We start from the raw sequence: 46,017 nt of genomic DNA, 5'->3' as shown, positions 1-46,017 counted from the left end.
GCACTGGCTTTTAACACGCTGTTGAGTTCTCAAGAAACGGACACCCACCGCGCCGAACCCCGCTCTCGCGGACCCCGGCTCCGGGGCAACCCTTCTAACTTACCTGGTCCGCTCCCGTTGTCAAGCCGATCGGTGAAGATCTTTTTGACGGTCGGAGGCTTCCCAGTCCCCTGCGGCGACGACACACCCCCAGGCAGTGAACCTGGCGACGATCGTTCCGTAGGAGATGCCCTGCGGGCCGGCCACCTCGCGGCGTCCTGCATCCCTCTTGGGCTTTTCACCATCCTACATCAGCCCGAGCGCCGCTCGATCCGATTTTTGGAGGTCCCGTCCCCCTGGGCCGGCCGCCTTCCGGCGTCCCGCATCCCAACCGGGCTCCCACCCCGGGACAACCCGGCCTGCGGCCGGAGATATTCCCTGGTGGTCACCCGAGACCGGCCGCCTTCCGGCGTCCCGCGTCTCTCGGGGCACGGGGAACATTATGGGTACCCGCGAGCACCGTCAAACCGGGGAGCGGGCGCTTCTCCTCCCCCTTGTCACCCGCGCACACCTTCGCCCTCCGTGACCTCGTATTTCACGCACTACGTGCGCCGGGTCACAGTGGGGTAGCGTGCGCGGACGGCCCGTCCCGCCGCGCAACGCGGCCGGAGGCGGGCAGCGGCTCCCGGCACGTCCAGTCCGCCGAGGTCAGGAGGATCACCTCGTGAATGTGCCCGTCGCCATCCGCTCTTCCGCGGAACGCCTCGTGGTCGCCGCGACGATGGGGCCGACCGTCCATGACGTGCACGCCTGGCGGTTCAGGGTCGTCCCGGGATCGATCGAGCTGCACGCCGACCCGGAGCGGTTCAGGTCGACGCACGACCCCGCGGGACGCGGCCTCCATCTCAGCAGCGGCGCCGCGCTCGTCAACCTGCGCCTCGCCGCGGCCCAGCTCGGGCACGCGGCCGTGGTGCGGCTCCTGCCCGACCCGGAGCGGCCCTACGTCCTCGCGACGGTGCGCTTGGCCGGACGGCACCGGGTGACCCGCGCAGAACGTCTCCTGTACGCGGCGACGTTGAAGTCTCTCCCGGGGCACCGTCCCGCATCGGGGTTCCGGCCGCCGGTCCCCCTCGTCAACGAGTTGGGCGAGGCGGCGCGGCTGGAGGGAGCGGGGCTCCGTCCGCTCCCCGATGTTCCGGAGGCGCGAAGCCGGCGCGCCGTCCTCACCACCCGCGGCGACTCGCCGCCCGCGTGGCTCCGCGCCGGCCAGGCGCTCCAGCGGCTGCTGCTGAGCGGCGCGGTCCGGTCCGTCTCCGTCTCGTTCGTGTACGCGGCCGTCGACACGGCCGGTGCCGAGGCCCAGGACGTGACGGAGCCCGGCGAGGTGCCCCAGGTACTGCTCGAACTCACGCAGAGCCCGGACGCCCGTCTAAACGAGCCGCCTGTACGTCGACAGGACGAAGGACAGCGAAGCGGTCAGCGGGTCCGGTAGCGGACGCAGCCGCTCGCGGAGCAGGTCCGCCGGGACGTGGTGCGCACTCGGCCCCATCCCTACCAGCGTGGTGACCTCGTCGTGCGTCAGCACGGCCTCGGTCTCGATCTCCCGGCGCGAGTCGAACTTGAAGTAGCCCGCGAGGGCCGCGTCCATCCGCTCGGTCTTGCGCTTGTCGATCGTGAGGAGCCCCAGCGGCTCCACCAGGGTGGCGAGGTGCCGCGGTGACGGGGTCACGGTGAACAGCAGCCCGTCGTCGCGCAGCACCCGGTGGAACTCGGCCGCGTTGCGCGGTGCGAAGACGTTGACCACGACGTCGGCCGCGCCGTCGCGTACCGGGAGGGGGCGCCACAGGTCGGCGACGACGGCGCCCGCGCGGGGGTGGGCTTTGGCGGCGCGCCTGGCCGCGTGCTTGGAGATGTCCAGTGCGAGCCCGACCGCGCCGGGCGCCCGGTCGAGGATGCGGCCCAGGTAGTACCCGGTGCCGGCGCCCGCGTCCAGGACGAGGGACGGAGCGGCGCGGGACACCGCCAGCGCCAGGCGGTCGGCGGGTTCGGCGAAATGACCCGCCTTCAGGAACCCGTCGCGCGCGCGGACCATCTCCGGGGTGTCGGCCGTGCCCGGACGGGCGTTCCCTGGAAGCAGGTTCGCGTACCCCTGGCGCGCGATGTCGAAGGCATGCCCGCCGGGGCACCCGAGTCCGCGGTCGGCCAGTTCGAGGCCGGCTCCGCACACGGGGCACACCAGGCAAGCGACGACATCGGCGAGCATCCGTCCATCATCGTCCATGCCGGCCCGGTACCGGGCCGCGCCGCCCCGTTCTTTGCCCGGTGCCGCGCTCAGGAGTCGGCGCGCCGCCGGACGTCCTCCATGTCGAGGCCGCGGACCTGCTCGATCACGTTCTCCAGCACCGGCTCGGGCACCGCGCCCGGCTCGGCGAACACGATGAGCCCGTCCCGGATCGCCATCAGCGTGGGAATGGACCGGATGCCGAACCGCTGCGAGAGCTCCACCTCGGCATCGGTGTCGACCTTCCCGAAGACGATGTCCTCGTGCTTGGCCGCCGACTTTTCGAACACCGGCGCGAAGCGCTTGCACGGACCGCACCACTCGGCCCAGAAGTCGACGAGCACGATGCCCTCGGCCTGGGCCACCTCGTCGAAGTTGTCAGCGGTGAGTGTGACGGTCGCCATGTCGGTTTCTCCTCAGTCGGGGTATCAGGTCGTAGAGCGGCACACAGCCTCGCAGTATTCCCCGCCCGGGAATCACAGAGCGGTAATTAGCGTTCTCCACTTAGGGAGATCGCACCGGAGAAGGGTCAGGATGGCTGCAACCCGTACCAAGGGCGACAGGGTCGACGTCCCCGACAAGGATCTCGTCGGGGCATACCTCGACCGGATCGGCCGTACCCCCCTGCTCGACGCGCAGGAGGAGGTCGATCTGGCCAAGGCGATCGAAGGGGGCCTGTACGCCGAGCAGCTCCTCGCGGAGGGAAGGACGCCCGCGGGCGCCACCGCCGAGGAGCTGGAGGAGCTGGCCGCGGCGGGGCTGCGCGCGAAGCAGCGCTTCGTCGAGGCCAACTTGCGGCTCGTGGTCTCGATCGCCCGGAAATACCCGACCGACTCGTTGCCCCTCATCGACCTCATTCAGGAGGGGAACCTGGGGCTGATGCGCGCGGTGGAGAAGTTCGACTACCGCCGGGGCTTCAAGTTCTCTACATATGCGACATGGTGGATCAGGCAGGCCATCGGCCGCGGGCTCAGCCACACCGCCCGCACCATCCGGCTGCCGGTCCACGTGGAGGAGGAACTCTCCCGGCTGCGGCGCGCGGAGCGCCAGCTGGGCCGTGAACTCGGCAGGGAGCCGACCCGCGAGGAGCTCGCCGGGACCATCGGCGCCGACGCCGACCATGTGGACGAGCTGCTGCGCTGGCGGCGCGACCCGGCGAGCCTGGACGCGACCGTCGACGACGCGGGCGAGACGCCGATGGGCGACCTCCTGGAGGACCCGGAGGCCGTCACGCCGGAGGCGGAGATCCTGGCGCTGGACGACATCGAGGGCCTCGCCCGGCTGCTCGACCGGCTGCCGGAGCGCGAGTCCGCGATCCTGCGCGCCCGGTTCGGGATGGACAGCGGCCAGCCGCTGTCCTACGCCCAGATCGGCGCCCGGTACGGCCTGAGCCACAACCGGGTGCGGCAGATCACCGACCGTTCGCTGCGGCGGCTGCGGCAGCTGGCGAACGAGACGGATCTGAGCGGCCGCATGACGCTGACCGGCCCGCCGGCGGGCCCCGGCGCCCCCGACGCCCGGCGCGAGCACGCGGCGGCCGGGAACCGGGCCGCCTGACGGCGCCCGGTGCCCCCGCCCCCGCGAACCGGGCGGCCCCGCGGAGGGGTCCGCCCGGTTCGCCGTTCCGGGCCGGGCGGGCGGTGCCATAGCCTTTCAGGGTGAGTACCTCCGCCGTCACCGGGGACCTCGACGCCTGGCGCGCGCTCCCCGCCCTCCAGCAGCCCGAATGGGACGATCCCGACGAGGTCCGCGCGGTCGCCGCCGAGCTCGCGGCGCAGCCGCCGCTCGTCTTCGCCGGCGAGTGCGACCAGCTGAAGGCGCAGCTCGCGGACGTCGCGCGCGGTGAGGCGTTCGTCCTGCAGGGCGGCGACTGCGCCGAGACGTTCGAGGGGTCGAACGCCGACGCGGTCAAGAACAAGCTGAAGACGCTGCTGCAGATGGCGGTCGTGCTCACCTACGCGGCCAGCGTGCCGGTGGTGAAGGTCGGCAGGATGGCGGGCCAGTTCGCCAAGCCCCGCTCCAAGCCCGTGGAGGTGCGCGGCGGCGTGGAGCTGCCCGCCTACCGGGGCGACGCCGTCAACGGGTTCGCGTTCGACGCCGCGTCCCGCCGCAACGACCCGCGGCGGCTGCTGAAGGCCTACCACTGCTCGGCGGTGACGCTGAACCTGTGCCGGGCGTTCACCAAGGGCGGCTACGCCGACCTGCGCCAGGTGCACGCCTGGAACCGCGACTTCGTCCAGCAGAGCCCGGCGGGCCGCCGCTACGAGCAGCTCGCGGGCGAGATCGACCGAGCGCTGACCTTCATGAACGCGTGCGGGGCGAATCCGACCGAGTTCCACGAGGTCGAGCTCTACTCGAGCCACGAGGCGCTGCTGCTGGAGTACGAGCGGGCGCTGACCCGCATCGACCACCTCAGCGGGCTGCCCTACGACGTCTCCGCGCACTTCCTGTGGATCGGGGAGCGCACCCGGCAGCTGGACGGCGCCCACGTCGAGTTCCTGCGGCACATCCGCAACCCGATCGGGGTGAAGCTCGGCCCGACGACGTCCGCGGACGACGCGCTGGCGCTGATCGACCGGCTGAACCCCGACGCGGAGCCCGGCCGGCTCACCTTCATCACCCGGATGGGCGCCGGCCGGATCCGCGACGTGCTGCCGCCGCTGATCGAGAAGGTGCGGCAGAGCGGCGCGCCGGTCGCGTGGATCTGCGACCCGATGCACGGCAACACCTTCGAGGCGCCCAGCGGGCACAAGACCCGGCGGCTGGACGACGTGCTGGACGAGGTCGCGGGCTTCTTCGAGGTGCACCGGGCGCTCGGCACCCACCCGGGCGGCATCCACATCGAGTTCACCGGCGACGACGTCACCGAATGCGTCGGGGGCGGCCACGGTCTCGCCGAGGCCGACCTGCACCAGCGGTACGAGACGGCGTGCGACCCGCGGCTCAACCGGGGCCAGTCGCTCGACCTGGCGTTCATGGTGGCCGAGCTGTACCGCAAGTCGGTCTAGCGGCCCCCGGGCCCGTCCGTCCGGGCGGGCCCTTCCGGGGCGAGCCGGTGCGCGCGCTCCCACGACAGGGCGCCCGCCGCGGCACGTTCCAGGGCGGAGATCCGGCTCAGATGTCGACCTCGGCCCACACGACCTTGCCGCCGGTCACCGGGTCGGCGCCCCAGGAGTTCGCGAAGCGGTCGACGATGAACAGGCCGCGGTGCGACTCGTCCAGCGGGCCGGGGACGGTCAGCCGGGGCAGCTGGGCGGCGCGGTCGCGGACCTCGACGCGGACGCGGCCGCTGCCGCGCAGCAGCCGCAGCTCCAGGGCCGTCCCCGCGTGCCGGACGGCGTTGGCGACGAGTTCGGCCACGATCGCGGTGACGAGCTCCTCGCGGTCCATCAGCGCCCAGGTGCGCATGGTGCGGGCCGCGAGGCGCCGCGCGTACTCCACCGCCTCGGTCTGCGGCGCCGCGCGCAGTGTGGTCTCGGTCATCGGGTCGGTCACTCCGCCCGCTCGCCGTTCTTCATCGCGCTCACTCACCGCTCATCGGCCGCCGCCTCCTCCGCCGCGTCCTCGATGAGGAACCGGTCGAGCCCCGTGGTGCGCAGGACGTTCTCGACGCGGCCGTAGGCGCCCGTGACGGTCAGCTTCGCGTTCTGGGCGCGCGCGTGCTTGTACGCCCGGACGAGGACGTTCAGCCCGGAGGAGTCGCAGAAGTCCACCGCCGCGAGGTCGACGACCACCGCCCGCTCGCCCGCGTCCACGAGCTCGGTCAGCCGAGTGCGCAGCTCTTCGGAGGAGTGCAGGTCGATGGAGCCGCGCGCGGCGATCGTCGCGCGGCCGTCCTGTCGTGTCGTGTGCAAGGCAAGCCCCACGCCACCCCACCTTACCGATTGTTGGTCTCCATCATGACGCCCGTAGAACGATGAGGGCAATGTCGTCATTCGACGGCTCCGGGCCGAAATCGCGCACCGCGCGCTGGATGCGGGCGGCGACGGCGCCCGCGCTGAGCCCGGTGCAGTCGGCCAGCAGCCGTTCGAGGCCGTCGCCGTCGCCGAGCAGCCGGTTGCCGGAACGGCGTTCGGTGACGCCGTCGGTCACGCAGAGCAGGACCTCGCCCCGGCGCAGGTCGACGGTGTCGGTGTGGAAGTCGACACCGTCGAAGACGCCGAGCAGCGCCTGCGCCGTGGCCGCCTCGCGCACCTCGCCGTCCGTGCCGAGGACGAGCGGGAGCGGGTGGCCCGCGCTCGTCAGCCGGATCCGCACGCCGTCGGGGCGGCGGGTCGCGATCTCGCCGTGCAGCAGGGTGAGCAGCCGGCCCCGCTCGCCCTCGCCGAGGATGAGCCGGTTGAGCCGGGACAGCACGGCGGGGACGGACATGTTCTCGGCGGCGAGGATGCGCAGCGCGTGCCGGGCGAGGCCGGTGACGGCGGCCGCCTCGGGGCCGGTGCCGCACACGTCGCCGATCGCGAACCGCCAGCGGGACGCCGACGCGGGCCCGCCGGGCCCGGGACCGCTCTCGAACACGTCGTAGAAGTCGCCGCCGACCTCGCTGCCCTCCCCCGCCGGCTCGTACACGACGGCGACCTCCAGGCCCGGGATCTCGGGGATGCCGGGCGGCAGCAGGCTGCGCTGCAGCGCGCTGCTCATGGCGGTCTGCGCGGAGAACAGCCGCGCGTTGTCGACCGCGAGGGCGGCGCGGCGGCTGAGCTCCTCGGCCAGCTCGATCGCGCTGCGCGGGAACCGGTCGCCGGACGGGCGGCCGATGACGATGGTGCCGATGCGCCGCCCCCGGGCGATCAGCGGGAACGCGTAGACCTGGTCGGCGGCGGTGTCGCCGACGGCCGCCCGGACCTCCTCCGGGGCCGTGGCGAGGCCGTTCCAGGGGCCGGGGCCGTCCATCGGCGGTGCGGCGCCCGCGTGCTCCAGCAGCTCGCGGAGCCCGTCGGCGCGGTCCTCGTCGGCGTGCCACACGTAGGCGAGCCGGTCGGGCTCGCCCTCGGCGACGGTGTAGACGGCGCACCAGGTCGCCAGGCGGGGGACGACGAGCTGGGCGACCAGGGCCATCGTGCGCTCCTGGTCGAGGGTGCCCGCCAGCAGGTCGCTGGCCTCGGCGACGAAGCTGAGCCAGCCCCGCCAGGACCGTTCCAACTCCCCCACCCTGGCCTTCTCCAGGGAGAGCGACATCTCGTCCGCGAGCCGGCCGAGGCGGACGCCGTCCGCCTCGTCGAAGCGGCCCGGGGCGGACGAGACGGCCACCACGACGCCCGTGAGGCGCCCCTGGGACTCCAGCGGCGCGGCGGCCACGGAGCGGGCCCGCAGGGCCATGGCGGTCGGGTCGGTCTCGGCCGCGACCCACGGGGAGCCGGCGCGGGCGGCGGGGCCGAGCCCGGCCACCGACAGCTCGCCGAGCGGCAGCTCCGCGGCGGTGCCGGCGGACGAGCCCATGATCATGCGGCCGTCGCGCTCGGTGAGCAGGACGGCGGCGCCCTCGGCGCCGAGGATCTCTCGGGCGGTGGCGACGCCGTCCTCCATGGCCTCCACGGCGGCCGGGGAGCGCAGGAGGCGGTCGCCGGCCACGGGCATGTCGGCGGCGGCGTCGCCGAGGCCGGTCTCGCGGCCCTGCGCGCCCGGGGTCTCGCGGGCGGGCTCGCGGTCGCGCCGGCCGCGCTCGCGGTGCTTCGGGCCCCGGGCGGCCGGGCCGGCGGGGGTCTCGGCGGGGGCGGCGCCGGCGTCCTCGGCCCCGGCCGGGGCGGACGCCGCGCCGGGCCGGGCCAGCCGGAACCAGACGCCCTTGGTGCGGTGGTCGTAGGAGACGCCCCAGGAGGCGGCGAGCCGGGCGATCGACGGCAGCCCGCGGCCGCTGGAGGCGGTCACGCCGGGCATCTCGATACCGCGGGTGGGGTGCCGGTCGCGGACCTCGATCTTGATGTCGCCGTCCTCCAGCCGGCAGGTGACCTCGAAGGACGTCCCGGCATAGGCGACCGCGTTGGTGGCGAGCTCGCTGGTCGCCAGCACCGCGTCGTCGGCGGCCTCGTCCATGCCCCAGTCGGCCAGCACCTTCCGGACGAAGCGGCGCGCGTCCGCCACCGCCGCCGCGGCGGACGGGAAGATGGCCGACGCCGTCTGCCGATCCAAACGTCATCCCTTGCTCGAAGCGTCTCTGCCCCCGTCCGACCATCGTGGCAGACGGGTCGGCCGCGCGGCCACGAGAGCCGGGGGTGGGGGCTTCCGTGACGCGTCCGGCCTCGACGAACGCTACCTCCCGGCCACGACACGACAGACCGTAACACGAAGACTACGAGCGCGGACGCACGGCCATCGGCGTCCGATCACGGCTGGCCCGCGAACGGGTCCGGGCGCCGCGCGGGGACGTAGAGTACAGATGCGGCCGGAAGAGTGGGCCTGGGAGGCCGGCCGGGGGCCCGGTGGATGGGGGCCTTCGTCCGGGATTTCACTGACGTGTCCGGATTTTCGACGATCGCGGGCCAGGAGGATGAAGACAATGCCGCGTACCGCGTCACGTGCCCGCCCCGGCGGGTACCGCGACACGACCCCGCGCTACAGCGACGCCGACCTCGAGCCGCTGCTGAAGGCGCTGGTCGCCGTGCGGGACGGCAGGGCGAGGTCCGAGCTCGACGTGCCGGGCGAGGGCGCCGTGGCCGAGGCCGCGGCGATCCTGGAGGAGATCCGGCAGAACGAGCAGGAGCTGGCGTCGGGGCTGAGCCGCGTCCGCCGGGAGATCGGCCGGGAGGGCAAGCTGAGCGGGCGGCTGGCCGCGGGCGGCCTGCGCGGCTCGTGGGCGGCCTCGGTGGAGGACGCCAACGCGATCATCGACAAGCTCACCGACCTCGCGACCGGGATGAGCCGGGTGGTGGAGGCGGTCGCGGCCGGTGACCTGAGCCAGCGGGTCGAGCTGCGGGTGCGCGGCCGGCCCATGCGCGGCGAGCTGCTGCGCATGGCCAAGTCGGCCAACGGCATGGTGGAGCTGCTCGACCAGTTCACCTGGGAGGTCACCCAGTTCGCCCGCGAGGTCGGCACCGAGGGCCGCCTCGGCGGGCAGGCCCCGGCGCGCGGCATGACGGGCCGCTGGCGGGACGTGACGGCGTCGGTGAACGTGATGGCGGCGCGGCTCACCTCGCAGGTCCGCGACATCGCGGAGGTCACCACGGCGGTGGTGAAGGGCGACCTGACCCGCAAGGTCACGGTGGAGGCCAGCGGTGAGCTGCAGGAGCTGAAGCTCACCGTGAACACGATGGTCGACCAGCTGTCGGCGTTCGCCGACGAGGTGACGCGCGTCGCCCGCGAGGTCGGCACCGAGGGCCAGCTCGGCGGGCAGGCGAACGTGCGCGGCGTGAGCGGCGTCTGGAAGGACCTGACCGACAACGTCAACGCGATGGCGAACAACCTGACCAACCAGGTCCGCAACATCGCGCAGGTCACCACCGCCGTCGCGGACGGCGACCTCGGCAAGAAGATCACGGTCGACGCGCAGGGCGAGATCCTGCAGCTCAAGAACACGCTGAACACGATGGTCGACACGCTGTCGGCGTTCGCGGACGAGGTCACCCGCGTCGCCCGCGAGGTCGGCACCGAGGGCCGCCTCGGCGGCCAGGCGCGGGTCCCGGGCGTGAGCGGCGTCTGGAAGGACCTGACCAACAACGTCAACGGCATGGCGTCCAACCTGACCTACCAGGTCCGCAACATCGCGCAGGTCACCACCGCCGTCGCCGAGGGCGACCTCGGCAAGAAGATCACGGTCGACGCGCAGGGCGAGATCCTGGAGCTGAAGGACACCGTGAACGGGATGGTCGACACCCTGTCGGCGTTCGCCTCCGAGGTGACCCGCGTGGCCCGCGAGGTCGGCACCGAGGGCCGCCTCGGCGGCCAGGCGATCGTGCCCGGCGCCGGCGGCGTCTGGAAGGACCTGACCGACAACGTCAACGCGATGGCGAACAACCTGACCAACCAGGTGCGCGGGATCGCGCAGGTGACGACCGCGGTGGCGCAGGGCGACCTGACCCGCAAGATCGATGTGACCGCGCAGGGCGAGATCCTGCAGCTCAAGGACACCCTGAACACGATGGTCGACACGCTGTCGTCGTTCGCGTCCGAGGTCAGCCGCGTGGCCCGCGAGGTCGGCACCGAGGGCCGCCTCGGCGGCCAGGCGATCGTGCCCGGCGCCGGCGGCATGTGGAAGGACCTGACCGACAACGTCAACGGCATGGCGTCCAACCTGACCTACCAGGTCCGCAACATCGCGCAGGTCGCGACGGCCGTCGCGCACGGCGACCTGACCCGGCGCATCGACGTCAACGCGCAGGGCGAGATCCTGGAGCTGAAGACGACGCTGAACACGATGGTCGACACGCTGTCGTCGTTCGCGTCCGAGGTGACCCGCGTCGCCCGCGAGGTCGGCAGCGAGGGCCGGCTCGGCGGGCAGGCCGAGGTCGAGGGCGTGTCCGGCACCTGGAAGCGGCTGACCGAGAGCGTCAACGAGCTGGCCGGGAACCTCACCACGCAGGTGCGGGCGATCGGCGAGGTCGCGAGCGCGGTCGCCACCGGCGACCTCACCCGGACGATCACCGTGGAGGCGCGCGGCGAGGTCGCCGAGCTGTCCGACAACGTCAACCTGATGGTCGCGACGCTGCGCGAGACGACCCGCGCCAACGAGGAGCAGGACTGGCTCAAGACCAACCTGGCGCGGATCGGCGGGCTCATGCAGGGCCACCGGGACCTGCTCCAGGTCGCCGAGCTGATCATGCGGGAGCTGACCCCGACGGCGAGCGCCCAGTACGGCGCGTTCTATCTGGCCGAGGCCGCCGGCGAGGAGGTCGAGCTGGTCCTGATCGCCGGGTACGGGACGCGCCGGGGCCGCGACGGCGCGGTGCGGTTCGCGCTCGGCGAGGGCCTGGTCGGGCAGGCGGCGCAGGAGCGCCGGCCGCTGCTGATCGCGGACGCGCCCGCCGACTACGTCAAGATCGGGTCGGGGCTGGGCGAGGCGTCCCCGGTCAACATCATCGTGCTGCCGATCGTGTTCGAGGACGAGGTGCTCGGCGCGATCGAGCTGGCCTCCTTCGGCCGGTTCACCGACGTCCACCTGGCGTTCTTCAGCCAGCTGATCGAGACGATCGGGGTGACGCTGAACGCGATCCGCGCCAACGCGCGGACCGAGGCGCTGCTCGGCGAGTCGCAGCGGCTCGCGCAGGAGCTCCAGGAGCGCTCGGACGAGCTGCAGCGCCAGCAGGGCGAGCTGCGGCACTCCAACACCGAACTGGAGGAGAAGGCGGCGCTGCTGGCCCAGCAGAACCGCGCGATCGAGATCCAGAACTTCCAGATCGAGCAGGCCCGGCGGACGCTGGAGGAGCGCGCCGAGCAGCTGGCGATCTCCTCGCGGTACAAGTCGGAGTTCCTGGCGAACATGTCGCACGAGCTGCGCACTCCGCTGAACAGCCTGCTCGTGCTGGCCAAGCTGCTGTCGGAGAACCAGGACGGCAACCTCACCGACAAGCAGGTGGAGTTCGCCCGGACGATCCACGAGTCCGGCACCGACCTGCTGGAGCTGATCAACGACATCCTGGACCTGGCGAAGGTCGAGGCGGGGAAGATGGAGGCGCACCCGCAGCGGCTCGCGGTGTCCTCGCTGGTGGACTACGTGGACGCGACGTTCCGGCCGCTGTCGGTCGACAAGGGCCTGCAGTTCGGCGTGGAGGTCGCGCCGGACGTCCCGACCACGCTGAACACCGACGAGCAGCGGCTGCAGCAGGTGCTGCGGAACCTGCTGTCCAACGCGGTGAAGTTCACCGCGGAGGGCGAGGTCCGGCTGCTGATCGAGCGGGCCGGCGACATCGACTTCACGCTGCCGGCGCTGTGGAACACCCCGGACGTGATCGCCTTCCGGGTGATCGACACCGGGATCGGGGTCAGCGCCGACAAGCTGCAGGAGATCTTCGAGCCGTTCCAGCAGGCCGACGGGACCACGAGCCGCCGCTACGGCGGCACCGGGCTCGGCCTGTCGATCAGCCGGAACATCGCGCGGCTGCTCGGCGGGGAGATCCACGCGGAGAGCCAGCCGGGCCGCGGCAGCGTGTTCACCCTGTACCTGCCCGCCCAGTACAGCGAGCGCGAGGACCGGCGCCGTCCCGAGCCCTCGGCCGAGGCGGCCGGCGGCGGCCCGGGGCGGGAGGCCGACTTCGGTGCGGGCGCCGAGCAGGGCAACGGCGCCGTGGTGCGCCCGCTGCCCGCCGGCGCGGCCGAGACCGGCCCGCCGGCCGAGCAGAGGCCCCCGGCCACCGAGCCCGAGCCCGCGCTGAACGGCATGGTGGAGGAGCCCCCCACGGACTTCCTCGACACCGTCCTGTCGGGCCGCAAGGTGCTGATCGTCGACGACGACGTCCGGAACGTGTTCGCGCTCACCAGCGTGCTGGAGGGCTACGGGATGGAGGTCCTGTACGCCGAGGACGGGCAGGCCGGGATCGACCTGCTGCACCGCAACCCGGACGTGGCCGTCGTGCTGATGGACGTCATGATGCCGGGCCTGGACGGGTACGCGACCACGGCCGCGATCAGGGAGATGCCGCAGTTCGCCGACTTGCCGATCATCGTCATCACGGCCAAGGTGATGAAGGGCGACCGGGAGAAGAGCCTCGCCTCGGGCGCGTCGGACTACGTGCCGAAGCCCGTGGACGTGGACCATCTCCTCGACGTCATGAGGAACTGGCTGCAACCCTCCATCGTCCGCTGAGGAGAGGGGAGACCCGGGCAGTAGGGTCGCCTCGTGGGCCCGTCGCGGCCCGCGGGGGCGGGGAGCGAATTCGGAGAGGCGCGCGTGGACGACAAGGCGAAGATCCTGCTCGTGGACGACCGCGAGGAGAACCTGATCGCGCTGGAGGCCATCCTCAGCTCGCTCGACCAGGACCTGGTCCGGGCCCGGTCCGGTGAGGACGCGCTGAAGGCGCTGCTGACCGACGAGTACGCCGTCATCCTGCTGGACGTCGTCATGCCGGGCATGGACGGCTTCGAGACGGCCCGCGACATCAAGCGCCGCAAGAAGACCCGCGACCTGCCGATCATCTTCCTCACGGCCGTGAACAGCGACCCCGACTACGCGTTCCGCGGGTACGCGGCGGGCGCGGTCGACTTCATCTCCAAGCCGTTCGACCCGTGGGTGCTGCGCGCCAAGGTGTCGGTGTTCGTGGAGCTGCACACCAAGAACAAGCAGCTCCGCGACCAGACGGCGCTGCTGCGCGAACAGGCCGCGCTGCTCCGCGAGCAGCAGAACCTGCTGAGCGAGCGCTCGGGCGCGGGCTCGCCGGTCCCGGCCCTCGACCGGCTGGCGGCGGTGGAGGAGCAGGCGGAGGTCGTCGGCAAGCACCTGCCGGCGGCGCGCCGCGACGAGTACGACGAGCTGGCCCGTCGCCTGGCCGAGCTGCGCTCGGCCCTGGACGGCGCGGAGCCTCCGGCGTCCTGACCGGCGCGGCCGCGTGCCCGGCCCGGCGGGCCGGGCACCGTCGCGTCACGCGGACCCGTGTCACGCGGACCCGTGTCACGCGGGCCCGTGTCGGGCGGGGCCCTGTCAGGCGGAGGCTTCGAGGCGGGCCCGGGCGGCGGCGATGCGGGCGAGGGTGCGGTCGCGGCCGAGGATCTCCAGGGACTCGAACAGGGGGAGGCCCACGGTGCGGCCGGTGACGGCGACGCGGACGGGCGCCTGCGTCTTGCCGAGCTTGAGGCCGTGCTCGGCGCCGACGCGCTCCAGGCGGTCCTTCAGCTCGGCGGCGTTCCAGGGGGCGTCCCGGTAGGCGGCCTCGGCGGCCGCGAGGATGTCGGCGGCGGGCTCCTTCATCGCCTTCTTCCAGGACTGCTCGTCGGTCGGCGGCTCGTCCAGGAACGCGAAGTCGATCATCTGGACGATCTCCGAGAGCACCGCGATCCTGGTCTGGGCGAGCGGCGCGAGCTCGGCGAACACGGCGACGTCCACGTCGAAGGGGGCCCGCTCCAGGAAGGGCAGGCACTCGGCGATGAACTTCTCGACGGGCAGCGCGCGGATGTACTCGCCGTTGAACGAGCGGAGCTTCTTCTCGTCGAAGAACGCGGGCGAGGTGTTGACGTCCTCGATGCGGAACTCGTCGACGATCACGTCCCAGGGGACGATCTCGCGGTCGCCGGAGGGGGCCCAGCCGAGCAGCATCAGGTAGTTGCGCATGGCCTCGGCGAGGTAGCCCTCGGCGCGGTAGTCCTCCAGCGCGACCTTGTCGCGGCGCTTGGACAGCTTCTGCCGCTTCTCGTTGACGATGACGGGGACGTGCGCCCAGACGGGCGGCTCGACGCCGAGCGCCTCCCACAGCAGCTGCTGCTTGGGCGCGTTGGACAGGTGCTCCTCGCCGCGGACGACGTGGGTGATGCCCTGGCTCATGTCGTCGACCGCGTTGGCGAGCAGGAACGTGACCGACCCGTCGGCGCGGGCGATGACGAAGTCCTCCAGGACGGCGTTCTCGAAGACGGGCTTGCCGCGCAGCAGGTCGACGACGGTGGTCTGCCCCTCGTCGGGGGTGCGGAAGCGGAGGGCGCGTCCGGGGCCGGGCTCCAGGCCGCGGGTGCGGCAGAAGCCGTCGTAGCCCTTGTGCTGGTCGCCGGTGCGGGCGACGATCGCCTCCCGGCTGCAGTCGCAGTAGTAGGCGCGCCCCGCGTCCTTCAGCGTCTGGACGGCCTCGGCGTGCTTGTCGGCGTTGGCGGACTGGAAATAGGGGCCCTCGTACTGCTCGCCGTCCATCCCGAGCCAGGCGAGGGCGCGGATGATGCCCTCGGTCCATTCGGGGCTGTTGCGGGAGGCGTCGGTGTCCTCGATGCGCAGTACGAGCGTCCCGCCGGACTGGGCGGCCATCACCCAGTTGAACAGCGCCGATCGGGCGCCGCCGACATGGAACATGCCGGTCGGGGACGGGGCGAAGCGTACGCGGATCGAAGAGGTCGAAGACATGCCTCAAGGGTAGAGCGCACGGGCCCCCGCTCGCGCCGGGACCCGCGCGCCGCCGCGCATTCGGCGCTCCGGTTCAGGGCCTCCAGCGCGGGTCGCGGCCGGCGAGGCCGAGGAGCCGGTCGAGCAGGGGGGCGTCCTCCGCGACCGGCACCTCCGGCCCGAACGCGCCGTACTGGCGGCTGACGTCGGCCATCGCGACCGTCTGCTCCCAGGCCGCCTGGACCGTCTCCGGCGCGAACTCGGGCTCGCTCCCGGTGGCGACCGCGAGGTCCCAGCCGTGCAGGACGCTCTCGACGAACACGATGCCGCCGATGAAGCCGGCGGGCATGCCCTTCGCGCCGCCGGTGAGGCTGGTTTCGCCCTCCCAGGCCGCGGGGTCCTGCCACGCCTCGGCGGTCTTGCGGGACTGCTCTTCGAACAGTTCGGCCCAGCCTGACTCCGAGGTGAAGTCGTGGTCCTCCCCAGGGCCGGTGGGCGGCGCCTTGCGGGCGGCCGACTCACCCCGCCCGCTCCAGAGAATCAGGTGGTTCACCAGGGCCCGGACGTCCCATTCGGGGCATGGGGTGGGGGCGTCCAGCTCCGCCTCCGGTATCCGCAGGACGATCCGCGCCGCGACCTCGGCGGCGGGGAGCATCTGGCTCCGTATGTCCATGGCCTTCTCTTCGCTCATCAGTTCGAACATGTGTCCACGGTAGGGCGGGGACGCGGCCCGGGTCTTGAAGAAACGCGACACCGGTAGCCTGGATCCCGATGGACCGATCCCTACCCGGCGGGACGCGCGGCATCCTGCGCCCCCGGACGGGCCTGGAGCGCTTCGACGTGGAGCGGATCGCGCCCTGCCCCGCGCTCGCCCCGTTCGTGGCGAACTTCTGGGTGCTCCGGTGGGACCTGCGAGGACGGCCACCGCACCGGCAGCAGGTGCTCACGCGCCCGTCCGTGCACGTCACGTTCACCAGTTACCTGACTTCGGGGGCGACGCGCGCGCGGATCGCGGGCGTGGTCCGCGACGAGTTCGTGGAGGAGATCCACGGTGAGGGCCGCGTGGTCGGGGCCGCGTTCCGGCCCGGCGGTTTCCGGCCGTTCATGGACGCGCCCGCCGCCACGCTGACCGGCCGCTTCGCGGGGGTGGACGAGGTGTTCGGCGCGGCGGGGCTCGCACTCGCCCGGGAGGTCTTCGCTGCGGCGAGCGCCGAGGAGGGCGTCGCTCTGCTGGAGGGGTTCCTCGCCGATACGGCCCCCGAGCCCGACCCGTCGGCCGAGCGGGCCGCGGCGGTGGTGGCGCGGATCGCGGAGCGCCCCGGCCTCGTCCGGGTGGACGAGCTGGCCGCCGAGGAGGGGCTCAGCGTGCGGGGGCTGCAGCGCCTGTTCCACGAGTACGTGGGCATCAACCCGAAATGGGTGATCCGGCGGTTCCGGATGCAGGAGGCCGCCGAGCGCGCCGCGTCGGGCGCGGCGATCGATTGGGCGGCGCTGGCGGTGGAACTGGGCTACGCCGACCAGGCGCACTTCACCCGCGACTTCACCGCGGCGGTCGGGACGCCGCCCGCGCGGTACGCCCGCGAGGCGGGCCCTGGCAGTATCGGGGCATGACCGTCCCGCAGCCCTCCCCCGGCGACCGCGATCCCCTCGACGACCTGGACGCCTTCGGGGCGCTGGCGGCCCGAAGGCTCGACTCGTTCGCGCACACGACCGTCCCGGACGCGCCCGGCCTGCGCCGCGCCGGGGTGGTGCTGTGCGCGGTCGAGCACGGCGGCGTCCCGGCGGTGATCCTGATCAAGCGCGCCTACCGGGGCCGCAACGCGGGCCAGTGGGGGCTCCCGGGCGGGCGGCTGGAGGACGGCGAGACCGCCGAGGAGGCGGCGCTGCGCGAACTGCACGAGGAGATCGGCCTGGCCGCGGGGCCCGCGGACGTCCTCGGCCGGCTCGACGACTTCCCCGCCAGCTCCGGCTTCGCGATCACGCCGGTCGTGGTGGCGCTGCGGGATCCGGGGCCGCTCGCGCCGAACCCGGACGAGGTCCACTCCGTCCACTACGCGAGCCTGCGGAGGCTGGCCGACGACGACACCCCGCACTGGCTCCCGCAGCCGGACGGCGGGAGCCTCCTGCAGATGCGGCTCGGCCCGAGGTGGCGCGTGCACGCCCCGACCGGCGCGATGCTGTGGCAGTTCCGGGAGGTCGTGCTGCTCGGCAGGCCGGCCAGGGTCGCCGGTTTCGCCCAGCCTGACTGGACGCGCAGCTGACCCGGCCGGCCCGCCCCTCCCGGCCACGGCTCAGAAGGTGCCGCCGTCCACGACGATCCGCTGCCCGGTGACGTAGGACGCGCCGTCCGAGACCAGGAACCGCACGACGTCGGCGACCTCTTCGGGCGAGCACACGTGCCCGTACGGGGACACGGCGTCCTGCTGCCGGATGTCCTCCACGCCCGCGGTGGCGCGCACGAGCCGGCGCCCCATGTCGGTGTCGACCAGGCCGGGCGCGACCACGTTGACGTGCATGCCGTGGCCGCGCTCCTCCTTGGCGAGGACCTGCGCGAGCGCCTCCATCGCGGCCTTGCCCATCGCGTAGGGGCCGCCGAACGCCGGCATGAAGTCGGTGACAACGCTGGAGACGAACACGATGTCGCCGCGCTCGGCCCGGCGCAGCAGCGGCAGCAGCGCCTGGCTGACGTGGTGCGGGCCGAACGCGTGCACGCGCAGGACCCGCTCCAGCTCGGCCGGGTCGGTGTCGGCGACGCTGTTGCCGCGGCTGGCGATCCCGGCGCTGTGCACGAGGATGTCGAGGGAGCCGAACTCCTCCTCGACCCGCGCGGCGAGCCCGCGGCACTCGTCCACGCTGTCGACCGAGGCGCGGAACGCGCGGCCCCGCGCCCCGGCGGCCTCGATGTCGGCGACGGTCTTGCGGGCCGCCTCCTCGTCCCGCCGGTAGGCGATGCCCACCCGCGCCCCGTCGGCGGCCAGGGCGAGCGCGATCGCCCTGCCGATCCCGCGGCTGCCTCCGGTGACCAGGGCGGTACGGCCGGCGAGTGGACTCATGGGGGCACTCCTTCGTCAGGGGTCGCTTACCAGGGTCCATCCTGCACGTCCGCGGGGTTCGGGCGTAAGCGGCCTCCCGGTGAGCGGCCTCCGGCTTGTGCGGCCCGGCGTGATCTTCAGGTCGCCGGGACGGCCTCGATCACGTGGTACGCGGAGGGAGGCAGCGGCCCGGTGAACGAGACGCCGCTGAACCCGGCCGCGTCCAGCAGGTCGCGGAACTCGGCCTCGGAGCGCTCGCGCCCGCCGGTGCAGACGAGCATGTTGAGGTCGTTGCGGACGATGCCGGCCGTCTCCGGGGTGACCGTCTCCGGCATCACCTGCTCCAGGATGACGACGCGCGCGCCGGGCTCCATCGCCGCGCGGACGTTCCGCAGGATGGCGGTCGCCTTGTCGTCGCTCCAGTCGTGCAGGACGCTCTTGAGGACGTAGGCGTCCGCGCCCCCGGGCACGGACTCGAAGAAGTCGCCCGGCACGATCTCGGCGCGGCCGGCGACGTCCGCCAGCGTGCCCGGCGCGGCGTCGAGCCCGGCGGGCAGGTCGACCAGCATGCCGCGCACGCCGGGGTTCGCCCGCAGGATCGCGGCGAGCAGTGTGCCGTCGCCGCCGCCGAGGTCCGCGACCGTCCCGTAGCGGGAGAAGTCGTGGGCCCCGATGATCCCGGGCGCGACCGCGCGGGTGTGCTCGGCCATCGCCGCGTTGAACGTCGCCGACAGCTCCGGGTCGGACGCGAAGTGCTCGAACGAGGCGTGCCCGGTCACCCGCTTCCAGGCGTACTCCCCCGTGCGCAGCGTCCCGGTCATGTCGCCCCACGTCCGCCACACCTCGGGGCCGCAGAACAGCCTGACCAGCGCGCGGACCGAGTCGGGCGCGTCCGCGCGGAGGCGCTGCCCCTCGGCGGTCAGCGCGAACAGGTCCCGCTCCTTCTGCTCGACGGCGCCCAGGGTGGCGAGGCCGCGCAGCAGGCGGAGCAGGGACGGCGCGTGGGTGCCGGTCGCCTCGGCCAGCTCCCCGCTCGACTTCGGGCCGCCGGCCATCGCGTCGGCCAGCCCTATCTCGGCGGCCGTGTGCACGATCTGCGCCGGCATGTAGCCGAAGGCCAGGTCCAGTAGTGGTGATCTCGACATCGTCGGCTCCTTTTCCGTTCGTCCGAGGACGCTACGGACCGCCGCCGCATGCCGTCTTGGACGAATGGAACCTCCCGGGCCGGGCCGGGGCCGCGCGCGGGCCGGTCAGCGGGTGAGGGCGCGGAGCCAGGTCTCGGCGGCGTCGAGGTGGTCGTCGGTGAGGCCGGTGAGCGGGTCGATCTCCACGAGGAGGTGCTCGGCGACGCCCGGTTCACCGGCGATGCACGCGGTCGCGTCCGGCTCGTCCTCGAACCACACGAAGGGGCGGCCCTCCGCCCACGCGGCCACGTGCCGGGCCTTCCACGCGCCGAGCGAGCGGCCCTCCGCCCTGCCGGGGTAGGCCGGGATCGGTACGTACGGCAGTTCCGGCAGCCCGACCCTCGGCGCGATCCAGCCGTTGGCGTGGTCGCACCAGTAGCTCGCCCAGGCCAGTTCGGCGCCGACCGACTCGGCGAGGCGGAGCAGCGCGGGGCCGTGCGCCGGGTTGAGCCATAGATGGAACGTCTGGCCGTTCGGCGAGGCCCGGTGCCGTCTGAACCCGCGATGGGGCCTCTTGAACGGATTGAGCACCCCGTCGACGTCCAGCAGCAGCACCGGCGACCCCATACACCGGACGGTACGTCATCGCGGGCGTCCGGCAGAAGGTCATTTCGCGCACCGTGTTCCGGCGCGCGCTCTGCGGGCATCCTGCGGGCATGTGCCGACTGTTCGGGATGACCACGGGCGGGCCGCGCGTCCACGCCACGTTCTGGCTGCTGGACGCGCCCGAGAGCCTGGAGTTCCAGTCCCGCCGCATGCCGGACGGGACGGGGCTCGGCTGGTTCTCGCTCGGCGAGGAGCCCGTCCGCGACCGCGCGCCGATCGCGGCGTTCCAGGACGCCGACTTCAACTCCGAGGCCCGCAACATCGTGTCGCACACGTTCATATCGCACGTCCGCTATGCCTCGACGGGGGCTCCGGACGTCCACAACTCGCACCCGTTCGTCATGGACGACCGGCTGTTCGCCCACAACGGCGTGGTGCGCGGCCTGGACGACCTCGGCTCGTGGCTCACCGACGTGGACTGCCCGCAGATCCAGGGCCAGACCGACTCGGAGCTGGTCTTCGCCTACATCACCGCCGAGATCCGGCGGCACGGCGACACCACCGCGGGGCTGGTCGCGGCCGTGCGCCGCATCGCCGCCGAACTTCCCCTGTTCGCGCTGAACATCCTGCTCGCCGAGTCGCGTCGGATGTGGGCGCTGCGGTACCCGGACACCCACGAGCTGTGGGTGCTCAGGCCCACGCTGGACAGTCCGGGCCCCGCACGGCGCCTGGGCTCGGGCCACGAGCCCGGCCAGGTGACGGTGGCGGCGCACCGGGTGGGGTGCCCGGGGATGGTCCTCGCCAGCGAGCCGATGGACGACGACCCCGACTGGCGGCTCCTCGAACCCGGCGAACTGCTCATGCAGGACGGCCTGCACTCGTCCTCGGAGTTCCCGTTCGACGCGCCCGCGCACCAGCTGACGCCCGCGGACCTGTCGCCGGCGGAATCCACCTCCCAGGCCTGATCGACCTCGCCGGTCCGATCGACCCCGCGGCTCTGATCGACTCCGCAGGTCTGATCGACTCCGCAGGTCTGATCAACTCCGCGCGCCGGGACGTAGGGTGGACGGCCGAAACCCCTTGAGGAGCCCGGATGACGCACGAACTCACGCTGATGGCCGTCCACGCCCACCCGGACGACGAGGTCCTCGGAACCGGCGGCCTGCTGGCCCGCAGCGCCGCCGAGGGGATCCGGACGGTTTTGGTCACCTGCACCAACGGCGAGCAGGGCGACGACTCCGGCGGCGTGAAGCCCGGCGAGCCCGGCCACGACGCCGAGGAGGTCGCGCGGCGCCGCCTCGGCGAGCTCCGCGAGTCGGCCGCGCTGCTCGGCATCGGCCACGTGGAGCTGCTCGGCTACCGCGACTCCGGCATGGACGGCTGGGCGGCCAACGACGACCCGCGCGCGTTCGCGAACGTCCCGCTCGACGAGTCCGCGGGGAGGCTGGCCGAGCTGATGGAGCGGTACCGGCCGCAGGTGGTCGTCACCTACGACGAGAACGGCGGCTACGGGCACCCCGACCACATCCAGGCGCACCGCGTCGCGCTGGCCGCCGCGGAGCGGACCGGGATCCCCGACAAGCTGTACTACACCGCCATCCCCCGCTCGGGCATCGAGCAGATGACCGACGCCGTCAAGGCGGCCGGCGTCGAGATCGACTTCGACCCGCCGGACGACTTCGGCACCCCCGACGAGCTGATCACCGGCGTGGTCGACGTCTCCGCGCACGTGGACGCCAAGCGCAAGGCGCTGGAGGCGCACGCCAGCCAGGGCGAGAACATCTTCCTGCTGCGGATGCCGGAGGAGATGCAGCGCGCGGCGTTCTCGTTCGAGGCGTTCGTCCGGCACTTCTGCCGCGTCGACGCCCCGGACCGGGAGGAGGACCTGTTCGCCGGCCTCAGGTAGCCCGCGCCCGGTAGTGGTCGAGGACGTCCTGCCTCAGCAGGTACCCGAACCCCGCCCGCTCCAGGCGCAGCGCCAGCGCCGCCTCACCGGTGCCGAGGGCCGCGGCGGTGGCGCTCAGCCGCCAGTCGTGCTCGGCGAGCCTGCGCAGCAGGTATCCGCGCCGGACCTGCGTCTCCGACAGCCGGAACGACTTCAGGTAGGCGATCCGGCCGTCCTCGCCGGTGATCGTCTCGCCGATGTGGTTCTCGCCGCGCAGCGCGAACGAGGGCAGGAACCGCGCCAGCTCGAACCCGTGCAGGCGCTGGACGACCTGGCGGGTTCCGGCCTCGTCGAACAGGCGCCCGGCCATCACCGCGTCGTGGAACGACGCCCACTCGTCCCGCTGGAGCTCGGCGGCGGCCCGCAGGTCCGCCAGGGACCGGATCGCGGTGTCGTCGATGCGGGCGGTCAGGTCGCCGGGCGGCGCGCCCAGCAGCCCGTAGGTGTAGATCAGCTCGCCGAAGAGGTCCTCGACGAGCGTCGGGTGCAGCGCCCGGTAGTCGTCGGGGTGCGGGACCGCGAACGCGCTCGCCAGCGAGTCGGCGACGTAGACCATGACGCCGCACTGCCCCGGATGGATCTCGAAGATCCGCAGCGCGTCCTCCAGCCCCCGCACCCGGGCGCCGGTGTAGGCCTCCTCGCAGCGGGGCGACAGGCCCCGGCGGACGGCCCGGCGCGCCCACTCGTCCCAGGCGATCTCCGGGCCGCCGAAGTGCAGCGCGAGGTAGCCCTCGACGGCCAGGTGCAGGGGCAGGAAGCGGAGCCGGTCCTTGCTCGCCTTGCGCGCCATGCGCCGCACGATCCGCACCGGGATGCGCGGCGGCGCCTCGCCGGCGTCGCGCTCCAGCAGCCGCGTCCCGTACGAGGCGCCGGGAGCCCGGCCGCCGTCGTCCCACGACGCCACGAAGGCGTGCGGGACGAACGACACGTAGTCGGCGTCGCCGACGTCCACGACCGACACCGGCTCGGCGTACACCTTGCGGTGCAGCCGCAGGTTGGGGACGGGCTCGTCGCGGATCAGCGGGACGAGCCGCACCGAGCCCCACACCTGCGCGGGGCCCGTCTCCAGGCCGCCCAGTTCGAACGTCATGCCCGCACTCCCAGGAACCGGGCGACGCGGTCGTCGAGGTGGGCCAGCAGCTTGGCGAGCCCGACCCGCCCCTCGGCGAACCGCGCCAGCTCCACCAGCGTGGCGAGGTTCCCGGCGTCGCGGATGCCCGCCGTCGGGACGCCCGGGGCCAGCCGCCGCACCTCGAAGCCCTCCGCGTCGTACACCGGGTTGAGGTGCACGATCAGCATCCGGTGGCCGGGCGCCAGCCGGTGGCCCGGGTCGAGCCTGGTCCGCCAGATCCGCAGCACGTCGGCGGCGAGGCCGGGCGGCGCGTTGTCCCAGCCGTCGGAGACGATCAGGAGACGCTCGGGGGCGGTGTCGAGCGCGTCGATGATCCGCAGGCCGAGCGGCGTCGGGCCGGACGGGTAGAGCAGCAGCTCGTCGGCGCGGCCCGACGTCCACAGCGGCGTGTAGTCCTTCGCCAGCGCCTCCAGCAGGTAGTGCACCGCGAGCGCGACCGCGAGCGGGCGGCGGCGCTTCTCCCCCGATCCGAGGGAGGAGTAGCTGTCGTCCAGGACGGCGGTGACCCGGCCCCACGACCCGCGGGCCGCGCCGGCGAGCCGCCCGGCCGCGGTGCGCAGCGCCTGGGACAGCTCGGCGCGCCGCGCGGCCCGCTCGTCCAGCGGCAGCGACAGCACGTACGTCGCGAGCCGCGTCAGCGGCATCTCAGAGAGGTCCGCCGGGACGCCGGCGCCCTGCGCGCGCAGCCGCTCCAGCCGCGTCATCCGCGGCTCGATCCGCTCCAGGAACACCTCGCGCGGGATCCCGTGCTTGGCCGCGAAGCCCTCCGCGACCGTGTACGGCAGCTCGTAGATCGCGGCCTGCTCGTAGTGCGCCCGGCGCCACTGCTCGAAGATCGGCGTCTCGAACGCCTTGACCGCCCGCGGCGCGAACAGGAAGCAGTGCTGCTCCCGGTCGAAGCGCAGGTGCGCGTGCCGCGCCACGTCCTTCACCGCGCCCCGGTACTTGACGAGGTCGAACGCGGGGTCGCGGCGCCCGGCCATCCAGTCGCGGATGATCGCGCGCGTCCGCCGGTTGTTCACCCCGAGCCGCCGCAGCTCCCGGAAGAGCCGGTACACGCGCTGCCGCGGCATCCGCTCCAGCCGCCGCGCGATCAGCCGCCCCTCCCGCCTGCGCCGCTCGACCGGGACGTCCCCGGCCCGCACCAGCAGGTTCCGGATGATGATCGCCGCGTTGTGGTCGTTGACGTCCAGCGCGAGCGCGGCCGCGTACACCTCGCGGTAGTTCTCCAGCATGTACTCGTGCAGGAAGCCGAGGCTGAGCCGCTGCTCTCCCCCGCCGGCGTGGAACTCCCGCTGCCCGGTCGAGGTGATCGCCGCGTTGACGAACATCAGCACGTCCTCGCACGCGACGAGGTCCGCGAACGTCTCGCTCATCGTTTCCCAGGCTCGCTCGGGGGGAGGGAGGCGCCGGCCGGGGAAGGGAAGCGCGAGCTGCGAATCATCACTGTAAAGGTGGGTTCCGGAAGTCGCACCGAAGTCCCGCGGCCGGCCCCCGAACCGTAACACCGCCCCCCGCCCCCGAGCCTCCGAATAACCCGCCGCGGGCCGCAGAGGCCGGCGTTCGGGTCGGGGGCGGGGCGCCCGGGTCAGGGGCGGTAGGTGCCGAAGTACCAGGTGTTGCCGTCGGGGTCGCGGGCCGCGTAGTCGCGGGAGCCGTAGTCCTGGTCGGTGAGGGGGCTGATGATCTCGGCGCCGGCGGCCTTCGCGCGGTCGTGGTGGGCGTCGGGGTCGTCGACGGCGACGTAGACCGACGCCGGCGACTTCGCGGCGGAGCCGAACATCACCAGGCCGGTGTCGAAGCGCATCTCGGCGTGGACGATCTTGCCGGTGCCGTCCCTGTGCGCGGCGACCTCGGTGAAGCCGAACGCCTTCTCCAGCCACGCCATCGTCCGCGCCGGGTCGGCGGACCTGATCAGCGGGTAGAAGGTCCGGCGGATCTCGCTCGTCATGTCGTCCTCCCTGGGTGTGGCATGCCCAGTGTGCGGGGCGCGGATCCGCCCCGTCTTGGACGGATGTCACCTCATCCGCGGGCGGCGTCGCGCTCGGCGGCGAGGCGGCGGGTCTCGGGCGAGACGGGGGCGCCGAGGATCGCCGCGACGACGTCGATCAGGTAGCTGGTGAACAGCCGGTCGTCGGTGCGGGGGCCGGAGCGGGCGCGGCGGGCCAGCTCGATCGAGGCGTACAGGATGGCGGTGAAGCGGCGGTGCAGGCGGGCCGCGTCCTCTTCCAGGAGGGGTTCGACGAGGTTCCGCCACCGGCACAGGCTGTCGCGGGGGTCGTCCAGGACGGCCACGGGGACGAGCGGGTCCGGCCGGTTCACCACGTCCGCCCAGATCTGCAGGTAGGCCCGGCCGGACGGGTCGGCCAGGCGGGCCGCGAGCGGGCGGACGAGGGCGGCGGCGAGGGGCCGGACGCCCCGCTCGCCGTCCTCGTAGGCGTCGAGCAGGGCGTGCCGGCGGGCCTCCACGTCGGGGGCGTGCCGGGCGAAGATCGCGCTGAGGATGCCCGCGCGGTCCCCGAAGTGGTACTGGACGGCCGTGGCGTTGCGGGCGCCGGCCTCCTGGAGGATCTCCCGGAGGCTGACGGCGTCGACGCCGCGCGCGGCGTAGAGGGCCTCGGCGGCGTCCAGCAGCCGCTCGCGCGTGTCACTCATCGGCGATCGCGAGCTCCAGGGCCTCGGCGAAGCGCTCGCGGGCGGCCTCCCGGCGCGTCGGGAGGTGCCCGGAGGGCCAGAGGCCCTCGACCGGCTCGACGTCGCGCAGCAGCTGCCGGGCCAGGGTGATCTTGTGGACCTCGGTGGGGCCGTCGGCGATGCCGAGCGCCTCGGCGGCCAGCAGCATGCCCGCGAACGGCATCTCGTTGGAGACGCCGAGGGCGCCGTGCAGGTGCATCGCGCGCTGGACGACGTCGTGGTAGACCTTCGGCATCGCGGCCTTGACGGCGGCGATGTCCTTGCGGACCCTCCGGTAGTCCCCGTGCTTGTCGATCAGCCACGCGGTGCGCAGGACGAGCAGCCGGAACTGCTCGATCTCGATCCAGCTGTCGGCGATCTTCTCGCGGGTCATCTGCATCTTGGCCAGGGCGCCGAACCGGGTCTGCCGGGAGACGGCGCGCTCCAGCATCATGTCGAAGGCCTTGCGGACCTGCGCGATCGTCCGCATCGCGTGGTGGATGCGGCCGCCGCCCAGGCGGGTCTGCGCGATGGCGAACGCGCCGCCCTCCTCGCCGAGCAGGTTCTCGGCGGGGACGCGGACGTCCTCGTAGCGCAGGTAGCCGTGCGAGCCCTCGCGCTCGCCGCCGACGCCGACGTTGCGGACGGTGGTCAGCCCCGGCGCGTCGGCGGGCACGATGAACATCGACATGCCCTCGTAGGCCGACACGTCGGGGTTGGTCACCGCCATCACGATCAGGAAGGTGGCGTGGCGGGCGTTGGAGGAGAACCACTTCTCGCCGTTGATGACCCAGCCGTCCCCGCCCCGGACGGCGCGCGTCGTGAACAGCGTGGGGTCGGCTCCCCCGTGCGGCTCGGTCATCGAGTAGGACGAGGAGATGTCGCCGTCCAGCAGGGGCCGCAGGTAGCGCTCCTTCTGCCCGGGGGTGCCGAAGTGGGCGATGATCTCGGCGTTGCCGGAGTCGGGCGCCTGGCAGCCGAACACCGACGGCGCCCACCGGGAGCGGCCGAGGATCTCGTTCAGCAGGGCCAGCTTGACCTGGCCGTAGCCCTGCCCGCCGAGCTCGGGGCCGAGGTGGCAGGCCCACAGCCCCTTGTCGCGGACCTGGTCCTGCAGGGGGCGGACGAGCCGCTTGTAGCGGGGGTCGGTCTTGTCGTAGGGGTCGCCGAGCACGAGGTCGAGCGGCTCGACCTCGTCCCGGACGAAGGCGTCCGCCCAGTCGAGGAGTTCCTGGTAGTCGGGGTCGGTCTCGAAGTCCCATGCCATGGCGAGCCTCCTGCGTCGTTTCCCCGATAATCGGCCTACCTCAGTAAGTAATGCAAGTGCATGACTGTTACCCTCCGGATGACCTTGCGCCGGAAAGGGACCCGCCGTGCAGCCTGAGAAGATCGACCGCGCCCTCGTGGACTTCGCCGTCCTGGACGGGTGGATGGACGACCGGGGCCTGCCGGGCGGCCCGTTCGAGGACGTCGCGCCGCTGGCCGGCGGCACCCAGAACACGCTGATCCGGTTCCGCCGGGGCGGCCGCGACTACGTCCTCCGGCGGGGGCCGGCGCACCTGCGGGCCAGGACGAACGACGTCCTGCGCCGCGAGGCGCGCGTGCTCGGCGCCCTGGACGGCACCGACGTCCCGGCGCCGCGCCTCATCGCCGCCTGCCCCGACGAGTCGGTCATGGGCGGCGCGGTCTTCTACCTGATGACGCCGGTCGAGGGCTTCAACGCCTCGGTCACGCTCCCGCCCCTGCACGCGGGCGACGCGTCCGTCCGCCGCGAGATGGGGCTGAACGCGGCGCGCGCGCTGTCGGCACTGGGCGCGGTCGACCATGAGGCCGTCGGGCTGGGCGACTTCGGCAAGCCCGAGGGGTTCCTGGAGCGGCAGGTGGGCCGCTGGATGTCCGAACTCGACTCCTACAGCGCGCTCGACGGCTATCCCGGCCCCGACATACCCGGCCTGGACGACGTGGCCCGCTGGCTGGAGGAGCGCCGTCCGCCGCTGTGGCGGCCGGGCATCCTGCACGGTGACTACCACCTCGCCAACCTGATGTACTCCTTCGACGGCCCGGAGGTCGCCGCGATCGTCGACTGGGAGATGTGCACCATCGGCGACCCGCTGCTCGACCTCGGCTGGCTGCTGGCCACCTGGCCGGACCGCGACGACCAGAGCGCCGCGCTGGCCGGGCCGCTCGGCGAGGCGGGCGGGCTGCCGGACGCCGGCGACCTCGTCGCCACCTACGCCGAGCGCGCGGACGCCGTCGCCGGGCGCGACCTGTCGTCCATCACCTGGTACGCGGTGCTCGCCTGCTTCAAGCTCGGGATCGTCCTGGAGGGCACGCACGCCCGCGCGTTCGCGGGCAAGGCGCCCAAGGAGACGGGCGACCTGCTGCACTCGATCACCCTCGGCCTGTTCCGCCGCGCGCAGAACTTCATCGGCGCATGATCGGGATCCGGAGCGGAGGGCCCGCGGACGCCCCGCTGATGCTCGCGATGCTGGACGCCGCCGTCGCGTGGCTCGCGGCCAACGGCCGGACGGGCCAGTGGGGCACCGAGCCGTGGTCGGGCGACCCGCGGAAGGTGGAGCGGATCGAGGGCATCGCCCGCGACGAGGAGATCTGGGTCGCGACCGTGGACGGCCGCCCGGCGGGGGCCATGGCCGTCGCGCCCCATCCGACGCCCTACATCGAGCCGGCCGGCGAACCGGAGCTGTACATCACGCTGCTGGTGACCGACCGGGCGTTCGCCGGGCAGGGGGTGGGCACCGCGCTCATCGCGAAGGCGAAGGACGAGGCGCGCGCCAAGGGCGTCTCCCTGCTGCGCGTCGACTGCTATGGCGGCGACGACGGGCGGCTCGTCGAGTACTACCGCCGCAACGGGTTCGAGCCCGTCGCGGAGTTCACCGTCGGCGACTGGCCCGGACGCCTGCTGGCGCAGCGGGTGGAGCCCCGGGAAGGTTGAAATTCCGGGCGGCGGGACGCAGCCTGGGAAGGGACCGGTGCGAACGGGGCAGTCGGTGACGCCCTTACGCCGCACGGACGGCGACCGAGCCGCTCGCCCCGTTCCGCCGGTCGAGACGTCCCCTCGGCCGAGACGTCCCGCCGGGCCCCGGGAGCCTGAGGTCGGTTTTCCGCCAGCGTCCGGCCCCGGCCGGCGGGCAGGCTCGTCGCATGGCAAGGAGATTCCGCTTCGGCGTCGTGGGCGAGTCGATCAGGTCGGGCACCGGACTGATCGAGACCGCGCGGCGCGCCGAAGCCCTCGGATACGACGTGCTGACGCTGCGGGACCATTTCGTCGCCGAGCCGTTCGGCGACCAGCTCGCCCCGATGGTGGCGCTGGCATCCGCCGCGTCCGCCACGTCGACGCTGCGGCTGGGCACGATGGTCCTCGCCAACGACTACCGGCATCCGGTGATGCTCGCCAAGGAGGCCGCCACCCTCGACCACCTGTCGGGCGGGCGATTCGAGCCGGGCGTCGGCGCGGGCTGGCTCCGCGACGAGTACGCGGCCGCGGGGATGCCCTTCGACCCGGCGGGGAAGCGGGTCGGGCGGCTCGAGGAGTCGCTGCGGATCCTGCGGAGCCTCCTCGGCGGCGAGAAGACCTCCTTCGCCGGGGAGCACTACCGCGTCGACGGGCTGACCGTCTTCCCGCGCCCGGAGCGGCGGCCCCCGCTCGTCGTCGGCGCGGGCGGCGCCCGCATGCTGGGGATCGCCGGACGGCTCGCCGACACGGTCGGCATCCTCCCCCGCGCCCTTCCCGAGGGGGCGATCTCCGACGAGCTCACCGAGCGGCTGCCGGACACCATCGCCCGCAAGGCCGACCTGGTCCGGGAGGCCGCCGGCGGCCGCGACGTCGAGCTGAGCATGATGGTGAGCCCCGTGTTCGGGGACGACCCGCGCCGCACCGCCGCCCGCGTCGCGGTGACGCGCGGCTGGGGGGCGTCGTCGGCCGGGCTCGTGCTGGAGATGCCGTCGCAGTTCGTCGGGCCGGCCGAGCACATCGCCGAGCAGATGCTCGCCCGCCGCGACCGCTACGGCTTCACCTACTACCAGGTCCCGGACTCGGCCATGGAGGCGTTCGCGCCCGTCGTCGCCCTCCTGGCCGGCCGGCCGGGCCCCGAGAGCTGAAAACGGGGATTCCCCGGTGATCTCTCGATACCGGGGAATCCCCGTCTTCCATGCACCGGCAGCCCTGTGCCGGGGTCTATGCGCGGCCGGGCGAAAGGACGTGAGCGGGCTCACTGCCCGGCCGCGGGCTTTTACCTTTTGTGAGCCGCTTCACGCCTTACCGCGCGGGCGGTCTCATCGCCTCCGGGTCAGGAGCCGAAAGGCTTCGGGGCACCCTTCTTCCCGGCGCCGTGGCCCCAGGAGAGCACTTCCCACTTGACGTTCTTCAGGTGGCCTTCGCCCGTGCCGGCGTTGTACTTGCTCTTCGGCTTCCCGCCGTCCAGCAGGTAGCGGAAGGTGTAGGTGTCGAGGTCGAGCATGACACCCCGGTGCGAGGGCTTGCCCGGCCCGCGGTCGCCGACGAAGCCGGTGACGCTGCGGCCCTTGTAGGTCACCTTGACCTTGGTGTGCATGGGCCAGCTCGGGCTGGCGAACAGGCCCTTCTGCATCGGCTTGCCGCCCGCCGGGGCGCCGGTGTCGCCGTTGACGCCCGACCCGTCGTCCCAGAAGTAGGACGCGGTGGTCTTGCCGCTGAGCAGCGCCTTCGGGCCGGTCTTCTCGCGCTTGGCGTCCGGCTTGGCCGGCTTCTCGGCGGCCTTCGAACCGGCCTCGGAGCCGGTCTCGACCTTGGCCTTCTTGCCGGCGTCGAGGGTCTTCTCAGGGGAGGTCTTGTGCTCCTGCGAGGCCACGGCCTGCTGCGACAGGAACTGCTTCTCCGGAGCGGAGTCATCACTGGCCGCTGCGACACCGGCCACCAGCATGCCCGCGAGGGCGGTGCCGGTCACACCGGTCAGGACGACGTTGATCGCTCGCTGCTGCATGGATTTCCTTCGTTCGGGGAACAGGGCTGCCGCTCCGCGCCGGGGACGCTCCGCCGGAACGGCGTGCGCCCGTCTCCGGGCAGGGGGAAGCGGCTCCGAGACTCGGGACTCGGGAGGCACCGCCGCGGTGAAGGACCCGCTTGGAACGATCCACGGGCATGGTGGACCGCGCCCGCGCTCAGATCCGCACGACCGTTCTCGGGCATGCGTGGACACGGGCTGGATTAAGCGGAGGGAACGCCGGGCCGGGGGCTCATGGGCACATCCCGGATACGCGCGGCCGGTGCATGGGACGACCGCGGTTCGGCGCGAGGGTTCCCGCCTGGCGGGCGGGAGGCGACGGCTATGCGATTGGCCAGGTCAAGGGTTCTTGGGCCTGACCTGCGGTTGACTATATACGGCAATACCGTACTTTCGCCAAACCGCCGTTTTCTTTACCTTTGCCCAGGTAGATCATTTAACCGGGAAGTGGACCGGAGCCCCTTGGCCAGCGGGCTTGCGGGCCGTACGCCCGGCAAAAAAGATCTTCATGGTCCCGGATCGCGGCCGGCGTCAGCGCGCCGTCCCGCCCCCGAGACCGGGCAGAGCCGGGGTGGATGCTCCAGCGGAGTGCCACAGCATCACCACGACACCCTAAAGAACACACCCACCGCAACGGGCATTCCAACCATCCCCCCAGCGAAGGTAAAGCCTGGGCGAGGTGGCGCGGAGGGCCTGCGAGACGGGGCTCCCCGCACATGGCGAACGCCGCGGGCGGGCCCGCGGCGTCTGGAAGAGCGGCCGATGGGACGCCCGCCGGCGGGCGGCCGGATCAGTGCGTCGGGTAGACCGTCGGCACGAGCGGCGTGGGCCCGGTGCCGCCGGCGAAGAACGGAGCGCTCGGCTGCGGCGGGACGAACGGCCCGTCCGTGTAAGCGGGCTCCGGGTAGGCCGGTTCCGGGTAGCCGGGGCCGGAGTACGCGGGGTCCGGGTAGGCGCCGCCCGGATAGGGAGCGCCCTGGTGGGCGGACTCGCCGTAGGGGTCGGCCGGCGCCACGATGGGGCCCTGCGCCGCGGGGACGGCCTGGGCCGGGGGCGGCGGCACGGTGCCGTCGGCCCGGCGCGGCTCGGGCCCGGGGAGGCCCGGCTGCCCCGCACGCCGCTCGGCCAGCAGGGCCATGAGCGCGTGGGCGGTCTCGGCGTCCATCCGCAGCAGGACGCTCGGCATCCCGGACTGGTCGACGAACGGGGAGACCGAGGGGGCGGCCGGCAGCTGCGGAAGCGCGGCCCGCATCTCCTCGCGGAGATCCTGGGCCAGCCGCAGCGCCTGTCGGTCACTGTCGCTCAAGTGTGCGTTCATCGCGATCTCCGGGGAGTTCACGTGCGGGGGTCCGGGATCATCCTGCTAGGGATGGCGTGCAGGTGCAAGGGCTGATGCACGTGCATTTCAAGAAATATCCCCCCGTAACCCCCATCCGTGTCGATCGTTCCAGCGTCACTCCGTCCCTCACCCGCCGGGCGTCCAGAACGGCTTGACCAGCACGGATCTGCGCGGCCGGCCCCGGTTCCGGACCAGGTGGGCGCGGACCGCCTGTACGGTGCGTGCCTCCCCGGCCACGTAGGCGATTCCCGGCTCGGCCGGCCGCCGGAGACCCGCACGGGGCCGTGTGCGGGCGGCCTCGGGATCCCGGCATCCTGGACGGATGACGGAGACACTGAGCACCCGTGCGCTGAACCGGGCGACGCTGGCCCGGCAGATGCTGCTCGCCCGGGAGGCGGTCCCGGTCACCGAGGCGGTGGCACGGCTGGGCGGCTTGCAGGCACAGGAGCCCAAGCCGCCGTTCCTGGCGCTGTGGTCGCGGCTGGACGGTTTCCAGGCGTCCGATGTCCATACGGCCTTGCAGGACCGTGCACTCGTCCGGGCCACGATGATGCGGGCCACCCTGCACCTGGTCACAGGCGCCGACTACACGGCCTTCCGCCCGCCCCTGCAGCCGATGCTGGACGGTGCCCTGCGCGTCCTGGGCGAACGCGCCAAGGGCCTGGATCTGGACGAGGTCGTGCCCGCCGCGGGCGCGCTCCTCGCGGACGGCCCCCGGACCTTCAACGAGATCCGCGCGCTGCTCCAGGAGCAGTTCCCGGACGTCAACGACCGGGCCCTCGGCTATGCGGTCCGGTTGTGCTTGCCGCTGGTGATGGTCCCCACACAGGACAGGTGGGGCTTCCCGCGTACGGCGCAGTTCACGCTCGCCAGTGGCTGGCTGGGGTCCGCACCGTCCGCGGAGACCGCGCTCGACGAGTTGATGCTCCGGTACCTGGCGGCGTATGGGCCGGCCTCCGCCGCCGACGCCCAGACATGGTCCGGCCTCGCGTCCGCCGGTGCGGCTCTGGAGCGCCTACGGCCCGACCTCCGTGTCTTCACCGACGACAAGGGCCGGGAGTTGTTCGACCTGCCGGACGCGCCGCGTCCCGGCGAGGACGCCCCGGCACCGGCGCGCTTCCTGCCCGAGTTCGACAGCCTGGTCCTCGCGCACGCGGACCGCAGGCGGGTCATCTCCGACGCCGACCGGCCGATGCTCACCACCAAGAACCTGCGCGTCCGCGCCGTCTTCCTCTGGGACGGCTTCGCTCGCGGCATCTGGGACACCGAGTACAAGCGCAAGGTCGCCACCCTGACGATGCGGCCCTTCGAGCGGCTTCCGCAGAAGGCCGTCAAGGCGCTGACCACCGAAGGGCAGGCGCTCCTACGTTTCCTGGAGCCCGACGCCAAGGAGACCGTCGTCACAATTGAGGAGGCGTAGGCGAGAGCCTGGGGGCGGGCGGTGGGCGGTGGGCGGCGCTCAGGCGATCGTGCGGCCCAATCCCTCCCAGTAGGGCGCGCGGAGGTCCTTCTTGAGGATCTTGCCGCTGGGGTTGCGCGGCAGTTCGTCCACGAAGTCGACCGAGCGCGGGCGCTTGAAGCCCGCGAGCCGCTCGCGCGCGTAGGAGAGCACCTCGTCCTCCGTCGGCTCGGCGCCCGGCGCGAGCACGACGACGGCCTTGACGGTCTCGCCCCAGCGCTCGTCCGGGACGCCGATGACCGCGACGTCCGCGATGGCGGGATGCGCGGCGAGGACCTCCTCGACCTCGATCGGGTACACGTTCTCCGCACCGGTGACGATCATGTCCTTGATCCGGTCGGTGAGGAACAGGTACCCCTCGGCGTCGACGTACCCGGCGTCGCCGGTGCGCAGCCAGCCGTCCCCGGCCAGCAGCCGGGCGGTGTCCTCCGGGCGGTTCCAGTACCCGGGGGTGTTCTGCGGCGAGCGCGTCAGCACCTCGCCGACCTCGCCGGGCGGGCGCTCGGCGTCCCCGCCCGGCTCGACGATCTTCACCTCGACCCAGTCGTAGGGCCGCCCGGCCGACCGCATCAGGTGCGCGCGCGGCCCCTCGGGGTCGTGGTCCTCGGGTTCGAGCTGGACGATCGCGCCGGTCGTCTCCGTCATGCCGTAGAGCTGGAACAGCGGCGCCTTGAAGGTGTCGAGGGCGCGGCGCAGCACCTCCGAGGTGATCGGGGATGCGCCGTAGGTGATCGCGCGCAGCGCCGAGTAGTCGCGGTCCGCCGCGCCCGGCACCTGGCACATGAACTGCAGGACGGCCGGGACGATGAACGCGTTCGTGATCCGCTCCCGCTCGAAGGTGTCGACCAGGGCGGCCGGGTCGATGTCGCGGACGAGCACCTGCCGGCAGCCCGCGTACAGCCCGGCCAGCGCCCAGCCCGTGCCGCCGATGTGGAACAGCGGCATCGGGACGAGGCTCGCCGACGAGGCGTCCAGCCCCCAGCGGCGGGCCATCCGCTCCCCCACCTCGAAGTTGGTGTTGCTGAGCTGGACGCCCTTCGGGACCCCGGTCGTGCCGGAGGTGTAGAGCTGCACGACGATGTCGTCCGGCTCACCCGTGTAGCCGGGGTCGTCGGCCGGATGCCCGGCCAGCCAGCGCTCGTACTCCTCGCCGGTGCGGACCGCGCCGCCGGGCAGCCGCTCCGCGAGGCCGGCGAACTCGGCGTCCAGCACGGTCACCGGCGCGCCCGCGTCCTCGACGATCGCCGCGATCTCCGCGGGGGTCAGCCGCCAGTTGACCGGGACGGTCACGGCGCCGATCTTCGCCGCGCCGAACAGCAGGTCGAAGAACTCGGGCGCGTTCTTGCCGACGTAGGCGACGCGCGCGCCGGGGCCGAGCCCCGCCGCCCGCAGGGCCTGCGCGACCCGGCTGGAGCGTTCGTCGAGCTCGGCGTAGGTCACGGTGCGCCCGTCCCCGGTGACGGCGGGCGCCGTCCCCCGGTCGCGCGCGTGGTCTCGGACGATGGACACGACCCGGTACTCCACCCCGGCCCCTTCCGAATCCCATTCGGTCACGTGCCGCCGACCCTACCGATCCGCGGACTCCCGGGGAACCACTGGTCCACGACGGCGTGCGGGCATGACACTATGAGCGCGGACAACTCCGAATGGTGACCAATCCGATACCTGAACTGATTGAAAGATCCATCAATGGGGCGCAAGCTGTCCCAGACGTCTGGAATGCCCCGCCCGTTCCTTCGAAGCGACCGCCGACAGGACACGATCAATGTTCGAGATCTGGGAGACCAGCGAGCCGGCCCGGCTCATCAGCGACGCGGGGAGCCTGAAGGTGGCGCTGGAGAAGGTCGACACGATGTGCCGCCTGCGGCATGACCAGGCCGTGGCGCACGTCGGCGAGGCCGGCCGGGGTTACCACTTCGAGATCAGGGACCACGAGGGCAAGGCCCTCGCGCGGCTCAGCTACGTCCCCGACACCTCCCGCGCGTACCAGAGCGTCGTGGTGGAGGAGATGCGCGGCGACGAGCACGCGGGCCCGTAGCCGTCCTCTGAAGCGACCCGGCCCCGGCCCTCGCGGCCGGGGCCGTCGCATGCCGCCACCGGTCCGGCCGACTCCGGTCTCCGCCGAAACCCGCGAAACGTCGCGGTGGCGGCCGATCGGGTCCGGACCGGATGGCAGGATGCTGGGTGCCCGTGCAAGCAGACCGTGGGAGTGGCGGTGTGGAAGTCGTGGCGGCGGCGCGGTCCCGGATCGCCGGAGTCGCCCTCGGATCCTCTTTCGGACCCGGATCCCGGCGCGGAGCCGGCGGCCGGAGCGGCCGGCCCCCTGGTGTCGGAGGCCGTCGCCGCGCTGGCGCGGGATGACGGCGCGGCGTTCCGCGACCTCGTCGACGAGCTGGAGTACGGGTCCGGCACACCGCGCTGGGCGCTCGCGGCCGACCGGTACCTGGCCGACCGGCTGCGGCGGGGCGTCACGACGGCCTGGAGCCGGGGCTGGCAGCCGGCCGACGTGGTCCGGTTCGCCTCCCGCCGGCGCACCGCCCGGCACGCCGCGCTCGCCGCGGACGCGATCGCCGGCGAGATGCGCGCCTACGCCGCCACGACCGTGGACGCCCTCTGGCACGAGCAGCTCGCCTCCCTCGACGCCACCGTGTGGTGGACGGACGACGACTCCCATCCGGCCGAGTGGTGCGACCGCGAGGGCGTGGAGCACGCCGACTACATCGCGACGGCGATCGAGCTCGTCCACATCCTGGAGACGCTGCCGAAGCTCCCGCCGCTCGCCCCGCCGCCCGGTTCGGGCTCCTCCGGGGCGGGCGAGCCCGCGTCGGAGCCGATGCGGGAGGTGGATCAGCGGGTACTCGGCAAGGTTCGCGCGCTCCTCGCCAAGGCGGAGTCGACCGAGTTCCCGGAAGAGGCCGAGGCGCTCAGCGCGCGCGCCCAGGAACTCATCGCACGGCACAGCATCGACCATGTGCTGCTGGCCGCGGAGACGGGCGACACGCGAGGGCCCGCCGGGCGGCGCGTCGCGGTGGACAACCCCTACGAAGCACCGAAGGCCGTCCTGCTGACGGTGGTCGCCGACGCCAACCGCTGCCGCGCGGTCTGGCATCGGGAGCTGGGGTTCTCCACGGTCCTCGGCTTCCCGGCCGATCTGGCCGCGGTGGAGATGCTGTTCACGTCGCTGCTCGTCCAGGCGACGTCCGCCATGGTGCACGCGGGCCCGCGGCGCGACGCGCGGGGACGCTCACGGACGCGGTCGTTCCGGCACGCCTTCCTCAACGCGTACGCGTCCCGGATCGGGGAGCGGCTCCGCGAGGCCGCGGGAGAGGCCGCGGACCGGGCCACCGCCGACGCCGGCGGGAAGGATCTTCTTCCCGTGCTGGCGGCGCGCGACCGGGCCGTCGAGCGGGCCGTCGACGAGATGTTCCCGAACCTCGCCCAGGGGCGGGCGGGGTCCGTCTCCAACTATGAGGGCTGGGTGGCCGGGCGCGCCGCCGCGGACCTCGCCAGCCTGAACGGGCGCTCCGAGGTCACCGGGGCGTTCCGCCGTCCTTAGCGCACGGGGTCCCCCCGGGGGGCGAGGGGGACGTCCGTCCATGTGCTCGTTCCTTCTCGGCCTTGATGTGGTCGTACGTGGTCTCGGGAGCGGGTCAGCCCTTCTTGCGCCGGGTGTTGCCGCCGCGCCCGCGCAGCGGCACTCCCGCCTCCTTCAGGACGTTGTAGATGAACCCGTACGACCGGCCGGTCTCGGCCGCCAGGTCGCGGATGCTCTCACCGGCCGCGTAGCGCGGAGCGAGCTCGGCGGCCAGCTGCGTGCGTTCGGCACCGGTGACGCGGGTGCCCCTCGACAGTGTTCGAGCCACGGGGACCTCCTGTTTCCAAGGCTGGGCTGCGGGGCCCGTCCCCGCAGCTCACAGCAGTGTTGATCTCCCCAACGTACACATTCCCCCTGATTACGCCGTCGATGCCGCGCGAATCACCGCGAATTCGGCCGAAGCTGGTCTTATCCGTGGTGAACGGCGTGTCGGATCTAGACAGACGGGTCCGGAACCGCTGGCGTCCGCCCGTTCCGAACGATCACCGCCCGCACCGGCACCCGGACCGGAACCCGCCCCAGCGCCGGCACGGCCGGTTCCGGGACCGGCGGGAGCGCCGCCGCCCCGGCCGCCGAGGGGGCCGCCGCGGGGGCCGGGGAGACGGCCGGGGACGCAGGCTCGGAGACGGCCTGGGAGGCGGCCTCGCGGAGCGACAGGTCCGCGCGGCGCAGCGGATGCCGCGGCGGCGCGAACGGGAACAGCGACTCCTCGGCGAGCCCGTCGACCACCAGCAGCTCGCCCGGTTCGAGGAGCCGCCAGCCGGGATCGTCGTCCATCGGCTCGCTGGCGAGGACGACGGCCGGCACGGCGCCGGGGCCCGCGGGCTCGCCGGCGCCGCCCCGCTCCGGTGAGAGCACCCACAGCTCGTTGCTCTCCGGGTAGCGCAGCGCCCACAGGCGGCCGGACTCGGCGACGAGGAGGTTGAGCGCGAACACGGGCAGCTCCGCGCCGATGCGGCGCACCGCCTCGACGATCCCGGCCGTGGTGTCGCCGCGGCGCCGGATCTCGGCCGTCAGGTAGGCGAACACCAGCTCCGAGTCGGTCTCCCCGGCGACGTGGGCGTGCTCGACCTCGGTGAGCCACGTCCGGAGGACGTCCAGCCCCTTCACCACGCCGTTGTGGGCGAACAGCCGGTCGTTCATCACGAAGGGGTGGCAGTTGCGCACGGTCAGGCCGCCCACGGACGCGTCCCGCACGTGCGAGACGAAGGTGTGGGACGGGACGTTGCGGGCGTGCAGGTCGAAGTCGGCGTTCTCGAAGGCGGCCAGGGGCGCGCGGTCGCGGACGGGCTCGCCGCCGAGCGAGAACCAGCCGAGGCCCGCGCCGTGCTGCATGCGGTGGCTCTGCGCGCGCAGGCTCCGCGGCGCGTCCAGCAGCCAGTGCGCCGCCCGGACGCGGGGGCCTCCCGTGCTCATCCCGAAAAGCCGGCACATGTCGTCACCTCTTAATGATCTTTACTGCGGGTGACGAGGATTTTACCGAACGTCGCGGCCGACCGTCCGGTGAATCGCCGGTGTCCCGGGCGGGCAAGGCCGGACGTCCGGCAGCGGGAAGACACGGCCGCGGCCGCACGGTTCACTGCCGGTCAGCGGTTCACCGCCGACCGACGGACCGACGCGACTGGAGGAAGCCATGCCGGAGGACGCCACCACCGAGTTCTGGAAGAACCTGAAGCCGATCCAGAACTCCCAGAAGCCGGACGCCCTGCCCGAGGTGTACCTGCCGAAGGTCGCCACCGACGACGACCGCTACTACGTGCCGTTCACCGAGACCGTCGGCTCGCGCCCGCTCTGGATCAACGTCAAGGACAACTCCTGGGCGGACATCCTGCGCGCCACCAGCGCCGGCCTGGTGAACCGGCACTACCACCCGCACGAGGTGTTCGCCTACACCATCTCCGGCAAGTGGGGTTACCTCGAACGCCCGTGGACGGCGACGGCGGGCGACTTCATCTACGAGGCGCCGGGCGAGGGCCACACGCTCGTCGCCTACGAGAGCGGCGAACCCATGAAGACGATGTTCATCGTGAAGGGCCCGCTCATCTGGCTCGACGAGAACGGTGACACGGAAGGGTACTTCGACGTCCACGACTACATCGCGATGTGCCGCGAGCACTACGACAAGGTCGGCCTGGGCTCGGACTACGTCGACTCCCTCTTCCGCTGACGGACGCTGGCTAGACTCGACCTCCCACCTGCGAGGGAGGTCGAGATGGCCGCTTCGGTGCTGGAGTCGCGCGTATCGACCGAGGACGTCCCGCCGGGCGACCGGGTCTCCTACTGGGAGCGGTACAACGCGCGCGCCCTGGTCGGGCTCACCTGCACGTCCTACGCCGAGGGCGGCCTGCTCGCCCGGCAGGCGAACCTGCGCGTGGGGGCGCTGCGCCTGGCCGACATCCGGGGCAACGCGCATGTCATCGAGCGGACGCCCGGCATCTGCCGCGACTTCCCCAAGGACTCGGTGTTCGCGAGCCTCGTGCTCAAGGGCGAGGCCGTCTTCTTCCACTCGGGCGGGTGCCTGACGGTCCGCGCGGGAGACATCGTCCTGTACGACACGGCCCGTCCGTACCTGTTCGGCTTCTCCGCCCCGATGCGGAAGCTCCTCCTGGACGTCCCGCGCGAGGTGTTCGCAGAGCGGTTTCAGGCGCCGGTCCTGCCCGCTCCCATAGCCCTCAGCGCGGCACGTCCCTCCCCCGCCTCCCGCACGCTGCGGTCACTTCTGCTTGAGCTGACGACGGGCGAGGGGCCCGACCATGCCGACGACCTGGCCCTCGAACTGCTCGGCCTGCTCGCCGCAGAACAGGCCGGTGACCGCCCCGCGTCCCCCACGCGCCTGCTCCACCTCCTCGTGGCCAAGGACTACATCGACCGGCATCTGCACGATCCCGGTCTGAGCCCCCAGCGCGTCGCGTCCGCTCTGGGCATCTCCGCCCGCCACCTCAGCCGCGTCTTCGAACCGGAGGGCCTCACTCCGGCCCGCTACGTCTTGGACCGGCGGCTGGCGAAGGCCAAGGCGGACCTGGCCGACCCGGCGTCGGCCGCGGCGACCGTCGCGGAGATCGCGCACCGCCACGGTTTCGCCAGCCAGGCCCACTTCACCCGGGTCTTCCGCGAGCGCTTCGGCTCCACGCCCGGTGCGATCCGGCCCCGCTGACCGGGTTATCCCCAGAACCGGATTCTGCTGCCTTCTTCGGGGCCGGTCGCGCAGGCTGGCGACGTCCCCTTCCGGAAGGAGCGGCCCGATGGCCACGATCACGTTCCCGGTCCCCGCCACCACGACCTCGCGGTTCGCCGTCGCGGCCGGCGGCGTCCCGCACGACCTCCCGGCCCTTCTCCGCGACGCCGCGTCCGGCCCCTTCCACGCCCACATCACCGGCCGGCTCGGCTCCCCGCAGTTGCGGCTCACCCGGGAGGACTCCGCCGCCCTCCGCTGGGACCCGGGCGAGATCCGCGCGGCCGCCCCGCGGGACCGGGCGTCCGCACGGGCCTTCAACGACGCCTCGGAGTTCGCCGTCATCACCGCCTTCACACCGATCACCGACCAGCCCCGCGGCGCCCAGGTCGCCCGAGCAGCCGCGTACGCCCTCGCGGAGGCGCTCGGCGGCGTCCCCGCCGACCTCGTCACCGGCCACGTCCTGGCCCCGCCCGCCACCGAACGGACGCGCTTCGTCCTCGCCGACCGCTGGCTGGGCGACGTCCTGCCGCCGTTCCGCGCCAACGGCCGCTGCACGGCCGCCGACCCGGACCTCGACCCCGAGGGCGTCAACGGGTGCGCCTGCGTCCGCCTGCGCACCCGCGGCCTCCGCCGCTTCGGCCTGCCCGAGCTCCAGATCGGCGACGTCGCCTGCCCGCACGACCTGGCGGCCCTGAACGTCCTGCGCGCCGCGGCGCGCCGCCTCCTGACCGGCCACTGGTCCTGGCTCGCGACCGGCCCGGCCGGACGCAGCCGCACGATCCCCGCAGCGCTCGACCTCACCCGGCGCGACTTCAACGACTTCTGGGGAACCGCCCGCCGCGTCCCGCTCACCCCGCCGGACCCGTTCCAGATCACCCTCACCCCGCTGACCTCGCGCCTCCTCACCGTCACCCCGCCCGACGACTTCGACGGCACGATCAACGACTGGCTCTGGGGCGGCACCCTCCCCCTGGGCATGTACGACATCCTCGAATCCCCCGCCGACCGTTCACAGGCCGCCTAACGCCACCGGGCGGCATCGGCACGGCCGGAGCGGGCGGTGTGGTCGAGGCGCCGGGGGCCGAGGTGCGGAGAGCGAGGGGTCAGTCGAGTAGTCCTGCCTGGTGGGCGAGGATGGCGGCCTGGACGCGGTTCGCGAGGGAGAGTTTGGTCAGGATCCGGCTGACGTGGGTCTTGGCGGTCGCCTCGCTCATGTGCAGGCTGGAGGCGATGTCGGTGTTGGACAGGCCGTTGCCCAGCGCTGTGAGCACTTCGCGTTCCTTGGTGGTCAGGACTTTCAGGCGGTGCTCGGCCTCGGTTCGTACCGTTGCCGTCTTGCCGAAGTGCTGGAGCAGGCGCCGGGTCACCTTGGGCGAGAGCATCGCCTCGCCGCGTGCCGCGCTGCGGACCGCGGTGATCATGTCCGCGGCCGTCGCGTCCTTGAGCAGGAAGCCGGCCGCGCCGTGCGCCAGGGCCGTTCGCACGTACTCGTCGAGGTCGAAGGTGGTCAGGATGACGACGCTCGGCGGGCGGGGCGAGCGCGCCAGTCGTTCGGTGGCCGTCAGCCCGTCGGCGCGGGGCATCCGGATGTCCATGAGCACGACGTCGGGGTAGAGGGCCTGGGCCATGGTCACCGCTTCGGCGCCGTCGCCGGCCTCGCCGACCACGGTGATGTCCGGCGCCGACTCCATGATGGTGCGCAGCATGGAGCGCACCATCCACTCGTCGTCGGCGATCAGCACCCGGATCGGTTCGCTCATGGGGTGTGCTGCCTCGTCAGGGGGATCTCGGCGGTGATGTCGAACCCGCCCTCGTCCGTCGGGCGGGTCGTCAGCTCGCCGCCGACCAGCCGGACCCGCTCGGCGATTCCGAGCAGGCCGTGCCCTCCGGCGGGCAGCTCGGTGCGGCCGCCCTGCGGAGCCGGGCCGTTGGTCACGCGCAGGTGCAGGGAACCGCGGGTGTGGTGGACGAGGACGTGCGTCCGCGCGGTGGCTGCGTGTTTGTGCACGTTGGTCAGGGCCTCCTGGACGACACGGTAGACGGTGTGCTCGACGAGCGCGGGAAGCGCGGTGTCGCAGTCGTCGACGAACTCCGAGGTGACCGGCATGCCGAGGCGGCGGGACGCCTCGACCAGGTCGCCGAGATCGGCCAGGGTGGGTTGCGGCGCGAGCGGCACGGCGGTGTCCCCGTCGGCGCGCAGGACCTCCACCAGTGAGCGCAGTTCGCCCAGCGTCTCGCGCCCGATGACGCCGATCTGCTTGCCGATGGCGGTGGCGTCCTGGTCCCGCGCCACCTCCAGCGCGGTGGCGTGCAGGACCATCAGCGACACCCGGTGCGCGACCACGTCGTGCATGTCCCGGGCGATCTGGGCCGTTCGGCGCTGCGCGCCCGCAGGACGCGCTGGTGCTGCTCGCGTTCGGCGCGGTCCGCCCGTTCGCGCATCCTGGCGATCAGCTCGCTCTGCGCGCCGGCATAGAGCCCCAGCAGGGCCGGGACCCCGCAGATCACGGCGGTGACCGCCAGCGCCGCGTCGCCGCCGCCCGTCCGCCAGACCGGGACGCCGACCGCCACCGCGGATCCCGCCAGCATGCCGATCCGCACCGCTTGCTGTGATCGCGTCCGCTGCGACGCCATGTGCCGCGCCAGGGTGTACTGCGCGACCATGACGGCCACGTAAGCGGACAGCACGACCCAGCCGGCCAGGGTGATCGCGGCGAACGGCAGCGGGTGCCGCCGGCGCCACCAGGCCGCGGCGCCCACGGCCAGCCCCAGCGGCAGCGCGATCCACGGGCGGGCGTCCCGTCGAGGTAGGCGATCCCGACCTCGCCCAGGGACCGGCCGGATCCGCCGTCACCGGACGGCGTGCTCGCGGCGAGGGCGATGGCCGCCACCGCGTCGACCAGCTGGTGCCGCCGCCCGCGGACCGCCGCCCGGACCGCCGTGGGGCGCAGGTCGGCTGGGGTTGGCGGCCTCATGGGTCGCACGCTATCCGGCACCGCGCCGCCAGAGCATCCAGAGAAAGGTGTACTCGGGCCCTGGACGGCTCCGACTTTCCGACGAGGCCGCCGACCGACTATGGCCGATGCCCCGGTCACCGCCGGCCGGTGAGGCTGTGCGCATGTCATCGCAGACCATGCACACCAAGGCTCCCCCCGGTTCACCGCGCCCGCACGCACTGCCGGGCCGGCCCGCGAAGGACGGGCGGCAGTCGCCGTTCGCGGCCTGCCGCACGATGCCGGGGATCTCCGGCCGGGAACGCCTCGATCTGTCGCACCGCCATGACGCGGGCTGACGGTGCCGCGGGGCGCGCCCGTCCGGTGCTCTCCGGAGTGGGCCTGACGAAGAGCTACGGGCGGACCACCGTGCTGCATCACGCCTCGCTCGTGGTCGACCGGGGTGAGCTGGTCGCCGTGATGGGGCCGAGCGGGTCGGGCAAGTCCACGCTGCTCTACTGCCTTTCCGGCGTCGTGCGGCCGGACGGCGGGGAAGTGCTGTTCAACGGCGTCCGGGTCGACGAACTGCCCGATGCCCGGCGCACCGATCTGCGGCGGTCGGACTTCGGTTTCGTCTTCCAGTTCCCCGGCCTGCTGCCGGAACTGCCGGCCGCCGAGAACGCGGCGCTGCCGCTGATGCTGGACGGAGCCGGCCCCCGTGACGCGGTCGCCCGGGCGAGGGAGCTGTTCCCGGCGCTCGGCCTCGAGGGCCTGGAGCGGCGGCGCCCGGGAGAGCTGTCCGGCGGGGAGGCCCAGCGCGTCGGGATCGCCCGCGCGCTCGTCCTCGATCCCGCGATCGTGTTCGCCGACGAGCCGACCGGCGCGCTCGACACGAGGACCGGCGACGAGGTCGTGTCGCTGCTGGTGTCGACGGTGCGGAAGCGAGGGTCGGCGCTGGTGCTCGTCACCCATGACGAGCGGGTCGCCAAGCGCTGCGACCGGATCGTCCATGTCGTGGACGGCCGGACCACGCCCGAGCCGGAAGGCGTCCGGTGATGCGCGGACTGTGGCCGCGCCTGCTGCGCGGCGGCGGACGGTCCGCTCGGCTCGAGGTCGCACTCCCCCTGGTGGCGGGCGCCGTCATCACGATGATCCTGCTGTTGCTGCTCGGCCTGCAGCAGGGACTGGATCACCGGGCGGAGCGGACGGCGTGGCGGACCCCCGAGGCGGCGGCAGGCGATGCCACGGCGGTCCAGGCCGTCTCGACCGACTACGTCGGAGACCGTCCGCTCGCGGTGATCGAACTGGCCGCCCTGGGGGACGACCCGCCCGCTGTCCCGGGGATGGGGAGATTCCCGGCGCCGGGCGAAATCTGGGCTTCTCCCCGCCTGGCCGAGCTGATGGCGGACCTGCCCGCCGACCAGCTCGCCGACAGGTTCGCGGGTCGGGTGACCGCCGAACTCTCGCGGGAGACCCTCGAGCATCCCGGCGAGCTCGTCGCGGTGGTCGGCCGGCGTCCCGGCGACCCCTCGATGCGCGACCGCCGGCCGCCTCACCAGTGGAACGAGGTCTCCTCGGTGACGCCGGCAAGGATCGACCGCTGGTCGGCCACTCCAGACCTCTACCAGACCACCTACCGGGACATCGCGCTGCTCGCCGTCGTCCTGACCGCGCTCCCGCTCGCCGGCCTCGGCGGGCTCGCGTCCCGGCTGATGGCGGGCCGCAGGCAGCGGCGGCTGGCGACCCTGCGGCTGCTCGGCGCCCGTACCTCGCAGGTGGTGCGGCTGACCATCGCCGAAGTGGCGACGTTCGCCTCGATCGGGGCGGTGTGCGGGGCGCTGCTCCATCGCGTCCTCGTGCCGCTGACCGCCCAGGTGCCGATCAAGGGCGGGGGATGGTTTCCCGCGGACGTGCGGCCGGGGGTGCCGCTCACGGTCGCGACCGTGGCCGCGGTGGTGGGCATGCTGACTCTGGGCGCACTCAACGGGCTCCTTGCGGCGGTTCGCGACCCCTTGGGCACGTACCGCCGCGCTCGCCGCGACCCGGCGCGCATGCGGTTGTGGTCGGTACTGTTCATCGGCGCGGCGGTGGCGCTGTTCTGGGTGCGCGGCAGCAACCCCTTCGTGGGGATCGCCTTCACCGTCGTGGCCGTGCTGGGCTGGGGACTGGTGTCGACCGGGCCGTGGATCGTCGCGGGACTCGGCAGGCTGCTGGCCTGGCGCGCCCGGCGTCCGGCGACCTTCCTCGCCGGACGGCGCCTGTCGGACAGCCCGCGCGGCGCGTGGCGGGCGGTCGGCGGCCTGACACTCGCCGCCTTCATCGCCGGGTTCGTCGCCATGAGCCTCCCGGCCGGGCTCGGCAACGCCGGCGAGTACGCCTCGCGGGCCGAGCGGCTCGATGCCGTCGTGCCCGCCGCCACCGTGGACGCCGCCGTCCGCAGGGCCGAGGCCGTGCTGCGGACCGGGGGCGTCCGCGCCGACGTCGGGACGGCCGCGGCGCCGTCCTGGCTCGAGGACCGGGACGCGTGGGCCACACTGTCCCTGGTCACGCACGGCTCCGGTGAGGAGCCCGACCGCGCCCGCACCGCGATGATCGAGCACGGCCTCTGGGGCCCTGAGATGACCTTGGCCGAGGACCTGCCGAGCATGTGGCTGCTGCGGGACGGGGTCGCCATGGGCTTCCTGGTGCTGCCGACCGCGGCCCTGGTCGCCCTCGCCTCGATGATCATCGGCACGATCGCGCGCATCCTCGACCAGCGGGACACGCTCATCGCCCTCAGACTGGCCGGCACCCCGCAG

The 46,017-nt window shown here is 73.1% G+C and carries 45 protein-coding genes (1 of these 45 only partly in view); 21 read left to right on the top strand and 24 right to left on the bottom strand.

What is annotated here, in order from left to right; genetic code table 11:
• The first annotated feature begins 703 nt into the window (after positions 1–703).
• Positions 704–1,471 carry a nitroreductase family protein gene (locus tag CHF16_RS27520; protein ID WP_179271725.1) on the top strand — a complete coding sequence of 256 codons (768 nt, stop codon included), beginning with the start codon at positions 704–706 and terminating at the stop codon, positions 1,469–1,471.
• Here the strand turns inward: CHF16_RS27520 and CHF16_RS27515 are convergent.
• A complete protein-coding gene (locus tag CHF16_RS27515; RefSeq protein WP_245869317.1) occupies positions 1,409–2,260 on the bottom strand; it encodes a putative RNA methyltransferase in 852 nt (283 codons plus the stop codon). The genes CHF16_RS27520 and CHF16_RS27515 overlap by 63 nt on opposite strands.
• Positions 2,261–2,310: 50 nt before the next feature.
• On the bottom strand, positions 2,311–2,664 hold the full coding sequence (trxA, locus tag CHF16_RS27510) for a thioredoxin (protein WP_089329035.1): 354 nt from the start codon (positions 2,662–2,664) through the stop codon (positions 2,311–2,313).
• Between the two features lie 130 nt (positions 2,665–2,794).
• Between trxA and CHF16_RS27505 the strand changes: the two genes are divergently transcribed.
• Both CHF16_RS27505 and CHF16_RS27500 read left to right on the top strand, forming a co-directional pair.
• Positions 2,795–3,817: a sigma-70 family RNA polymerase sigma factor gene (locus CHF16_RS27505; protein WP_245869314.1), complete on the top strand. Its 1,023-nt coding sequence runs from the start codon at positions 2,795–2,797 to the stop codon at positions 3,815–3,817.
• A 101-nt stretch (positions 3,818–3,918) separates the two neighbouring features.
• Entirely contained in the window at positions 3,919–5,268 is a 1,350-nt protein-coding gene (locus CHF16_RS27500; protein WP_089329034.1) for a class II 3-deoxy-7-phosphoheptulonate synthase, read from the top strand.
• 106 nt (positions 5,269–5,374) lie between these two features.
• On the opposite strand, the gene CHF16_RS27495 is transcribed toward CHF16_RS27500, so the two are convergent.
• Genes CHF16_RS27495 through CHF16_RS27485 form a run of 3 tightly spaced genes read right to left on the bottom strand, consistent with a single transcriptional unit; the run spans position 5,375 to position 8,389 of the window.
• Complete coding sequence (locus CHF16_RS27495; protein WP_067638735.1) at positions 5,375–5,743, bottom strand: ATP-binding protein; 369 nt, start codon at positions 5,741–5,743, stop codon at positions 5,375–5,377.
• Positions 5,744–5,787: 44 nt separating this feature from the next.
• A complete protein-coding gene (locus CHF16_RS27490; RefSeq protein WP_089329033.1) occupies positions 5,788–6,126 on the bottom strand; it encodes an STAS domain-containing protein in 339 nt (112 codons plus the stop codon).
• Positions 6,127–6,157: 31 nt separating this feature from the next.
• A complete protein-coding gene (locus CHF16_RS27485) occupies positions 6,158–8,389 on the bottom strand; it encodes a SpoIIE family protein phosphatase (protein WP_089329032.1) in 2,232 nt (743 codons plus the stop codon).
• 367 nt (positions 8,390–8,756) lie between these two features.
• Between CHF16_RS27485 and CHF16_RS27480 the strand changes: the two genes are divergently transcribed.
• A complete protein-coding gene (locus CHF16_RS27480) occupies positions 8,757–12,995 on the top strand; it encodes a hybrid sensor histidine kinase/response regulator (protein ID WP_245869311.1) in 4,239 nt (1,412 codons plus the stop codon).
• An 84-nt stretch (positions 12,996–13,079) separates the two neighbouring features.
• Positions 13,080–13,721 (top strand): response regulator, encoded by a 642-nt coding sequence (locus CHF16_RS27475; protein ID WP_089329030.1) that lies wholly within the window; start codon positions 13,080–13,082, stop codon positions 13,719–13,721.
• 105 nt (positions 13,722–13,826) lie between these two features.
• On the opposite strand, the gene gltX is transcribed toward CHF16_RS27475, so the two are convergent.
• Together gltX and CHF16_RS27465 are read right to left on the bottom strand one after the other, a co-directional pair.
• Positions 13,827–15,227, bottom strand: coding sequence for a glutamate--tRNA ligase (gene gltX, locus CHF16_RS27470; RefSeq protein ID WP_089329029.1), 1,401 nt, complete (start codon positions 15,225–15,227; stop codon positions 13,827–13,829).
• A gap of 73 nt (positions 15,228–15,300) precedes the next feature.
• The gene (locus CHF16_RS27465) at positions 15,301–15,909 is read right to left on the bottom strand and encodes a TIGR03086 family metal-binding protein (protein WP_245869308.1); all 609 of its coding nucleotides are present in this window, start codon (positions 15,907–15,909) and stop codon (positions 15,301–15,303) included.
• 68 nt (positions 15,910–15,977) lie between these two features.
• Here CHF16_RS27465 and CHF16_RS27460 point away from each other — a divergent pair, with 68 nt between their 5' ends.
• Complete coding sequence (locus CHF16_RS27460) at positions 15,978–16,817, top strand: helix-turn-helix domain-containing protein (RefSeq protein WP_089329028.1); 840 nt, start codon at positions 15,978–15,980, stop codon at positions 16,815–16,817.
• Positions 16,814–17,467 carry an NUDIX hydrolase gene (locus tag CHF16_RS27455; RefSeq protein WP_089329027.1) on the top strand — a complete coding sequence of 218 codons (654 nt, stop codon included), beginning with the start codon at positions 16,814–16,816 and terminating at the stop codon, positions 17,465–17,467. Before CHF16_RS27460 ends, CHF16_RS27455 begins: the two co-directional genes overlap by 4 nt.
• Positions 17,468–17,497: 30 nt before the next feature.
• Here the strand turns inward: CHF16_RS27455 and CHF16_RS27450 are convergent, their stop codons facing one another.
• The 3 genes from CHF16_RS27450 to CHF16_RS27440 all read right to left on the bottom strand — a co-directional run bounded on the left by CHF16_RS27450 (position 17,498) and on the right by CHF16_RS27440 (position 19,989).
• Complete coding sequence (locus CHF16_RS27450; protein ID WP_089329026.1) at positions 17,498–18,259, bottom strand: SDR family NAD(P)-dependent oxidoreductase; 762 nt, start codon at positions 18,257–18,259, stop codon at positions 17,498–17,500.
• 116 nt (positions 18,260–18,375) lie between these two features.
• Positions 18,376–19,383, bottom strand: a complete 1,008-nt coding sequence (locus tag CHF16_RS27445; protein ID WP_089329025.1) for a methyltransferase — start codon at positions 19,381–19,383, stop codon at positions 18,376–18,378.
• A gap of 105 nt (positions 19,384–19,488) precedes the next feature.
• On the bottom strand, positions 19,489–19,989 hold the full coding sequence (locus tag CHF16_RS27440) for an HAD domain-containing protein (RefSeq protein WP_089329024.1): 501 nt from the start codon (positions 19,987–19,989) through the stop codon (positions 19,489–19,491).
• An 89-nt stretch (positions 19,990–20,078) separates the two neighbouring features.
• Here CHF16_RS27440 and CHF16_RS27435 point away from each other — a divergent pair, with 89 nt between their 5' ends.
• Both CHF16_RS27435 and CHF16_RS27430 read left to right on the top strand, forming a co-directional pair.
• A complete protein-coding gene (locus CHF16_RS27435; RefSeq protein ID WP_089329048.1) occupies positions 20,079–20,933 on the top strand; it encodes a class II glutamine amidotransferase in 855 nt (284 codons plus the stop codon).
• A 128-nt stretch (positions 20,934–21,061) separates the two neighbouring features.
• Entirely contained in the window at positions 21,062–21,874 is an 813-nt protein-coding gene (locus CHF16_RS27430; RefSeq protein WP_089329023.1) for a PIG-L family deacetylase, read from the top strand.
• On the opposite strand, the gene CHF16_RS27425 is transcribed toward CHF16_RS27430, so the two are convergent.
• From CHF16_RS27425 to CHF16_RS27405, 5 genes are all read right to left on the bottom strand, one after another.
• On the bottom strand, positions 21,867–23,003 hold the full coding sequence (locus CHF16_RS27425; protein WP_089329022.1) for an ARPP-2 domain-containing protein: 1,137 nt from the start codon (positions 23,001–23,003) through the stop codon (positions 21,867–21,869). The two genes, CHF16_RS27430 and CHF16_RS27425, sit on opposite strands and share 8 nt — an antisense overlap.
• Entirely contained in the window at positions 23,000–24,421 is a 1,422-nt protein-coding gene (locus CHF16_RS27420; protein WP_089329021.1) for a hypothetical protein, read from the bottom strand. The genes CHF16_RS27425 and CHF16_RS27420 overlap by 4 nt, the downstream gene beginning before the upstream one ends.
• Positions 24,422–24,633: 212 nt before the next feature.
• Positions 24,634–24,996 carry a VOC family protein gene (locus CHF16_RS27415; protein ID WP_089329020.1) on the bottom strand — a complete coding sequence of 121 codons (363 nt, stop codon included), beginning with the start codon at positions 24,994–24,996 and terminating at the stop codon, positions 24,634–24,636.
• Between the two features lie 71 nt (positions 24,997–25,067).
• Positions 25,068–25,700 (bottom strand): TetR/AcrR family transcriptional regulator, encoded by a 633-nt coding sequence (locus CHF16_RS27410; protein ID WP_089329019.1) that lies wholly within the window; start codon positions 25,698–25,700, stop codon positions 25,068–25,070.
• Positions 25,693–26,985, bottom strand: coding sequence for an acyl-CoA dehydrogenase family protein (locus CHF16_RS27405; RefSeq protein WP_089329018.1), 1,293 nt, complete (start codon positions 26,983–26,985; stop codon positions 25,693–25,695). The genes CHF16_RS27410 and CHF16_RS27405 overlap by 8 nt, the downstream gene beginning before the upstream one ends.
• 106 nt (positions 26,986–27,091) lie before the next feature.
• On the opposite strand from CHF16_RS27405, the gene CHF16_RS27400 reads away from it, so the two are divergent.
• From CHF16_RS27400 to CHF16_RS27390, 3 genes are all read left to right on the top strand, one after another.
• The gene (locus tag CHF16_RS27400) at positions 27,092–28,156 is read left to right on the top strand and encodes a phosphotransferase family protein (protein WP_342750133.1); all 1,065 of its coding nucleotides are present in this window, start codon (positions 27,092–27,094) and stop codon (positions 28,154–28,156) included.
• Positions 28,153–28,671: a GNAT family N-acetyltransferase gene (locus tag CHF16_RS27395; RefSeq protein WP_245869305.1), complete on the top strand. Its 519-nt coding sequence runs from the start codon at positions 28,153–28,155 to the stop codon at positions 28,669–28,671. Before CHF16_RS27400 ends, CHF16_RS27395 begins: the two co-directional genes overlap by 4 nt.
• 209 nt (positions 28,672–28,880) lie before the next feature.
• Entirely contained in the window at positions 28,881–29,837 is a 957-nt protein-coding gene (locus CHF16_RS27390) for a TIGR03621 family F420-dependent LLM class oxidoreductase (RefSeq protein ID WP_089329017.1), read from the top strand.
• A gap of 188 nt (positions 29,838–30,025) precedes the next feature.
• Here the strand turns inward: CHF16_RS27390 and CHF16_RS27385 are convergent, their stop codons facing one another.
• The 3 genes from CHF16_RS27385 to CHF16_RS41945 all read right to left on the bottom strand — a co-directional run bounded on the left by CHF16_RS27385 (position 30,026) and on the right by CHF16_RS41945 (position 32,399).
• Positions 30,026–30,697, bottom strand: coding sequence for an RlpA-like double-psi beta-barrel domain-containing protein (locus tag CHF16_RS27385; protein WP_089329016.1), 672 nt, complete (start codon positions 30,695–30,697; stop codon positions 30,026–30,028).
• Positions 30,698–31,508: 811 nt separating this feature from the next.
• On the bottom strand, positions 31,509–32,024 hold the full coding sequence (locus CHF16_RS27380) for a hypothetical protein (RefSeq protein ID WP_143228142.1): 516 nt from the start codon (positions 32,022–32,024) through the stop codon (positions 31,509–31,511).
• Positions 32,025–32,183: 159 nt separating this feature from the next.
• The gene (locus CHF16_RS41945) at positions 32,184–32,399 is read right to left on the bottom strand and encodes an SIP domain-containing protein (RefSeq protein ID WP_281259398.1); all 216 of its coding nucleotides are present in this window, start codon (positions 32,397–32,399) and stop codon (positions 32,184–32,186) included.
• Between CHF16_RS41945 and CHF16_RS41535 the strand changes: the two genes are divergently transcribed.
• On the top strand, positions 32,380–33,477 hold the full coding sequence (locus CHF16_RS41535) for a winged helix DNA-binding domain-containing protein (protein ID WP_089329014.1): 1,098 nt from the start codon (positions 32,380–32,382) through the stop codon (positions 33,475–33,477). The two genes, CHF16_RS41945 and CHF16_RS41535, sit on opposite strands and share 20 nt — an antisense overlap.
• A 39-nt stretch (positions 33,478–33,516) precedes the next feature.
• On the opposite strand, the gene CHF16_RS27365 is transcribed toward CHF16_RS41535, so the two are convergent.
• Positions 33,517–35,070, bottom strand: a complete 1,554-nt coding sequence (locus CHF16_RS27365; RefSeq protein WP_218826861.1) for a long-chain-fatty-acid--CoA ligase — start codon at positions 35,068–35,070, stop codon at positions 33,517–33,519.
• A gap of 211 nt (positions 35,071–35,281) precedes the next feature.
• On the opposite strand from CHF16_RS27365, the gene CHF16_RS27360 reads away from it, so the two are divergent.
• A complete protein-coding gene (locus tag CHF16_RS27360) occupies positions 35,282–35,554 on the top strand; it encodes a hypothetical protein (RefSeq protein ID WP_089329012.1) in 273 nt (90 codons plus the stop codon).
• A 288-nt stretch (positions 35,555–35,842) separates the two neighbouring features.
• The gene (locus tag CHF16_RS27355; RefSeq protein WP_218826860.1) at positions 35,843–37,072 is read left to right on the top strand and encodes a DUF2786 domain-containing protein; all 1,230 of its coding nucleotides are present in this window, start codon (positions 35,843–35,845) and stop codon (positions 37,070–37,072) included.
• A gap of 94 nt (positions 37,073–37,166) precedes the next feature.
• Here CHF16_RS27355 and CHF16_RS27350 read toward each other — a convergent pair whose 3' ends face one another.
• Together CHF16_RS27350 and CHF16_RS27345 are read right to left on the bottom strand one after the other, a co-directional pair.
• Positions 37,167–37,379: a helix-turn-helix domain-containing protein gene (locus tag CHF16_RS27350; protein ID WP_089329011.1), complete on the bottom strand. Its 213-nt coding sequence runs from the start codon at positions 37,377–37,379 to the stop codon at positions 37,167–37,169.
• A 167-nt stretch (positions 37,380–37,546) separates the two neighbouring features.
• A complete protein-coding gene (locus CHF16_RS27345; RefSeq protein WP_179271724.1) occupies positions 37,547–38,545 on the bottom strand; it encodes a class II glutamine amidotransferase in 999 nt (332 codons plus the stop codon).
• Between the two features lie 199 nt (positions 38,546–38,744).
• Between CHF16_RS27345 and CHF16_RS27340 the strand changes: the two genes are divergently transcribed.
• The 3 genes from CHF16_RS27340 to CHF16_RS27330 all read left to right on the top strand — a co-directional run bounded on the left by CHF16_RS27340 (position 38,745) and on the right by CHF16_RS27330 (position 41,310).
• Entirely contained in the window at positions 38,745–39,278 is a 534-nt protein-coding gene (locus tag CHF16_RS27340) for a 2,4'-dihydroxyacetophenone dioxygenase family protein (RefSeq protein ID WP_089329010.1), read from the top strand.
• 45 nt (positions 39,279–39,323) lie between these two features.
• A complete protein-coding gene (locus tag CHF16_RS27335) occupies positions 39,324–40,265 on the top strand; it encodes a helix-turn-helix domain-containing protein (protein ID WP_089329009.1) in 942 nt (313 codons plus the stop codon).
• Between the two features lie 88 nt (positions 40,266–40,353).
• Positions 40,354–41,310, top strand: coding sequence for a hypothetical protein (locus CHF16_RS27330; protein WP_089329008.1), 957 nt, complete (start codon positions 40,354–40,356; stop codon positions 41,308–41,310).
• A gap of 79 nt (positions 41,311–41,389) precedes the next feature.
• On the opposite strand, the gene CHF16_RS27325 is transcribed toward CHF16_RS27330, so the two are convergent.
• The 3 genes from CHF16_RS27325 to CHF16_RS40985 are packed head-to-tail and all read right to left on the bottom strand — an operon-like array spanning position 41,390 to position 43,046.
• Positions 41,390–42,046 carry a response regulator gene (locus CHF16_RS27325; protein ID WP_089329007.1) on the bottom strand — a complete coding sequence of 219 codons (657 nt, stop codon included), beginning with the start codon at positions 42,044–42,046 and terminating at the stop codon, positions 41,390–41,392.
• Entirely contained in the window at positions 42,043–42,639 is a 597-nt protein-coding gene (locus CHF16_RS40990; RefSeq protein ID WP_218826859.1) for a sensor histidine kinase, read from the bottom strand. Before CHF16_RS40990 ends, CHF16_RS27325 begins: the two co-directional genes overlap by 4 nt.
• Positions 42,606–43,046, bottom strand: coding sequence for a hypothetical protein (locus CHF16_RS40985; protein ID WP_218826858.1), 441 nt, complete (start codon positions 43,044–43,046; stop codon positions 42,606–42,608). Before CHF16_RS40985 ends, CHF16_RS40990 begins: the two co-directional genes overlap by 34 nt.
• Positions 43,047–43,404: 358 nt before the next feature.
• On the opposite strand from CHF16_RS40985, the gene CHF16_RS40475 reads away from it, so the two are divergent.
• The 3 genes in view from CHF16_RS40475 to CHF16_RS27310 are tightly spaced (each overlapping or abutting the next) and all read left to right on the top strand, a layout consistent with a single transcriptional unit that may run on beyond the window.
• A complete protein-coding gene (locus tag CHF16_RS40475) occupies positions 43,405–43,578 on the top strand; it encodes a hypothetical protein (RefSeq protein ID WP_179271723.1) in 174 nt (57 codons plus the stop codon).
• Complete coding sequence (locus CHF16_RS27315) at positions 43,565–44,275, top strand: ABC transporter ATP-binding protein (protein WP_089329006.1); 711 nt, start codon at positions 43,565–43,567, stop codon at positions 44,273–44,275. Before CHF16_RS40475 ends, CHF16_RS27315 begins: the two co-directional genes overlap by 14 nt.
• Positions 44,275–46,017, top strand: partial view of an FtsX-like permease family protein gene (locus tag CHF16_RS27310; RefSeq protein WP_089329005.1) — the 5' portion only. 126 nt of this gene lie beyond the right edge of the window; only the first 1,743 of its 1,869 coding nucleotides appear in the window; it begins with the start codon at positions 44,275–44,277; its stop codon lies beyond the right edge, outside the window. The genes CHF16_RS27315 and CHF16_RS27310 overlap by 1 nt, the downstream gene beginning before the upstream one ends.

Origin of the sequence: Actinomadura meyerae (assembly GCF_900188445.1) — a bacterium.
GTDB classification, from domain to species: domain Bacteria; phylum Actinomycetota; class Actinomycetes; order Streptosporangiales; family Streptosporangiaceae; genus Spirillospora; species Spirillospora meyerae.
Note: the sequence above shows the minus strand (reverse complement) of the source record. Positions and strands in the feature narration are given on the sequence as shown.

What these genes read in the sequence shown, in the direction of transcription:
- CHF16_RS27515 (WP_245869317.1), bottom strand. Translation starts at nt 2,260, where the DNA reads ATGGACGATGATGGACGGATGCTCGCCGATGTCGTCGCTTGCCTGGTG.
- trxA (WP_089329035.1), bottom strand. Translation starts at nt 2,664, where the DNA reads ATGGCGACCGTCACACTCACCGCTGACAACTTCGACGAGGTGGCCCAG.
- CHF16_RS27505 (WP_245869314.1), top strand. Translation starts at nt 2,795, where the DNA reads ATGGCTGCAACCCGTACCAAGGGCGACAGGGTCGACGTCCCCGACAAG.
- CHF16_RS27495 (WP_067638735.1), bottom strand. Translation starts at nt 5,743, where the DNA reads ATGACCGAGACCACACTGCGCGCGGCGCCGCAGACCGAGGCGGTGGAG.
- CHF16_RS27480 (WP_245869311.1), top strand. Translation starts at nt 8,757, where the DNA reads ATGCCGCGTACCGCGTCACGTGCCCGCCCCGGCGGGTACCGCGACACG.
- gltX (WP_089329029.1), bottom strand. Translation starts at nt 15,227, where the DNA reads ATGTCTTCGACCTCTTCGATCCGCGTACGCTTCGCCCCGTCCCCGACC.
- CHF16_RS27465 (WP_245869308.1), bottom strand. Translation starts at nt 15,909, where the DNA reads ATGTTCGAACTGATGAGCGAAGAGAAGGCCATGGACATACGGAGCCAG.
- CHF16_RS27460 (WP_089329028.1), top strand. Translation starts at nt 15,978, where the DNA reads ATGGACCGATCCCTACCCGGCGGGACGCGCGGCATCCTGCGCCCCCGG.
- CHF16_RS27455 (WP_089329027.1), top strand. Translation starts at nt 16,814, where the DNA reads ATGACCGTCCCGCAGCCCTCCCCCGGCGACCGCGATCCCCTCGACGAC.
- CHF16_RS27450 (WP_089329026.1), bottom strand. Translation starts at nt 18,259, where the DNA reads ATGAGTCCACTCGCCGGCCGTACCGCCCTGGTCACCGGAGGCAGCCGC.
- CHF16_RS27445 (WP_089329025.1), bottom strand. Translation starts at nt 19,383, where the DNA reads ATGTCGAGATCACCACTACTGGACCTGGCCTTCGGCTACATGCCGGCG.
- CHF16_RS27440 (WP_089329024.1), bottom strand. Translation starts at nt 19,989, where the DNA reads ATGGGGTCGCCGGTGCTGCTGCTGGACGTCGACGGGGTGCTCAATCCG.
- CHF16_RS27435 (WP_089329048.1), top strand. Translation starts at nt 20,079, where the DNA reads ATGTGCCGACTGTTCGGGATGACCACGGGCGGGCCGCGCGTCCACGCC.
- CHF16_RS27430 (WP_089329023.1), top strand. Translation starts at nt 21,062, where the DNA reads ATGACGCACGAACTCACGCTGATGGCCGTCCACGCCCACCCGGACGAC.
- CHF16_RS27425 (WP_089329022.1), bottom strand. Translation starts at nt 23,003, where the DNA reads ATGACGTTCGAACTGGGCGGCCTGGAGACGGGCCCCGCGCAGGTGTGG.
- CHF16_RS27420 (WP_089329021.1), bottom strand. Translation starts at nt 24,421, where the DNA reads ATGAGCGAGACGTTCGCGGACCTCGTCGCGTGCGAGGACGTGCTGATG.
- CHF16_RS27415 (WP_089329020.1), bottom strand. Translation starts at nt 24,996, where the DNA reads ATGACGAGCGAGATCCGCCGGACCTTCTACCCGCTGATCAGGTCCGCC.
- CHF16_RS27410 (WP_089329019.1), bottom strand. Translation starts at nt 25,700, where the DNA reads ATGAGTGACACGCGCGAGCGGCTGCTGGACGCCGCCGAGGCCCTCTAC.
- CHF16_RS27405 (WP_089329018.1), bottom strand. Translation starts at nt 26,985, where the DNA reads ATGGCATGGGACTTCGAGACCGACCCCGACTACCAGGAACTCCTCGAC.
- CHF16_RS27395 (WP_245869305.1), top strand. Translation starts at nt 28,153, where the DNA reads ATGATCGGGATCCGGAGCGGAGGGCCCGCGGACGCCCCGCTGATGCTC.
- CHF16_RS27390 (WP_089329017.1), top strand. Translation starts at nt 28,881, where the DNA reads ATGGCAAGGAGATTCCGCTTCGGCGTCGTGGGCGAGTCGATCAGGTCG.
- CHF16_RS27385 (WP_089329016.1), bottom strand. Translation starts at nt 30,697, where the DNA reads ATGCAGCAGCGAGCGATCAACGTCGTCCTGACCGGTGTGACCGGCACC.
- CHF16_RS41535 (WP_089329014.1), top strand. Translation starts at nt 32,380, where the DNA reads ATGACGGAGACACTGAGCACCCGTGCGCTGAACCGGGCGACGCTGGCC.
- CHF16_RS27360 (WP_089329012.1), top strand. Translation starts at nt 35,282, where the DNA reads ATGTTCGAGATCTGGGAGACCAGCGAGCCGGCCCGGCTCATCAGCGAC.
- CHF16_RS27345 (WP_179271724.1), bottom strand. Translation starts at nt 38,545, where the DNA reads ATGTGCCGGCTTTTCGGGATGAGCACGGGAGGCCCCCGCGTCCGGGCG.
- CHF16_RS27340 (WP_089329010.1), top strand. Translation starts at nt 38,745, where the DNA reads ATGCCGGAGGACGCCACCACCGAGTTCTGGAAGAACCTGAAGCCGATC.
- CHF16_RS27335 (WP_089329009.1), top strand. Translation starts at nt 39,324, where the DNA reads ATGGCCGCTTCGGTGCTGGAGTCGCGCGTATCGACCGAGGACGTCCCG.
- CHF16_RS27330 (WP_089329008.1), top strand. Translation starts at nt 40,354, where the DNA reads ATGGCCACGATCACGTTCCCGGTCCCCGCCACCACGACCTCGCGGTTC.
- CHF16_RS27325 (WP_089329007.1), bottom strand. Translation starts at nt 42,046, where the DNA reads ATGAGCGAACCGATCCGGGTGCTGATCGCCGACGACGAGTGGATGGTG.
- CHF16_RS40990 (WP_218826859.1), bottom strand. Translation starts at nt 42,639, where the DNA reads ATGCACGACGTGGTCGCGCACCGGGTGTCGCTGATGGTCCTGCACGCC.
- CHF16_RS40475 (WP_179271723.1), top strand. Translation starts at nt 43,405, where the DNA reads ATGTCATCGCAGACCATGCACACCAAGGCTCCCCCCGGTTCACCGCGC.
- CHF16_RS27315 (WP_089329006.1), top strand. Translation starts at nt 43,565, where the DNA reads ATGACGCGGGCTGACGGTGCCGCGGGGCGCGCCCGTCCGGTGCTCTCC.